Origin of the sequence: Streptomyces aurantiacus, from assembly GCF_001418335.1 — a bacterium.
Classification (GTDB): domain Bacteria; phylum Actinomycetota; class Actinomycetes; order Streptomycetales; family Streptomycetaceae; genus Streptomyces; species Streptomyces aurantiacus.
Genome location: NZ_LIPP01000064.1, coordinates 1 through 51762 on the forward strand (window position 1 = coordinate 1; position 51762 = coordinate 51762).

At 69.4% G+C, this 51762-nt stretch carries 52 protein-coding genes and 2 pseudogenes; 18 read left to right on the forward strand and 36 right to left on the reverse strand.

Annotated elements, in window-relative coordinates; genetic code table 11:
* The 4 genes and pseudogenes from AOK01_RS09630 to AOK01_RS09645 all read left to right on the forward strand — a co-directional run.
* A pseudogene (locus AOK01_RS09630) lies at positions 1-603 on the forward strand (hypothetical protein); the annotation flags it as partial.
* 161 nt (positions 604-764) lie between these two features.
* On the forward strand, positions 765-1172 hold the full coding sequence (locus tag AOK01_RS09635; protein ID WP_055510518.1) for a VOC family protein: 408 nt from the start codon (positions 765-767) through the stop codon (positions 1170-1172).
* Between the two features lie 38 nt (positions 1173-1210).
* Positions 1211-2344: an LOG family protein gene (locus AOK01_RS09640; RefSeq protein WP_055510519.1), complete on the forward strand. Its 1134-nt coding sequence runs from the start codon at positions 1211-1213 to the stop codon at positions 2342-2344.
* 135 nt (positions 2345-2479) lie between these two features.
* Positions 2480-3163: an Ig-like domain-containing domain gene (locus AOK01_RS09645; protein ID WP_055510520.1), complete on the forward strand. Its 684-nt coding sequence runs from the start codon at positions 2480-2482 to the stop codon at positions 3161-3163.
* A 218-nt stretch (positions 3164-3381) separates the two neighbouring features.
* Here AOK01_RS09645 and AOK01_RS09650 read toward each other — a convergent pair whose 3' ends face one another.
* The 4 genes from AOK01_RS09650 to rlmN form a co-directional block, all read right to left on the reverse strand.
* A complete protein-coding gene (locus tag AOK01_RS09650; RefSeq protein WP_055510521.1) occupies positions 3382-4431 on the reverse strand; it encodes an ABC transporter ATP-binding protein in 1050 nt (349 codons plus the stop codon).
* Positions 4432-4433: 2 nt separating this feature from the next.
* Entirely contained in the window at positions 4434-6035 is a 1602-nt protein-coding gene (locus AOK01_RS09655; RefSeq protein WP_055510522.1) for an ABC transporter permease, read from the reverse strand.
* Positions 6036-6160: 125 nt separating this feature from the next.
* Positions 6161-7279, reverse strand: coding sequence for a thiamine ABC transporter substrate-binding protein (locus AOK01_RS09660; RefSeq protein WP_055510523.1), 1119 nt, complete (start codon positions 7277-7279; stop codon positions 6161-6163).
* Between the two features lie 244 nt (positions 7280-7523).
* Positions 7524-8630, reverse strand: a complete 1107-nt coding sequence (gene rlmN / locus AOK01_RS09665) for a dual-specificity RNA methyltransferase RlmN (protein WP_055510524.1) — start codon at positions 8628-8630, stop codon at positions 7524-7526.
* A gap of 289 nt (positions 8631-8919) precedes the next feature.
* On the opposite strand from rlmN, the gene AOK01_RS43465 reads away from it, so the two are divergent.
* The 3 genes from AOK01_RS43465 (at position 8920) to AOK01_RS09675 (ending at position 11846) form a co-directional block, all read left to right on the forward strand.
* A complete protein-coding gene (locus tag AOK01_RS43465; RefSeq protein WP_157871240.1) occupies positions 8920-10569 on the forward strand; it encodes a HEPN domain-containing protein in 1650 nt (549 codons plus the stop codon).
* A 240-nt stretch (positions 10570-10809) separates the two neighbouring features.
* Positions 10810-11277, forward strand: a complete 468-nt coding sequence (locus AOK01_RS09670; protein WP_055510525.1) for a GntR family transcriptional regulator — start codon at positions 10810-10812, stop codon at positions 11275-11277.
* Positions 11274-11846, forward strand: a complete 573-nt coding sequence (locus AOK01_RS09675; RefSeq protein ID WP_055510526.1) for an HD domain-containing protein — start codon at positions 11274-11276, stop codon at positions 11844-11846. Before AOK01_RS09670 ends, AOK01_RS09675 begins: the two co-directional genes overlap by 4 nt.
* Here AOK01_RS09675 and AOK01_RS09680 read toward each other — a convergent pair.
* Together AOK01_RS09680 and AOK01_RS09685 are read right to left on the reverse strand one after the other, a co-directional pair.
* Complete coding sequence (locus AOK01_RS09680) at positions 11834-12307, reverse strand: NUDIX hydrolase (RefSeq protein ID WP_055510527.1); 474 nt, start codon at positions 12305-12307, stop codon at positions 11834-11836. The genes AOK01_RS09675 and AOK01_RS09680 overlap by 13 nt on opposite strands.
* 2 nt (positions 12308-12309) lie before the next feature.
* Positions 12310-13083, reverse strand: coding sequence for a helix-turn-helix domain-containing protein (locus AOK01_RS09685; RefSeq protein ID WP_055510528.1), 774 nt, complete (start codon positions 13081-13083; stop codon positions 12310-12312).
* A gap of 615 nt (positions 13084-13698) precedes the next feature.
* On the opposite strand from AOK01_RS09685, the gene AOK01_RS09690 reads away from it, so the two are divergent.
* The 7 genes and pseudogenes from AOK01_RS09690 to AOK01_RS46490 form a co-directional block, all read left to right on the forward strand.
* Positions 13699-14472 (forward strand): DUF4097 family beta strand repeat-containing protein, encoded by a 774-nt coding sequence (locus AOK01_RS09690; protein ID WP_055510529.1) that lies wholly within the window; start codon positions 13699-13701, stop codon positions 14470-14472.
* Positions 14473-14583: 111 nt separating this feature from the next.
* On the forward strand, positions 14584-14895 hold the full coding sequence (locus AOK01_RS09695) for a hypothetical protein (protein WP_055510530.1): 312 nt from the start codon (positions 14584-14586) through the stop codon (positions 14893-14895).
* Positions 14892-15338, forward strand: coding sequence for a Pycsar system effector family protein (locus tag AOK01_RS09700; protein ID WP_055510531.1), 447 nt, complete (start codon positions 14892-14894; stop codon positions 15336-15338). Before AOK01_RS09695 ends, AOK01_RS09700 begins: the two co-directional genes overlap by 4 nt.
* Positions 15335-16366, forward strand: coding sequence for a DUF2637 domain-containing protein (locus AOK01_RS09705; protein WP_055510532.1), 1032 nt, complete (start codon positions 15335-15337; stop codon positions 16364-16366). Before AOK01_RS09700 ends, AOK01_RS09705 begins: the two co-directional genes overlap by 4 nt.
* Positions 16363-17145 carry a hypothetical protein gene (locus AOK01_RS09710; protein ID WP_063792761.1) on the forward strand — a complete coding sequence of 261 codons (783 nt, stop codon included), beginning with the start codon at positions 16363-16365 and terminating at the stop codon, positions 17143-17145. The genes AOK01_RS09705 and AOK01_RS09710 overlap by 4 nt, the downstream gene beginning before the upstream one ends.
* Positions 17145-17528, forward strand: coding sequence for an RRQRL motif-containing zinc-binding protein (locus tag AOK01_RS09715; protein ID WP_055510533.1), 384 nt, complete (start codon positions 17145-17147; stop codon positions 17526-17528). The genes AOK01_RS09710 and AOK01_RS09715 overlap by 1 nt, the downstream gene beginning before the upstream one ends.
* A 467-nt stretch (positions 17529-17995) precedes the next feature.
* Positions 17996-18720, forward strand: a pseudogene (locus AOK01_RS46490) (tyrosine-type recombinase/integrase); the annotation flags it as partial.
* Positions 18721-18741: 21 nt separating this feature from the next.
* Here the strand turns inward: AOK01_RS46490 and AOK01_RS09725 are convergent.
* Positions 18742-19290 carry a hypothetical protein gene (locus AOK01_RS09725; RefSeq protein WP_157871242.1) on the reverse strand — a complete coding sequence of 183 codons (549 nt, stop codon included), beginning with the start codon at positions 19288-19290 and terminating at the stop codon, positions 18742-18744.
* 156 nt (positions 19291-19446) lie between these two features.
* Here AOK01_RS09725 and AOK01_RS09730 point away from each other — a divergent pair, with 156 nt between their 5' ends.
* Complete coding sequence (locus AOK01_RS09730; RefSeq protein WP_157871244.1) at positions 19447-19995, forward strand: hypothetical protein; 549 nt, start codon at positions 19447-19449, stop codon at positions 19993-19995.
* 374 nt (positions 19996-20369) lie between these two features.
* Here the strand turns inward: AOK01_RS09730 and AOK01_RS09735 are convergent, their stop codons facing one another.
* From AOK01_RS09735 to rpsB, 5 genes are all read right to left on the reverse strand, one after another.
* Entirely contained in the window at positions 20370-21533 is a 1164-nt protein-coding gene (locus AOK01_RS09735; RefSeq protein WP_079103298.1) for a phosphatidate cytidylyltransferase, read from the reverse strand.
* Positions 21533-22090 (reverse strand): ribosome recycling factor, encoded by a 558-nt coding sequence (gene frr, locus AOK01_RS09740; RefSeq protein ID WP_055510561.1) that lies wholly within the window; start codon positions 22088-22090, stop codon positions 21533-21535. The genes AOK01_RS09735 and frr overlap by 1 nt, the downstream gene beginning before the upstream one ends.
* A gap of 119 nt (positions 22091-22209) precedes the next feature.
* Positions 22210-22992, reverse strand: a complete 783-nt coding sequence (pyrH, locus tag AOK01_RS09745) for a UMP kinase (RefSeq protein ID WP_055510537.1) — start codon at positions 22990-22992, stop codon at positions 22210-22212.
* Between the two features lie 211 nt (positions 22993-23203).
* Positions 23204-24040, reverse strand: coding sequence for a translation elongation factor Ts (tsf, locus tag AOK01_RS09750; protein WP_055510538.1), 837 nt, complete (start codon positions 24038-24040; stop codon positions 23204-23206).
* Positions 24041-24195: 155 nt separating this feature from the next.
* Complete coding sequence (rpsB, locus tag AOK01_RS09755) at positions 24196-25176, reverse strand: 30S ribosomal protein S2 (protein WP_055510539.1); 981 nt, start codon at positions 25174-25176, stop codon at positions 24196-24198.
* Positions 25177-25526: 350 nt separating this feature from the next.
* On the opposite strand from rpsB, the gene AOK01_RS40895 reads away from it, so the two are divergent.
* Positions 25527-26252 (forward strand): peptidoglycan DD-metalloendopeptidase family protein, encoded by a 726-nt coding sequence (locus AOK01_RS40895; protein ID WP_245702191.1) that lies wholly within the window; start codon positions 25527-25529, stop codon positions 26250-26252.
* A gap of 180 nt (positions 26253-26432) precedes the next feature.
* Here the strand turns inward: AOK01_RS40895 and AOK01_RS09765 are convergent, their stop codons facing one another.
* From AOK01_RS09765 to AOK01_RS46495, 18 genes are all read right to left on the reverse strand, one after another.
* Positions 26433-26990 carry a TetR/AcrR family transcriptional regulator gene (locus tag AOK01_RS09765; protein ID WP_055510540.1) on the reverse strand — a complete coding sequence of 186 codons (558 nt, stop codon included), beginning with the start codon at positions 26988-26990 and terminating at the stop codon, positions 26433-26435.
* A 159-nt stretch (positions 26991-27149) separates the two neighbouring features.
* Positions 27150-27986, reverse strand: coding sequence for an RNA polymerase sigma factor WhiG (gene whiG / locus AOK01_RS09770; protein WP_055510541.1), 837 nt, complete (start codon positions 27984-27986; stop codon positions 27150-27152).
* 270 nt (positions 27987-28256) lie between these two features.
* Positions 28257-29405 (reverse strand): DNA-processing protein DprA, encoded by a 1149-nt coding sequence (gene dprA, locus AOK01_RS09775; RefSeq protein ID WP_055510542.1) that lies wholly within the window; start codon positions 29403-29405, stop codon positions 28257-28259.
* Positions 29402-31024: a YifB family Mg chelatase-like AAA ATPase gene (locus AOK01_RS09780; protein WP_055510543.1), complete on the reverse strand. Its 1623-nt coding sequence runs from the start codon at positions 31022-31024 to the stop codon at positions 29402-29404. Before AOK01_RS09780 ends, dprA begins: the two co-directional genes overlap by 4 nt.
* Entirely contained in the window at positions 31024-31395 is a 372-nt protein-coding gene (locus AOK01_RS09785; RefSeq protein ID WP_055510544.1) for a YraN family protein, read from the reverse strand. The genes AOK01_RS09780 and AOK01_RS09785 overlap by 1 nt, the downstream gene beginning before the upstream one ends.
* Positions 31396-31556: 161 nt before the next feature.
* Positions 31557-31865 (reverse strand): DUF2469 domain-containing protein, encoded by a 309-nt coding sequence (locus AOK01_RS09790; RefSeq protein WP_055510545.1) that lies wholly within the window; start codon positions 31863-31865, stop codon positions 31557-31559.
* A 55-nt stretch (positions 31866-31920) separates the two neighbouring features.
* Complete coding sequence (locus tag AOK01_RS09795) at positions 31921-32433, reverse strand: NUDIX hydrolase (RefSeq protein ID WP_055510562.1); 513 nt, start codon at positions 32431-32433, stop codon at positions 31921-31923.
* Between the two features lie 61 nt (positions 32434-32494).
* Positions 32495-33241: a signal peptidase I gene (gene lepB / locus AOK01_RS09800; protein WP_055510546.1), complete on the reverse strand. Its 747-nt coding sequence runs from the start codon at positions 33239-33241 to the stop codon at positions 32495-32497.
* An 80-nt stretch (positions 33242-33321) separates the two neighbouring features.
* The gene (lepB, locus tag AOK01_RS09805) at positions 33322-34287 is read right to left on the reverse strand and encodes a signal peptidase I (protein WP_245702192.1); all 966 of its coding nucleotides are present in this window, start codon (positions 34285-34287) and stop codon (positions 33322-33324) included.
* Positions 34172-35266 (reverse strand): signal peptidase I, encoded by a 1095-nt coding sequence (gene lepB / locus AOK01_RS09810; RefSeq protein ID WP_055510548.1) that lies wholly within the window; start codon positions 35264-35266, stop codon positions 34172-34174. The genes lepB (AOK01_RS09805) and lepB (AOK01_RS09810) overlap by 116 nt, the downstream gene beginning before the upstream one ends.
* On the reverse strand, positions 35259-36047 hold the full coding sequence (lepB, locus tag AOK01_RS09815) for a signal peptidase I (protein WP_079103300.1): 789 nt from the start codon (positions 36045-36047) through the stop codon (positions 35259-35261). Before lepB (AOK01_RS09815) ends, lepB (AOK01_RS09810) begins: the two co-directional genes overlap by 8 nt.
* Before the next feature lie 44 nt (positions 36048-36091).
* Positions 36092-36442 carry a 50S ribosomal protein L19 gene (gene rplS, locus AOK01_RS09820; RefSeq protein WP_055510549.1) on the reverse strand — a complete coding sequence of 117 codons (351 nt, stop codon included), beginning with the start codon at positions 36440-36442 and terminating at the stop codon, positions 36092-36094.
* A 135-nt stretch (positions 36443-36577) separates the two neighbouring features.
* Positions 36578-37399 carry a tRNA (guanosine(37)-N1)-methyltransferase TrmD gene (trmD, locus tag AOK01_RS09825; RefSeq protein WP_055510550.1) on the reverse strand — a complete coding sequence of 274 codons (822 nt, stop codon included), beginning with the start codon at positions 37397-37399 and terminating at the stop codon, positions 36578-36580.
* On the reverse strand, positions 37399-38070 hold the full coding sequence (gene rimM, locus AOK01_RS09830) for a ribosome maturation factor RimM (protein WP_055510551.1): 672 nt from the start codon (positions 38068-38070) through the stop codon (positions 37399-37401). The genes trmD and rimM overlap by 1 nt, the downstream gene beginning before the upstream one ends.
* A 104-nt stretch (positions 38071-38174) precedes the next feature.
* Positions 38175-38414, reverse strand: coding sequence for an RNA-binding protein (locus tag AOK01_RS09835; protein ID WP_005479813.1), 240 nt, complete (start codon positions 38412-38414; stop codon positions 38175-38177).
* A gap of 2 nt (positions 38415-38416) precedes the next feature.
* Positions 38417-38836 (reverse strand): 30S ribosomal protein S16, encoded by a 420-nt coding sequence (gene rpsP, locus AOK01_RS09840; RefSeq protein WP_055510552.1) that lies wholly within the window; start codon positions 38834-38836, stop codon positions 38417-38419.
* Between the two features lie 362 nt (positions 38837-39198).
* On the reverse strand, positions 39199-39795 hold the full coding sequence (locus AOK01_RS09845) for a hypothetical protein (RefSeq protein WP_055510553.1): 597 nt from the start codon (positions 39793-39795) through the stop codon (positions 39199-39201).
* Between the two features lie 286 nt (positions 39796-40081).
* Positions 40082-40432, reverse strand: a complete 351-nt coding sequence (locus AOK01_RS46495; RefSeq protein ID WP_157871246.1) for a hypothetical protein — start codon at positions 40430-40432, stop codon at positions 40082-40084.
* 250 nt (positions 40433-40682) lie between these two features.
* Here AOK01_RS46495 and AOK01_RS09850 point away from each other — a divergent pair, with 250 nt between their 5' ends.
* Positions 40683-41546, forward strand: coding sequence for an SAM-dependent methyltransferase (locus AOK01_RS09850; protein WP_079103301.1), 864 nt, complete (start codon positions 40683-40685; stop codon positions 41544-41546).
* A 186-nt stretch (positions 41547-41732) separates the two neighbouring features.
* On the opposite strand, the gene ffh is transcribed toward AOK01_RS09850, so the two are convergent.
* The 5 genes from ffh to nsdA all read right to left on the reverse strand — a co-directional run bounded on the left by ffh (position 41733) and on the right by nsdA (position 49546).
* Positions 41733-43286 carry a signal recognition particle protein gene (gene ffh, locus AOK01_RS09855; RefSeq protein ID WP_055510555.1) on the reverse strand — a complete coding sequence of 518 codons (1554 nt, stop codon included), beginning with the start codon at positions 43284-43286 and terminating at the stop codon, positions 41733-41735.
* Positions 43287-43486: 200 nt separating this feature from the next.
* Entirely contained in the window at positions 43487-45946 is a 2460-nt protein-coding gene (locus AOK01_RS09860) for a [protein-PII] uridylyltransferase (protein WP_055510556.1), read from the reverse strand.
* Positions 45947-45971: 25 nt separating this feature from the next.
* Positions 45972-46310, reverse strand: coding sequence for a P-II family nitrogen regulator (locus AOK01_RS09865; RefSeq protein WP_055510557.1), 339 nt, complete (start codon positions 46308-46310; stop codon positions 45972-45974).
* Complete coding sequence (locus AOK01_RS09870; protein WP_055510558.1) at positions 46307-47647, reverse strand: ammonium transporter; 1341 nt, start codon at positions 47645-47647, stop codon at positions 46307-46309. The genes AOK01_RS09865 and AOK01_RS09870 overlap by 4 nt, the downstream gene beginning before the upstream one ends.
* A 411-nt stretch (positions 47648-48058) precedes the next feature.
* Positions 48059-49546 carry a transcriptional repressor NsdA gene (gene nsdA / locus AOK01_RS09875; RefSeq protein WP_055510559.1) on the reverse strand — a complete coding sequence of 496 codons (1488 nt, stop codon included), beginning with the start codon at positions 49544-49546 and terminating at the stop codon, positions 48059-48061.
* A 437-nt stretch (positions 49547-49983) separates the two neighbouring features.
* Here nsdA and AOK01_RS09880 point away from each other — a divergent pair, with 437 nt between their 5' ends.
* Positions 49984-50637, forward strand: coding sequence for a bifunctional DNA primase/polymerase (locus tag AOK01_RS09880; protein ID WP_055510560.1), 654 nt, complete (start codon positions 49984-49986; stop codon positions 50635-50637).
* A gap of 92 nt (positions 50638-50729) precedes the next feature.
* Here AOK01_RS09880 and ftsY read toward each other — a convergent pair.
* A partial coding sequence (gene ftsY / locus AOK01_RS09885) for a signal recognition particle-docking protein FtsY (RefSeq protein ID WP_055510563.1) occupies positions 50730-51762 on the reverse strand: 1033 nt, incomplete at its 5' end.

A 51762-nucleotide genomic window follows, 5' to 3' on the forward strand; every position in this document is an offset into this window, starting at 1 on the left:
CCCGGCGCCCTCCCCTGGGGCGCCGCCGTGCTCGCCGCCGGTCTCGCGGTGGAGGCGTACGCCGGCCGTACCGCCCCCGCTTCCGGCGGGCCCACGCTGCCCGGCGGGTTCGACGGCGGCTCGCTCGGGGTGCTCGTCGGCTGGGTGCTCACCGCGATCGGGCTCGCGCTGGCCGGGCCCGCGCTCACGCACCTGTGCGGCAGGCTGCTCCAGGCGGTACGGCCGGGCGCGCTGCGGCTGCTCGCCGGGCGCGTGCTCATGGAGGAGGCGACCCGCATCGGCCGCCCGCTCGGCGTGGTGTGCGCGGTGGCGTCGGGTGCGTACGCCATGGCCTTGCTCTACACCGGTACGCACCCCGACGCCGGGCCGCTCACCACGCTCGGCGCGCTGCTCGTCGCCGGGTGCTCCGTGGCGACGCTCCTGACCGCCGCCGTCGAGGCGAGGGACGCGCGCGCGGACACCACGGCGGCCCTGCTGCGGATCGGCGCGCCCCCCGCGGCGCTGCGCGCCGCGGCCGCTCTGCGCGCCGGCGTTCTGCTCGCCGTCCTCACCCCCCTGACCTGGGCCATCGCGGAGATCGCGGCACTGCCGCTGGCCCGCTGACAACGTCGTACAGGTCGGAGACGCCAGGCAGGTCGGGCGGGTCGGGCAGGAGGCGATCGCCCGCGCGTACGAAAAGAAGTCCACGGACACCGATGATTTTCTGCCGGCGCCCGGGTCTATCCCTCCGAACAGCAACGCACGCACCCGACGGAGGACCTCACATGTACCAGCAGATGATTTTCGTGAACCTGGCCGTGAACGACGTGGACGCGTCCAGGAAGTTCTTCACGGAGCTCGGCTACACGATCAACGACCAGTTCTCGGACGAGAACTGCGCGTCCGTCGTCATCAGCGACACGATCGTCGCGATGCTGCTGAACAAGCAGCGCTACGCGGACTTCACGAAGAAGGAGATCGCGGACTCGACGAAGACGAGCGAGGTGCTCCTGTGTCTCAGCGCCGAGAGCCGCGAGAAGGTGGACGAGCTGGTCGACGGGGCGATCGCGGCGGGTGGCTCGGCGAGCGGGGAGACCCAGGACCACGGCTTCATGTACGGGCGCGCCTTCGACGACCCGGACGGCCACACCTGGGAGGTCATGTGGATGGACCCGGCAGCCGTCCAGGGCTGAACCGGCCGCGCTCACACCGGCCGTGCTTACATGGGCGAGTGCAGACGAGCCCCGCCCATGTGGCCCACCACAACGACCAAGAGATCGAGACGCTTGAGGAGTTCGACGCGACGGTCTCGGCCCGCGGCAGCCTCGCCGGCTTCCGCGTCCAGGCCGTCGATCTGACGGACCGTACGCGTGAGTTGCTCGCCTGCGACACCGCGGGCGCCGTCTTCCTCGGCTGCCCGATGCGGGAGAACGCCGCGGCGAAGGTCCGCGCCGACGGCGCCCTGGTCTTCCCGCCCCTTCCCGACCTGCCGTTCGACCCGTACCGCGGCCATGTCTACTCGCCCGAGGAACTGTTCGACTCCCTCGACAAGGGCTACGAGGAGACGCCGGACGCCCTCGCGTACGACTGGTTCCGGCGGACCGGGGCCGACCGGGACATCTACGCGTCGATGCTGCGCTCCGTCCACGACGACTCCGTCTCCGACGCACTCGACGAACTCCTGCGCGGGGCGCGGGTGGTGGGCGTGATGGGCGGGCACGCGATAGCGCGCGGCTCGGCGGCGTACGGGGGCGCGGCCAGGCTCGGCCGGGCGCTCGCCCGCGCCGGGTTCACGGTGGCGACGGGCGGCGGCCCCGGCGCCATGGAGGCGGCGAACCTCGGCGCGTACGCGGCCCCGTACCGCGACGGCATGCTGGACGAGGCGTGCGAACTCCTCGGAAAGGCGCCCTCGTTCGTCCCGTCGGTGACCGACTGGGCGCGCGCCGCCTTCGAGGTGCGCACCCGGTGGCCGAAAGGCAACACCTCCGTCGGCGTTCCCACGTGGTTCTACGGGCACGAGCCGCCGAACGCCTTCGCCTCGCACATCGCCAAGTACTTCGCCAACGCCACCCGCGAGGACGGCCTGCTGGCCCGCTCGAACGCGGGCGTGGTCTTCCTGCCCGGTGCCGCCGGAACGGTCCAGGAGATCTTCGACAACACGACCCCCAACTACTACGAGTCCCGCGGCGAACCCACCCCGATGGTCCTGGTGGACCGCGCCCACTGGACGGAGCGCCTGCCGGCCTGGCCCCTCCTCCAGGCCCTGGCCCGCGACCGCCCGATGGAGTCCCGCATCACGTTGGTGGACCGGATCGAGGAGGCGCCGGAGGCGCTCGACCGCCTGTCGCGTGTAAACGAAACCTAAAAGCAGGGGTCAAGACGGACACACGGATTGACAACCGGAGACGGTGCCCAATAAACCTGTGAGGCGTCTGGGATTGTTGTTTCGCAGCAACTCCCTTCAACCCCCCTCGTTTTGTGCATCCCGTGAAGGGCAATCGTGTCCATATCTCGCCGTACCGCACGTTCCGTGCGCATTCTCGGAGTTGCCTCCGCATCGGCCGCGCTCACGCTCGGCCTCGCCGGCAACGCGCTCGCCTGCAACATCAGTGAGTTCAGCGCCGTCGCCAAGTGCGACGGCACCAAGGGCGTCATCAGCGTCACCGACAAGGACCCGTCGGGCGTCAAGGCCAAGGTCTCTGTCTTCCGGTCGAACGACGGCGGCGAGAAGCTCGTCGGCGAGCAGGAGGTCGAAGGCACGCGCGAAGGCGTGACCATCGACTTCTCCGAGGACTGGAAGCCGAACACGACGTACCGCGTGCACGTCAAGGCCGGCAACCAGGTCGACGAGGACATCAAGGGCGGGCTCACCACCCCGTCCGAGGGCTGCGAGTCCCCGGAGGAGTCCACTCCTCCGGCGTCCCCGTCGCCTTCGGAGAAGCCCTCGCAGGAGCCCTCCTCGCCCTCGGACGCCTCGGAGGCCCCGAAGCCTTCGGCAGCGGAGAGCTCCCCCGCCGCGTCGACCGGGGACAACGCTCCCTCGCCCGCGGGTGACTCGAACCTCGCCGAGACCGGCTCCAGCTCCAACACCGGTGCGATCGCCGGGATAGCGGCCGCGCTCGTGGCGGCCGGCGCCGGCGTGATGTTCGCACTGCGCCGCCGCGGCGCAGCGAACAACCGCTGACACCACCCTGGCTGCACCTGTAGTGGCCCGCCCCCGCACAAGGGGGCGGGCCACCGCTGCGTTCGGCTTCCGAGAGCACCGGGCGCCCCGTAAGGGGCGCGGGGAACGGCGCGCCAAGCCCCCACCGGCCTGTGGGCCACCACAACGCGTCCTCCGCGAGCCAGGCGTCCAGGGACGGGGTCGCTGTCCGCAGGCCCCTGTGACCCCCGCGAGGGGCGTCATGGCCGCAACCAGGCCGCCGCCCGGCCCCCCGCGAGTACGACAATTTCCGCCGCGTCGAAGGCCACCCCGACCTCTTCCCCGGTCTCAGGCGCCTCCCGCAGCGCACACGCCGCCTCAAGCCGCGGTGCGGCGCCCTCCGGCTGCAGTTGTACGGCCACGTGGGTGCCCCGGAAGGTCCGTGCGGCCACCGTGCAGCGCAGCCCCTCCTCGGCCGGTACGAGCCGTACGCCCGCCGGCCTGACAAGGAGCGTGACCTCGCCCTGCGGGGCGTCGGAGGGCGCCGGCAGCTTGCCCCACGGGGTGTCCGCGGCCTCCCCGCTGACCGTCGCCCCGGCCACGTTCTCGAAGCCGAGGAAGCGGGCCACGAACTCGTCTGCCGGGCGCTGCCAGACCTCAAGTGGCGTACCCGACTGGGCGATCCGCCCGTCCCGCATCACGACGACCCGGTCGGCGAGCGCGAAGGCCTCGCCCTGGTCGTGGGTGACCGCGAGCACGGTGGTGCCCAACTCGCCGAACAACTCCCGCAGTTCGACCACCAGTCGCTCACGCAGTGACCGGTCCAGCTGGCCGAGCGGCTCGTCGAGCATGAGCAGCCGGGGCCGGGGAGCCAGGGCGCGGGCGAGAGCGACCCGCTGCTGTTCTCCGCCGGAGAGGCAGGCGACGGCCCGCCCGTGGGCGCCCGGCAACCCCACGAGTTCGAGCAACTCCCTCACCCGTACGGCCTGTCGGCCCTTCGACTCGCCGTGCATGCGCAGCCCGAAGGCCACGTTTCCGGCCACATCGCGCTGCGGGAACAGCTGGTGGTCCTGGAACATCAGGCCGACGCCCCGCTTGTGCGCGGGCACGCCGTCGAGGTCGCGGCCGTCCAGGAACACCCGTCCGTCGTCCAGGTGCTGCAGCCCGGCGACGGCCCGCAGCAGCGTCGACTTGCCGCTGCCGCTGGGCCCGAGGACGCACACGATCTCGTGCTCGGCGACATCGAGGCCGACGTCGTCGAGCACGGCCCGCCCCCCGAACCGTACGGTCGCTCCATCGAGCTCAAGCATCGTCAGAACTCTCCCGTCCGGTCGGTGCGAAGGCGTTCGAGGACCAGCAGCGCCACCGCGCACACCACCATCAAGATCGTCGAAAGGGCCATGGCCTGCCCGTAGTTGAGGTCGCCGGCCCGCCCGAGCAGCCGGGCCACGGCGACCGGCAGCGTCGGGTTGTCGGGCCGTGCGATGAAGACCGTCGCGCCGAACTCGCCCAGCGACACGGCGAAGGCGAACCCGGCCGCGACCAGCAGCGCCCGCCGCACCATCGGCAGGTCGACCTCGCGCCACACCCGCCAGGGCGAGGCCCCGAGCACCGCCGCCGCCTCGCGCAGCCGCCCGTCCACCGCTCGCAGCACCGGCAGCATGGTCCGTACGACGAAGGGGACGCCCACCAGCGCCTGCGCGAGCGGCACCAGGATCCAGGTGCTCCGCAGGTCCAGCGGCGGCTCGTCGAGCGCGATGAGGAAGCCGAAGCCGACGGTCACGGCGGAGACGCCGAGCGGCAGCATGAGCAGCGCGTCGAAGCCCCGTACGAGACGTCCGGCGTCCCGGCGGGTGAGGGCGGCAGCCGCCAGTGAGCCGATCAGCAGCGCGATGGCGGTCGCGGCGAGCGCGTACCGCAGGGAGTTGCCGACGGCCTCGATCGGCGGCACCAGGAAGAGGCTTCCCTCGTTGGCGGTCAGCGCCTTGTAGTAGCCGAATCCGGGGGCGTCGAGCGACCGCTCGACCAGGACGGCCAGCGGGAGGACGAGCAGGACGGCGATGCTGCCGAGGACGGCGGCGAGCAGCGCCCACTGCCCCGCCCCGCGCGGCCGGCGCGCGGTCGTGGCGGCGTCGACCAGGCGCAGGGCCGTCTCCCGCCGCCGTACGGTCCAGGCGTGGACGGCGAGGATCGCGCCCACCGCGGCGAACTGGACGATCGTCAGCACGGCGGCCGTGGAGAGGTCGAAGATCTCCGAGGTCTGCCGGTAGATCTCGACTTCGAGCGTCGAGAAGGTGGGGCCGCCGAGGATCTGCACGACACCGAAGGAGGTGAAGGTGAAGAGGAAGACCATGAGCGCGGCGGCGGCCACGGCCGGGCCGAGCGCCGGCAGCGTCACCTTGCGCCAGGCCGCGAACGGCGAGGCGCCGAGCATCCGCGCGGCGTCCTCCTGACGCGGGTCGAGCTGCGACCAGAGGCCGCCGACCGTGCGGACGACGACCGCGTAGTTGAAGAAGACGTGCGCGAGCAGGATGGCCCACACGGTGGTGTCCAGGCGTACGCCCCACAGCTCGTCCAGCAGCCCGCCCCGCCCGAGCAGCGCCAGGAAGGCGGTGCCCACGACGACCGTGGGCAGCACGAAGGGGACGGTCACAACGGCCCGGAGGACCTGCCTGCCCCTGAAATCGAAGCGCGCGAAGACGTACGCGCCGGGGAGCGCGATCAGCAGCGTGAGCGCGGTCGAGGCGAGCGCCTGCCAGGTCGTGAACCACAGGACGTGCCGGATGTCCGGCTGCGCGAGAACGTCCCAGATCCGCCCGAACCGCCAGACGCCGTCGACCTTCAGCCCACGGGCGGTGATCGCCACGACCGGATAGGCGAAGAAGACCCCGAAGAACGCGACGGGCACGGCCATGAGACCGAGCCGAGCCGCGCTTCCCCTGTTCGCCGCGCTCCCCCTGGGCGAGCGCGGGCGCGTACGAAGCCGCGTACCCGGCTTCGTACGCGGCTCCGCCTCGGGCTTCACCTCGGGCTGCGGCTCTACTTCAGTACGAGCGAGGTCCATGACTTGACCCACTCGTCACGGTTGTCGGCGATCCTGGCCGGGTCCAGGGTCTCGGGGTTCGCGGCCGCCGGCCCGTACTGCGTGAACGAGTCGGGCACCTTGGCGCCCTCGACCACCGGGTACACGAACATGTTGAGCGGCATGTCCTCCTGGAACTGCTTGCCGACCAGGAAGTCGATGAGCGCCTTGCCGCCCGCGGTGTTCTTCGCGTTGCTCAGCAGGCCCGCGTACTCGACCTGCCGGAAGCAGGTGCCGTCCGCGACACCGGTCGGCGCGGTCTTCGGCTTCGGGTCGGCGTAGATGACCTCGGCGGGCGGGGACGAGGCGTACGAGACGACGAGAGGCCGGTCGCCCTTGGCCTTCTTGCCGCCGGCGGAACCGGAGAACTCCTCGTTGTAGGCCTGCTCCCAGCCGTCGACGACCTTCACGCCGTTGGCCTTGAGCTTCTTCCAGTAGCCCTCCCAGCCCCCGTCGCCGTACTTGGCGGCGGTGCCGAGCAGGAAGCCGAGGCCCGGCGAGGACGTCGAGGCGTTCTCGGTGACGAGGAGGTTCTTGTACGCGGGCTTGATCAGGTCGTCGAAGGACGTCGGCGGGGCAAGCTCGTGCTCACTGAAGTAGGCCTTGTCGTAGTTGACGCAGATGTCACCGGAGTCGATGGGCGTGACCCGGTGCTTGTCCTGGTCGACCCGGTACGGCGCCTGGATCCGATCGGCGCCCTTGGCCTCGTACGACTGGAAGAGACCGTTGTCGAGGGCGCGCGAGAGCAGGGTGTTGTCGACGCCGAAGAAGACGTCGCCCTGCGGGTTGTCCTTGGTGAGGATCGCCTTGTTGACGGCCTGCCCGGCGTCGCCGTCCTTGAGGACGCGGACCTTGTATCCGGACTTCTTCTCGAACGCCTTCAGTACGTCCTTGGTGTAGGCGAAGGAGTCGTGGCTGACGAGGGTCACGGTCTTGGACCCCGAGCCCTCGTCGCCGGACCCGGAGTCGGACGACCCGCACGCGGCGAGCGCGACAAGACCGAGCCCGGTGGCCGCGACGACGGCCGTGACTCTACGGGTGACACTCGTGGTGCTTGTGGTGCTTGTGGTGCTCACTGGATTCCTCCTGGGTTGACCAGGAAGAGACGCGGCCCTGCCCGGGACCTCGATCGGATCCCGGGCAGGGCGCAACAGCTTGAGTAGTGACCGAACTTCCTACCCAGAATGACCTGGGCAAGGTTCAGAGGGTCTGCGGGCTCTCCCGCACTCTCAGCGCTGTGGCGCTCCCCTGTCGGAATATGAAGATGTCGGACCCTGTATGAAGACGTCGGGCCATGAAGACGTACGTATGCCCGCCAGACTACCGCTCGGTGGCCGCGAGCTGCCCGCAGGCCCCGTCGATCTCCTGACCACGGGTGTCCCGGACGGTGACGGGCACACCATGGGCGGCGATCGCCTCGACGAACGCCTTCTCGTCCTCGGGGCGCGAGGCCGTCCACTTGGAGCCGGGCGTCGGGTTCAGCGGAATCAGGTTCACATGCACCGGCTTGCCCTTGAGCATCCGCCCGAGCCGGTCACCGCGCCACGCCTGGTCGTTGATGTCCCGGATGAGCGCGTACTCGATGGAGAGCCGGCGCCCCGACCTGGCCGCGTACTCCCAGCCGGCGTCCAGCACTTCCCGTACCTTCCACCGCGTATTGACCGGTACGAGGGTGTCGCGCAGTTCGTCGTCCGGTGCGTGCAAGGAGATGGCGAGGCGGCACTTGAAGCCCTCGTCGGCGAACCGGTTGATGGCGGGGACGAGACCGACGGTCGACACGGTGATCCCGCGCTGCGAAAGGCCGAGCCCGTCCGGCTCAGGGTCGGTGAGGGCCCGGATCGACTGGACGACCCGCTTGTAGTTGGCGAGGGGCTCGCCCATGCCCATGAAGACGATGTTGCTGAGGCGCGCCGGGCCGCCGGGGATCTCCCCGTCACGCAGCGCCCGCATGCCGTCGACGATCTGGTGCACGATCTCGCCGGTGGACAGGTTCCGGTCGAGACCGGCCTGCCCGGTCGCGCAGAACGGGCAGTTCATCCCGCAGCCGGCCTGTGAGCTGATGCACATGGTCACCCGGTCCGGGTAGCGCATCAGCACGGACTCGACGAGGGTGCCGTCGAAGAGCCGCCAGAGGGTCTTGCGGGTGGTCTCCTCATCGGTGGACAGATGCCGCACGACCGTCATCAGCTCGGGCAGCAACGCCTCCTGGAGCTTGGCGCGCGACCCCGACGGGATGTCGGTCCACTGCTCCGGATCGTGCGCGAACCGCGCGAAGTAGTGCTGCGAGAGCTGCTTGGCGCGAAACGGCTTCTCACCGATCGCGGCAACGGCCTCTTTGCGCTCGGCGGGCGTGAGATCGGCAAGGTGCCGCGGCGGCTTCTTGGCTCCGCGGGGGGCGACGAATGTGAGTTCTCCGGGCTTAGGCATGGCTGTACCAGTGTCGCAGATCGATTCGTGTGACCTGGGCGCCAAGCCCTGCACGGTGGTCGTCGGTGGTCGACTCTGGTCGTCGTTGGCCCTCCTCCGACGGCCCACAGACGGCCCGCCCCTTGCCGACCGACGGGAGCGTTTCTGCAGGTTGGTGCCCCATAAGCATCGTGGCCGGACCAGCCGAGAACAAGGCTCCGATCGGGTGTCCGACCGGAGACCTCGGGAAGAATTCGGCGCCGATGGTGACTGGCGTAACATCCGAGCTCACGATTGGGGGACGTCGGACATGTCAACCACGCCAGATCATCCCGCACTTGCGCCGCAGGACCCGGACATGATGAGGCACCTTGACGAGCAATACGGTATGCGCTTTGTGCGCTACGTATTGGCCCTGCCTGATTCCTGGAATTTGGGCAATTCGGTGACCGTCACGCAAGCCGAGTGGGCTACTACACTGTATCAATTGGCAGTCTCAACGGAGCAACTAGACAAGGCAAGCCGATGGGTAAATCTTGCCGCCTTGATGAACCGCTACTTCGCCCCTCGTGACGTCTCTTTCGCCGCCTACATACGTGGGGAGTGCGGCGGGTCAACCGAAATACCAACCTACGAGAATGATGAAGTAGCCACAACCTTGGTCAAGTTTGCCAGCGACTCCTATGCTGCATTCATCATGAAACAGCCAGAGGATGAGTGGAATACGGGATCCATCGTCCATCACCACACCGAACAGCCCAGCATGGCCAACTTCTGCAAGGCTGTACTAAAGGACCAACAACTCAAGTTCCTTTTCCCCTCACACATCGAAAGCAATTGGGAAGAGAGCGACTTCACCAGCCTGCGCCAGGTTACTTCTCTGGTCTACTTTGAATCCGGCCAAGGCGGGAGCTTCTCGCTGCCACTACTCGCCTATAACCTGCTCAACTCCGCATACGTGCGGTGCATCATCTACGGCGATGACAGTTACGACGCGTACATAAAGATGGTGTCACAAGCCCTGGCTGACGCGCGCAAGATGGCGGCAGGACGCTCGGCAAAAATCCCAGTAGCGCTAGGCCTCTCGAACCTCTCACTGTCCGAGGTAGACCGGATACCGCTACCCAATGGCTTCCTCAGGAAGGTCACAGAGGAAGACAAGTACCATCTACCACCCAGGTTGGCAGTTGACGCTCTACTCATCCTTGAGACCCCGCTGAGGATCGCAGTCAAGACCAGACATCCTGACACCAGGGAAGACGAGAACCCGGAGACATGGGAACGCGTAGTTGAGCGCTCCCGAAAGTGGAACAGTTCCCTGCAGTGGGACATCGATTGCCACCACTTGGCATTCATGCTGGCCAATAGTGCCAACCATCGAGCAGCAGCTATTGAAATTTCTCGCGCAATTGTGAACCCGCTCCACGCAACACCTCATCTCTCATGGCGGGACGAACGGGTACAAACAGCGGCCGCCGTGATGGAGGTTGGACCTGAGAGTCGCGAAGCGCTTCGAAAGTGGGTGGATAACGTCACGTCTCGCCATCCGCGAACACTGAGAATCGCAATGCGCCGCATCCTCTCCGCGTCCACTTCGCGGACAGACCCCTCTGACTCCTTGGTTGATGCGGTGCTGGCCTGGGAGAACATGTTCAGCGATTCACCAGAAACCACGTTGCGAGTATGCGGGGCACTTTCACTCCTTTTGCAACCCAATGATCGAGAGAGCAGGAAAGCACTCAACCGAGAGTTGACAGGTATTTATGGAACTCGCAGCGCAATTGTGCACGGGAACGCGAACGAACCGGCTCCAGAGACGGTAAGAAGCCATGGCGATAGAGCACTCGAAGTCGCCGTTCAAGCCATGCGCCAGCTACACGAGAACCCGCACCTACTCAACTACAACAACTCAAGCGCACGCGGAAAAGATGTTCTTCTGGGCTTGGTGGATATCAGATAGAAGGCACAAGCAAGCCGCTACTTACTCCGAACCAATTTTCAAACTGTCCAGGAAGCGACATCCAGGCTAGAGGTCGACCCGCCTTCTATGCCTTACTGGACACGTGGGGCCACTGCGGCGGTGCGGGTGTTCCTCACAGTGGGGTCCTCCCTTGGATTCCACGAGTTTTGGGGCGACCATGAAGCAACCACAGCGTGCAAGGCTTGAGCCCGACAACGGCAAGACGGAGAGGGAGAGCGAGTGTCACAGCAGGCGAGCCCTCGGGGGACTTTCCTGAAGATCGCGGAGGTGGTGAAGGCTCAGATCGAGTCCGATCCGGCGATGGCGGAGCTTCCGTCGGCTGCGGACCTCATGCGTGATCATGGAGTGTCGCGCGGTGTCGCACTCCGCGTGTTCGGTGCGCTTCAGAGTGACGGGGTCGCGGAGCCGGTACCCGGCGGTCGCTGGCGGGTGGTGCGCGAAGGTCAGCGCGAGGATCGTCGTCCTCTCGCCGAGCGCATCGCAGACATCATTGCGGATGACCGCCTTGATGTCGGGGCAGAGTTCCCGAGTGCGTCAGCGTTGAGCGTGAAGTTCGGCGTATCGCGACCCACGGTGAGCAAGGCTCTAGACAAGTTGGAGGCGGCCGGGTGGCTGTCGGAGGGAAGCCAGGGCAAGGTGCGAACGGTGCGCGCCGTACCGAGCCGAGAGGAGCGTCTCCAGCGGTGAGCCGCACGGGACTGACGGAGTGGGCCTACCCGCTCGCAGAGTCGCTGCTCGCTGAGCCGCTGCCCCGCCGCTGGAAGCACTCCCTGGGAGTCGCGGAGCGAGCGCGAACCATTGCTGCCGTGCTCGGCTCGGACTCAGAGCTATTGGAAGCTGCCGCGGTGCTCCATGACATCGGCTACGCACCGGACCTGGCCAAGACCGGCTTTCATCCACTGGACGGCGCCCGGTACCTCCGCGACGTGGCACAAGCCGACGAGCGGGTCATACGCCTGGTCGCACACCACTCGTGCGCCTGGATGGAGGCGGAAGCCCGAGGGCTCCGCGAGGAGTTGGAGTCAGAGTTCCCGCGCGAGACACCGGAACTCACGGATGCCCTCTGCTACTGCGACATGAACACCACGCCGGACGGCACCACGACTGGCCCCGTCGACCGCGTGAACGAGATTGCGGGGCGCTACGGGCCAGACAGCCTCATCGGCACGTTCATCCGCCGCGCCGAGCCCGAGATCCTGGCAAGCACGGCGCGCGTGCTCGAACGGCTCGCCGCCACCCAGCGTCAGCCGATGTAGGGAGCCATCCGCGTCCGGTCCATCGCGTGCTGAATCCTCAGTTGCATGGTCGGGTGAACGTCGTACTGAGACAGGTCCGCTGGATCGACCCAGCGGACCTGAGTCGTTTCGTTGCTCGTACGGACGTCGCCACCCACCGGCCGCGCACGGAAGCACATGCTGAACTGCTGTCGGACCTCGCCGTCGTCGTACTGAAGCACGTGCGCGGGGTCGGTGTAGATCCCGCACAGCTCGATGACCTCCACCTTGATGCCGGTCTCTTCCCAGACCTCCCGCACCACGGTGTCGCTGATGAACTCGCCTGCATCGTGGCCCCCGCCGGGAAGCGCCCAACGCCCGTTGTCGGAGCGCTTGATGAGGAGCACCTGTCCCGCAGAGTTCTGCACGAACGCTACGACGGACGGAACCACCGAATTGGCCGGCGGGGCGTCGGGGTTGTGGAAGTGATCGATGCGTCCCATGCTCAGGCTCCCTTGAAGTCGGCTTCCGTTGCCTGGCGTGCTCCTCCCCAGGTCTGTTCGATGCTATTGGCATAGGTGTCGAACAGGCCGCCGCCCGGCAGTCGCCGTAAGTGAAGAACAGGAGCCATGTACGCGGCGACGCCGTAGACATGGGTGTTCACCAGGATCTCGTCATCCGCGCGGTACAGGGAGTTGTAGAGCGTGGCCTCATGCAGCCGAAACCCTATCTCCGGATGACTCTCGAACAGCGGGCGGTAGTTGACCAGGGCGTTACGGATCTTGCCGTCCATGATGCCGTGCCCCTCATCGATGCCGCGCTGCTTCACTGCTGGGCACTTGGGATCCCCCAGCAGGATGCGCACCTGCGTCGGCCCCATGTGCCCTCCCAGTTCCACCTTCTTCCTGAGGAGGTCAAGGAATTGGGGGTCCTCGGATAGAAACAGCCCTGAGTACACGAGGACATCGAGATACCGCTCAGCACGCCCGTACATCTCGCGCCAGAGCCCGGACGGGACCATGTGGCGGTGCGGATAGACGGTAACGATCTCCGCCTTGCTCAGGTCTGCGGCACTGTCCACGGCACGGGTGTCGTCCCACAGGGTCGTCACGTCCACCTTGAGCGCCGACGCCGTTGCGTACTGGTGTCGCCGGTAAGGCACCTTCCCCTGCGTGATCCAGCGCTCGACCGTCTTTGGGTTGACCTCGATCTTCTCGGCCAGGTCGTGCACCGTCATGCCGCGCGCCAACAGGGCTGACCTCAAACGCTCGTTGGACATCTCTACCCCCGATGGGACGTCTAGGGACCTCTTGACGGTAACGAGATCGACCTGAGCTGTGCCATGGACGGGGTGATCAACTCCCCTGACCTGCAGCGATTCTGATGGTGCGCCAAGAAGTCCCGACTCAAAGCCAAGAAATCTTGTCGGCCTACTTGACGCCACCTCGATGCAGTACCTGTAATACAGGTGCCGCATGTGGGCCCGGAAGGGCTTCACCGGCTGTGTTCGCAAGTGCTTGACCTGCAAGACCGCACGACCCAGGAGCCCCGCATCGGACGGGGGGAGGCGACCCGGCGCCTTGGCATTCACCGGAGGGCTCAGACCGAAAGGTCACGTCTCCATACGCCTACTTCGAGGCCGGACAGCTCTACCTGACACGGGAGCGCGGTCGCGATGAAGGAGACACGCACCACCCCAACTTCCGCCGCACCTTGGTGCGCCGGCCGGTTGCCTGAACTGCACCTCTCGCAGGTGCGGTGAGGGGGAGCCGCGCTCCGTTGGCTCGCAAGGCACGACCACATCGAGGGACGGCCGTCTCTCACCACTTCACGACCGCGGCCGTCCCGTTCGCACGTTCCGTGTCCCACTCCAACGCCCTTGAGGAGCTTGACCATGACCGAACGCACCTTAACCTCGCAGACCTCCGGCCCGATCGTGCTGGGCATGTCGCTGCCGGTCGGCGACGTCCGTGTGCAGGTGCTCAGCAGCGTCACGACCGCCCGCATCACGCTGCACACCGACGACAGCACGGGGCCCGCGGCCGACGCGGTCAACCGGGCCCGCACTCGCCAGGACGGGCAGGCGCTGGCCGTCGAGGTGCCGGAGATGCCGGGCAACGTGATGGTGCAGAGCACCCGCGGCAACCGCATCGTGCAGAGCGTCGGCACGGTCTACGGATCGGTGACGGGCGTGACCATCATCAACGGCCGCGTGGTCACCGGTGGCGGCAGCAACATGCAGACGGTCAGCCCCATCACGGCCACGGTCACGCTGCCCGTCGGGTCTTCCCTCGCGGTGGTCTCTACCTCCGCGGACGCGTTCGTGTCCGGCGACGTCGACCGGATGGAGTTCCGCTCCGTCTCCGGCGACCTGGACGCCGGTGGCGTCCGGCAGCTCTCCGCGAACACCACCTCCGGAGACATCAGCGTCGGCCGCGTGACCGAGCAGGTCGCCGCCCACTCCGTCTCCGGCGACATCGAGGTGCACCTCTACAACGGCCGCGCCGCGAACCTGAACACCACCTCCGGCGACATCGCCGTGACGGCCACCGGCGCCGCCTCCGGCACCGTGAGCGCCCACTCCGTCTCCGGTGACGTCCGGATCTCCGGCGCCCGCCACCTGAGCGTGTCCGCCAACAGCGTCTCCGGGCGCGTCCGCAACCGCTGACCCGCGCCACCGCCCCGCACGGGGCCGCTCATCCCCCCGGGCCGGTCGCCTCTCACCAACCACCGCGACCGGCCCGGCCTTCCCTGTCCCTCCATCTTCCGGAGATCTGTCATGCGTAGCTACATCGGTCACCACCTGGTCGTGAACGACGTCGAGTTCGAGGAGCTGGCGTTCGGCTTCGACGAGTGGCCCACGGGCCTGGACATCGAACTGTTCCGCGGTCCGCTCCGGCCGGAGACGGCCGACCAGCGGCAGGCGCGTGAGGACGCGGCCCGCGACATCATCACCGACCTGTTCGAGCAGGGCGAGGCCGGTGACGAGACCGCCGCCTGGGACGCCCTGTACGCCGACGCCCTCACCCACACCGTGCCCTTCCTGAAGGCCGCGGCCCGTGCCGAGAGCACCGGATCGGAGGCGACATGAGCGCCCAGGACACCATGCTCGCCGCCGCTCACGCGGAGGTGAAGGCAGAGATCACGCGGACCGACACCAAGACCGGTCTGCTGCTCGCGTTCGTCGGTGCGGTCCTCGCCGGATCGTGGACGGTCGCCAAGGACATGCCGCTCAACCTCGCCGCCTGCCTCGCGGGCGGTCTCGGCATGACGCTGCTGGTTGCGGCGGCCGGTCTGCTGCTGCGGTCGGTGCGCCCGAACCTGCGCGGTAGGCACGGCTTCCCGCTGTGGGCCACGCTCACCGCCGAACAGATCACCGCCGCCCTGGCCACCGACCGGGCCACGGACATTGCGGGCCTATCCCGTATCGCGGTCGCCAAGTTCACCGGCCTGCGCCGCGCGGTCGACCTGACCTGTGCAGGCGGCACGCTGCTCATCCTCGCAGCCCTGACCACCGCGGGAGGTGCGGCATGAACGCCACACCCCTTACCCCCGAGGCGCCCGCTCCTGGGGTGCCGCCGCTGACCAAGCCTGAGATGGGGCTCGCCGGTATCGGCGCGCTCGCCGCGGCCGGAGTCGGCGCGCTCGGTCTGATCTCCTCCTTCGACGCCGTGTCCGAGGCTGCAACCCGCTGGGGTTTCAGCGAGGCATGGATGCTGCCGGTCGGTATCGACGTTGCTATCCCGGTGTTCACCGTGGCCAACCTGCTGTTGATCCGGATGGACATGGCGCTCGCGTGGGTGCGGTTCGTGCCCTGGGTGCTCACCCTGATCACCTGCGGGCTCAACGTCGCCGCCGGACACGACGTGTGGGCGAAGGTCGCTCACGGCACCATGCCGCTGCTGTGGGTCGTGTTCTCCGAGATCGGCGCGCACATCTACGCCGTCCGCATCGGCGCGGCCACCGGCCGCCGCATGGAAAAGATCCGCTTCTCCCGCTGGCTGCTGGCCTTCCCTTCCACGTTCGCGCTGTGGCGCCGGATGACGCTGTGGGAGGTCACCTCCTACACGGAGGCGCTGGCGCGGGAGAAGGAGCGGCAGTTGGCCCGCGCGGACCTGCGCGAGCGCTACGGCCGCAAGTGGCGGACCAAGACCCCGCGGCGCGAGCGCGTGATGCTGCGCATGGGCGACCTCACCCCCGGCATTGAGCAGGAGACGCCCGCACCGCCCCCGGCGGGGAATCGGCCGGCACAACGGCCCGCGGCCACGCCGCGCCCGCGCCGTCAGCCCAAGCCGAAGCCCAAGGGCACTGCGCAGCGCTCCTTTGAAGAGCTGCTGAGCGAGGCGCGCACGCTCACCGCGGAGTGGACGGATGCGGAGCTGAACGCGGAAGCCGTCCGTACCGCGGTCCACTGCTCGGCCGCCAACGCCCGCAAGCTCCGTGACGCGCTGAAGACCGAGCGCGCCGACGGCCGCCCGCTGCACGCGGTCGACAACGCCGTTACCGGTTCGCGTCAGTCCGACGCGACCGACAACGACAGCATCGAGGGGGCGGCGGCATGAGGCACGTGGTTATGTGGTCGGGCGGCATCACCTCATGGGCCACCGCCCGTCATGTGGTGGCCGAGCACGGCACGGCCAGCACGGTCCTTCTCTTCGCCGATACGAACGCTGAAGACGAGGACCTGTACGCGTTCAACGACCAGGCCAGTGCCCAGCTCGGCATCCCGCTCACCCGGGTTGCCGATGCTCAGGAACGCACCCCCTCGCAGGTGTTCGCAGACAAGCGCTGGCTTGGCAACACCCGCCTCGCTCAGTGCGCGCTCGAACTGAAGCTCAAGCCCTGCCACGACTGGCTGACAGCCGAGACCGACCCGGCGGACACGATGCTGTACGTCGGTCTCGACTGGTCGGAGCCGCACCGCATCCCCGGCAACCGCGCCAAGTGGGCGCCCTGGCCTGTCGCGTACCCGCTGACGCAACCGCCGTACTACGACAAACCGCAACTGCGAGCCCAAGCGCGGGCGGCCGGTCTGATCGACCCGCGCCTGTATCGGCTGGGGTTCGCCCACAACAACTGTGGCGGCGGCTGTGTCAAGGGCGGAAAAGCCCAGTGGATACGGCTCCTGGACGTCTTCCCCGAGCGGTACGCACGGCACGAGGCGTTCGAGCAGCGGATGCGCGAGCAACTCGGCAAGGACGTGTCCATCCTGCGCGACCGCACCGGTGGGCAGACCAAACCACTCACGCTGGCCACGCTCCGGACCCGCATCGAGCAGCAACCCGACCAACTCGATCTCTTCGATGAAGGCGGATGCGGCTGCTTCACCGAGGTCGCCTGATGTCCGCGTTATGGGGGAAGTGCTACGACCCGACCGGCGCGCTTCACGGGGTGCCCACCTACCCGTGGCGTCTGGCGCCGGATGGTCTGGCGACCCGTCGCCAACTCCGAGCGCAGGGTTTACGGCCCGGCGGACAGCCGATCGCGGCACAGGTGATGCGAGGCAACCGGCGTGCCGGTGGTGTGCGCGTCGCGTACCTCTACCGCGAGGACCTGGCCAAGCCGGTCCGGCCGATGACGTCCCGTAAGTGGGGCGCGCTCGCGCTGGCGATGCTCGCCCGCCGCACCTGCCCCCGCTGCCGGATCGATGTCGGCTACTGCATCCCCACCTCGTACGGCATCTGCGGTCTGTGCATCGCCCTCGAAGAACAGCGCGCCGCCTGACCAGTCCAACCATCCTCGCGCGGGGTCCGTCCGCCCACCTCCTACAGCGACGGCCGGACCCCGCCTTCCCTCCCGAGAGAAGGAACTGTCAGTGAACCAGCCCGACGACAACGAACTGTTCAACCGGCTCGAAGCAGAGATGACCGCAGACTCCGGCGGCGAGGTAGTCGACCTCGACAAGGCGCGGTCGGCCCGTACCGAGTCGGCCGACCCGACCGCCCGACCCGACGCCGACCCGTCGGCCGACTCCGCGCCGGACCGGTCGGCTGCCGAGTCGGGCGCCCCGACCGCCCGTGTGATGGTCGACCAGCCGACCGCCAAGGCGGCCGGTCCGGGCTACCTCGGTCGGCTGCTCGCCGCGCGGCGCCGTCCGGTCGTCCCGGTGTGGCTCAAGTCGCTCGCGGAGCTGAAGACCGCCACGGCGTGGGTGGCCCGTCACTACGCCCACTCGGTCGGATACCACGCACTGCGCTCCCCGGTCTACGCCGCCCGCCTCACCTTCCAAGCGCCGTCCGGCGCCGCGAAGTTACCCTCGCAGGTTCACGCGGTACGCAAGGCGCTCCCCGAGCGATATCGCTCCATGGTGGACGTCGGCGCAGGGTGCGGACTCCGACAGGGCGAAATCATCGGACTCGCTGAAGACGCCCTCGACTTCGAGGGCGAGATTCTGCGAGTGGTCCGACAGGTGAAGCTCATCCGCGGGAAGGCCGTGTTCGCCCCGCCGAAGTGCAACAAGGAGCGAGACGTGCCGCTGCCGCCGTCGGTAGCTGAAACAATCCGCGCGCACGTGGACGCGTACAAACCCGTTGAGGTCACGCTGCCGTGGCGGAAGCCGGATGGCCCGAAGGTCTCGGCTCGACTCCTGTTCACGAATACAGCGAACTGGGTGGTCTGGCGCAGCAACTTCAACATCCAGGAGTGGAAGCCGTCGATCGCTGCGGCAGGCCTGATCACGGAAGCCGGTGAAGACGGCAAGTACCAGTCGGCGCGCGAGCACGGCATGCACGCACTGAGGCACTTCTACGCGTCGGTACTGCTGGACGCTGGAGAGAGCATCAAGGCCGTCAGCCAGTACCTCGGACACTCTGACCCTGGCCTAACACTCCGCGTTTACGCGCACCTCATGCCGTCGAGTCAGGAGCGGACCCGCCGAGCCGTGGACACGGTCCTTTCGAAGCACTCAGTCACGTAGCCCACGGGCTGGCCACAAGACTCAGCGTATGCTCGCAGAGTTCAATCGGTGCCGCGCTTGGAGCTCCAGGCGTCGGCGCTGGGCATCAGCGGTCTGGGGAGTAGGACGCGGCATCCGCTGTTCCCTCAGGCTGGCACCCAGGCAACTGATAGCTTCACCCGACACGTTGTAGGCGGCAATTCTCCTGGTGCGGTAGTCGTCCTCCGCGCTCTGGAACGCCCTCATGCTGGCGAGCATGACGTCGCCCAGACGGGTGCGGAGTTGATCGTCCGGGAGCCGTACCAGAGCCTGCTCAATGCGTAGATGGTGCTCCATCGCCTCTTTCCGGAACGGAAGCATCTCGTCCTCGCTAGCGCCTTCCTCTGGATACCTTCTCGCCAGATTCAGCAGGGCAACAAACTCGGTCGTAAGCGTGTCGGCCGCTTCCTTGGCGAGCTCCGCGCGCCGTTGATCACGGGCAAGCGAGCGTTGATGACGGTGCGCGATCGTCGTGGAGATGATCGCGCCCGCTGCCCCCACTGCTGCCCCTGCCAAGCCCGAAGCAGCGCCTACCCACATACCTGCGTCCACGGATTCATTCTCGCGTGTCAGCAGAGGCTGAGGGCATTCTCCGCGCAGGTTGGTAGGGCACAGGGCGGTCGCAGTTCTTCGAACCGTCATCCGTCCTCAGCTGTGAACTGGCCGAGGACAGCCCCATGGAGTTGGCCCCATCGGCATGATGGCGCCGTGAATGTAGAAATGTTGGCGGCACTGTTTGGCCTGGGCGGCACTCTGGTGGGCGCGGCGGTCTCAACGGGGGCGGTGGTCTGGCAGCAGCGCAGGACGGCGCACGAGGCTGAGCGTACGTACTTGCTGGGCCTGGCGGAGATGGCGGCCAATGAAGTGATCCGGTTGAGCTATGAAATTCAGGAGCACTTCGGAGACGGCCGCCCTCCTGGCCGACCGATGCCGGGGGGCAAGGAGTGGGACAAGGAACTTCAGCGCATGAACCGCGAACTCCAGGAACAGTCTCTCCGGTTCGCTGACCCGGATGTACGCCTATTTCTCGAACACTGCTACAAGGAGCTGATGATCCATGGTGCTTCCCTCTGCGTAAGAGGGTTTCCTCCCATGCACGTCATCCTGTTCCACGACCTAAAGATGGTCATGGGCACGGTGCTTCGTCGCGAGCCTTTCCCTCAGGCCGCCATGGAACGACATCCAGACCCGCAGTACAACCGCACGCCGGACGGGCCAGACGCCCGTCCTAACGGCCCACTCCTGACCGGTTTGTGATCGGGATGTCTGCCGTGCTGGCCGATTGAAGGGTTGCGGTCCTCCTCCGCGAAGCCCCAGCCCGATGGCCTAGCACGCAGCCTTCTTCCGGCCGATTCGTCATGCAAGCGCGGTCAGAACCGGGCGCTGCGCTCATCCATACGGCCCACAGACGGCCCAGCAGTCCCGAACAGGCCCATTGCCAGAGCTAAACATCCAGGTCAGGGGCATGTTTCTCCCGGACCACTGCAAGTTCTCCGGGCTTAGGCATGGCTGTACCAGTGTCGCAGACGTGGGAGGAGGGACCCGCCACCCTGTGGACAACGAGCCCCTCACGTACATCTCTGCAGGTCGGCAACTGTACGCAGCGGCTGCCGGCCAGGTCTCACCGACCGTCAGCCCGACCCGACGAAGATCACCAGTAGCAGCCACACCACGGGCGCGGTGGGCAGCAGTGAGTCCAGGCGGTCCATGATTCCGCCGTGGCCCGGCAGCAGGGTGCCCATGTCCTTGATGCCCAGGTCCCGCTTGATCATCGACTCGCCGAGGTCGCCGAGCGTGGCGCTGACCGCGACCGCGAGGCCGAGGAGCAGACCCTGCCACCAGGTGCCGTCGTCGATGAGGAACTGCACGCACAGCGCGCCCGCCACCATGGCGAAGGCGACCGCGCCCAGCAGGCCCTCACGGGTCTTGCCGGGACTGATGCGCGGGGCGAGCTTGTGCGTGCCGAAGCGCCAGCCGACGGCGTACGCGCCCGTGTCGCTGACCACGGCCAGCAGCAGGAACGTGAGGACCCGCCACGTACCGTCGTCGGCGGCGAGCATCATCGCCACGAACGTGGCGAGGAACGGGATGTAGAAGGCCGCGAAGACCCCCGCGGTGACGTCCTTGAGGTAACCCTCGGGTGGTGCCGTCATCCGCCAGACCAGGACCGCCAGCGCGGTGAGCGCCATCGCCACCCAGGCACCCTCGGCGCCGCGGACGTACCCGGCGACGACCATCGCCGCGCCGCCGAGCGCCAGCGGCACGAGCGGCGCCTTGATGGCCTTGCGCTCCGCGAGCCTCGACGTGAGTTCCCACAGACCGACCACGACAGCGACCGTTATGACGCCGACGAAGGCGGCCTTGACGACGAACAACGACGCGACGATCACGGCGGCGAGTCCGACGCCGACCCCTATGGCAGCGCCCAGGTCGCGGCCCGCGCTCTTCTTCTGCGGCGGCGCGGGTACGGGCTGTGCGGCGCTGGACATCGGCTCCTGCGGATTCTGCGAGCTCTGCGGATTCTGCGACAGAGGCCGGAACGGTGGCGTCGACGGCGACGATGGCGTCGGTGTCCCGTCACGGAACGGGGGGCCGCCCGTCGGAGCAGCCCCCCGGTCGTCATCCTGGTCTCCGCCATGCGCGGGTACGTCGGGCACGATGGGCATGGGGCGAGTCTGCTGCGCGTGGTGCGCATCGTACGCGGGACCCGCCGGGGCAGACCCCTGGACAGGCCCCTGGTCGGACGGCCCCCAGTACCCGGCTTGCGGCGGCGCCCCCCAGGAAGAGTCGTTCATCAGACCTCTAGCAGCTCTGATTCCTTGTGCTTGAGCAGCTCGTCCACCTGAACGACGTACTTCGCGGTGGTGTCGTCGAGCTCCTTCTCCGCACGGCGGCCCTCGTCCTCGCCGACCTCGCCATCCTTGATCAGCTTGTCGATGGCGTCCTTGGCCTTGCGGCGTACGGACCGGATCGAGATCTTGGAGTCCTCGGCCTTAGTACGGGCCACCTTGATGTAGTCCTTGCGGCGCTCCTCGGTGAGCTCGGGGAACACCACCCGGATGATGTTGCCGTCGTTGCTCGGGTTGACGCCGAGGTCCGAGTCACGGATCGCCTGCTCGATGTTGCGCAGCGCGCTCTTGTCGAACGGGGTCACCACGGCCATGCGCGGCTCGGGCACCGAGAACGAGGCCAGCTGGTTGATCGGTGTCAGCGCGCCGTAGTAGTCCGCCACGATCTTGTTGAACATCGCCGGGTGCGCACGGCCGGTGCGGATCGCGGCGAAGTCCTCCTTGGCGACCACGACGGCCTTCTCCATCTTCTCCTCGGCCTCGAGGAGGGTCTCTTCGATCACCACTTGCTCCTGCGTGTCTTGAGTAGGCCCGGCTGCGGTTCCTTGGCGGGTAGGCGGCCGGCTGCGTCGCGTCTTGTCCTGCACGGTTCCCGACCGGCTGGACATTGTCCATCCCCCGGTCAGGCCCGACTGTCCTGGTCACCCACAAGCGTGCCGATCTTCTCACCCTTGACGGCCCGGGCGATATTGCCCTCTGCCAGAAGCTCGAAGACGAGGATCGGGAGCTTGTTGTCCCGGCACAGGGTGATCGCGGTCATGTCGGCGACCTTCAGGTCCCGGGTGATGACCTCGCTGTAGCTGAGCGCGTCGAACTTGACCGCTTCGGGGTTGGTCTTGGGGTCGGAGTCGTAGACCCCGTCCACACCGTTCTTGCCCATCAGCAGCGCTTCGGCGTCGATCTCCAGAGCGCGCTGGGCGGCGGTGGTGTCCGTGGAGAAGTACGGCATGCCCATCCCGGCGCCGAAGATGACCACACGGCCCTTCTCCAGGTGGCGCACGGCCCGCAGCGGAATGTACGGCTCGGCGACCTGCCCCATGGTGATGGCGGTCTGCACGCGCGAGTCGATGCCCTCCTTCTCCAGGAAGTCCTGGAGTGCGAGGCAGTTCATGACGGTGCCGAGCATGCCCATGTAGTCGGAGCGGGCCCGGTCCATACCGCGCTGCTGCAGTTCGGCCCCGCGGAAGAAGTTGCCGCCGCCGATGACGACGGCGATCTGGGCACCACCGCGAACGACCGCGGCGATCTCCCGGGCCATCTTGTGCACCACGTCGGGGTCGACTCCGAGCGCCCCGCCACCGGCGAACGCCTCACCGGAAAGCTTCAGCAGGAAGCGTCCGGTTCCCTTGCCGTCATCGCTCTTGTCGCTCTTGTCGTCCTTGTCGGCGGCCTTGGTGGTGGTCATGGAGATCTCGCCTCTTCTACGTGTCGCACATACCTGTCGCACATACGAAGAAGGCCACTGCCGATGGGGTGTTGTGCTCATCCCATGTGCGGCAATGGCCTCCTCGTCAGATCTGCTGTCGTCCGTCACGCGCGCGCGTGGCGGCATACGCGACCGACACGGACGACTGCTGTCGACCCTAGCGGGATCGCGCGTCGATCGCGGTACGGACTCAGATGCCGACCTTGATGCGCGCGAAGCGCTTCAGGGTGACACCGGCCTCGTCCAGGACCTTCTGGACGGGCTTCTTCTGGTCGAGCGCGTACGGCTGGCCGAGGAGGGTGGCCTCCTTGAAGAAGCCGTTGACGCGACCCTCGACGATCTTCGGGAGCGCGGCCTCGGGCTTGCCCTCGGCGCGCGTGGTCTCCTCGGCGACGCGACGCTCGGACTCGACGATCTCGGCCGGAACGTCCTCACGGGAGAGGTACTTCGGCGCGAAGGCGGCGATGTGCTGCGCGATGCCCTTGGCGAGGGTGGCGTCGGCCTTGTCCAGCTCGACCAGGACACCGATCTGCGGGGGCAGGTCGGGCATGGTGCGGTGCATGTACGCGGTGACGTACGTGCCGGAGAACTGGGCGAAGCGGTCCAGGACGATCTTCTCGCCCAGGCTGGCGTTGGCCTCGTCGACGAACGTCTGGACCGTCTTGCCGGACTCGATCTCCGAGGCGAGGAGCGCCTCGATGTCGGCCGGGGAGGTCGCGGCGGCGTGCTGGGCGATCTGGTTGGCGACGGCCTGGAACTTCTCGCCCTTGGCGACGAAGTCCGTCTCGCACTTCAGCTCGACCAGGACACCGGAGGTGTTGTCGTCGGCAATGACGGAGACCACGGCGCCGTTCTCGGCGGAGCGGCCCTCGCGCTTGGCGACGCCCTTCTGGCCCTTGATGCGCAGTTCCTCGACGGCCTTGTCGACGTTGCCGTCGGCCTCGTCCAGCGCCTTCTTGCAGTCCATCATGCCTGCGCCGGTGAGCTCACGGAGCTTCTTGACGTCGGCGGCGGTGTAGTTCGCCATGATCTGTGAATCTCTTCTCGGAGTTCGAAGTCTCGAAGTCGGCGTCCGCCGCTGATCGGGCGGGCGTCCACCGAAGATCTACGGTCTGCGGGTGAACGGCGGGCGACGCACTCGGCGCCGCCCGCCCTCACTCACTCAACCGTGACGCTGGATCGTCAGGCCTGCTCGGCGTCGGCCGGCTTCTCGGCCTCGGCGGGCGCCTCGGCGGCAACCGGAGCCTCGGCGGCGGGGGCCTCGGCCTCAGCGGCGGGGGCCTCGGGAGCCTCAGCAGCGGGAGCCTCAGCGGCAGGCGCCTCGGCCTCAGCCTCGGCGGCCGGAGCGTCGGCGGCGGGCGCCTCGGCAGCGGTCTCGTCGGCCTTCTTCTCGCCGCCCTCAAGCAGGTCGCGCTCCCAGGCGGCGAGCGGCTCGCCCGCGGCCTTGTCGCCCTCGGCGGCCTTGCCGGCGCCGGAGCGGGCGATGAGGCCCTCGGCGACGGCGTCGGCGATCACGCGGGTGAGCAGGGTGACGGAGCGGATCGCGTCGTCGTTGCCCGGGATCTTGTAGTCGACCTCGTCGGGGTCGCAGTTGGTGTCGAGGATGGCGACGACCGGGATGTGGAGCTTCCGGGCCTCACCGACCGCGATGTGCTCCTTCTTGGTGTCCACGATCCAGACGGCGCTGGGCACCTTGGACATCTCGCGGATACCACCGAGGGTCTTCTCCAGCTTGGCCTTCTCGCGCGAGAGCACGAGAAGCTCCTTCTTGGTCAGACCGGACGCGGCCACATCCTCGAAGTCGACCTGCTCAAGCTCCTTGAGGCGCTGCAGACGCTTGTAGACGGTCGAGAAGTTGGTGAGCATGCCGCCCAGCCAGCGCTGGTTGACGTACGGCATGCCGACGCGGGTGGCCTGCTCGGCGATGGCCTCCTGCGCCTGCTTCTTCGTGCCGACGAACATGACCGTGCCGCCGTGGGCGACGGTCTCCTTGACGAACTCGTAGGCGCGGTCGATGTACGACAGCGACTGGAGCAGGTCGATGATGTAGATGCCGTTGCGCTCGGTGAAGATGAAACGCTTCATCTTCGGGTTCCAGCGACGGGTCTGGTGACCGAAGTGGACGCCGCTTTCCAGCAGCTCCCGCATCGTGACGACGGCCATGGCCGTACTCCTTGGTGTTCTCGGTTGTGCCGCGTCCGCCGGACGGCGGTCGCGCCTGACGCCCGCATTGCGCCTTGCCACGAGGGACCGAGGGGCGCTGACACCGGCTGTTTTACGGCCTGATGTCGGGGCGTGCGAAGTCGACCCGGTGACCCGGATCGCCACAAGAAGTGTACGGGACCCACGAGGCGCCGGGTGACGCCGCTGTCCACAACCGACGGGTACTCCACAGATCCCGGTCATGATCCTCTTTTTCGCGTCGTTGACGGGACCGTTCTCGCATGCGATCAGAACGATGTCTTTGCACGTGGCGAGCCTTGTCGCCGACGGCGTTGTCGGCGTTGTCGGCGTTGTCGGCGACTTTGTCGGCGCTGCTGTCGGCCCTGACGGTGGCCGCGGCGCTCGTACTCGGCGGACCCGCGGCCACCGCCCGCGGCGGGGAACCGGGCGGCGACTCGGGCAGCAACTGGGGCCGCGACTCGGCCGGCGTGAGCCCGCCGGTCCCGCCGGTTCCGGCGGTCCCGGCGGTCCCGGCGATCGGCCGCGTCTGGCCGGTGGGTTCGCGCCCGTCGGTGGTACGCGGCTGGGAACCGCCGGCGACCGCCTACGGCCGGGGTCACCGGGGTGTCGACCTCACCGCGGCCCCCGGCACTCCGGTCCGGACCGTCGCTCCGGGCCGCGTCTCCTTCGCGGGCCGGGTCGCGGGCCGCGGGGTCGTCTCGGTCGAGCTGACCGGCACGGGTGACCCGCCCCTGCGCACGACGTACGAACCGGTGCGGGCGACGGTCGAGAAGGGTGCCGTGGTGGCAGCGGGCGAGACGGTCGGCGTACTGGAACCGGTGGGATCCCACTGCCCGGCGTCATGTCTGCACTGGGGCCTGCGCCGGGCGGACACCTACCTGGACCCACTGTCCCTGCTGCCGCCATGGCTCCTGAGCCGGGGCCCGTCACGCCTGCTCCCGGTCACCGGAGTACCGCAGCCGAAGGCAAAGCCGGACGCCGCTGCGCTGTCGCTGTCGCCGAGACCCTCGCGCTCTCCGCAGGGGGCTAGTTGTATTGACCCCGACCGTTGTTGACGCGGGCCGGTACCGCTCGCGGCCGGGCTGGCCCGAAGACGAAACCGATCCGGGCGGGGCTGGTCCAGGTGGCACAGCCCGGTCGCAGGGCAAGCCGGTCGGCAGGTGCACGCCCCGGCGGGACCCTCCGCCCGGCGGGCACCGTTCCTCGCCCACCGGGCGGCCCGGATGGGCCAGGGCTCAGCCCCTCACGCCGCGCAGCGCCATCGCGACGGCGGCGTCGGTGATCACCGCGGGGTCCTCCGCCGCGCCGATCTCGATCCTTCGGACGGCCGCGTCCACGACGCCCTGAAGGAGCATCGCGGCCATCCGGGGCTGCTCGTGCCCCATGTCCCGCAACGCCTCCACGATCATCGCGACGAGCCCTCCGTGCGCGGCGCGGATCTTTTCGCGCGCGCCCGCGTCCAGTTCGCTCGCGGAGATCGCCACCACGGCCCGGTGCCGCCGGTCCCCGACCAGGGCGAGCTGCCGGCGGACGTACGCCTCGACCTTGCCCTCGGGCGTCCCGGCCAGCGACATCTCCGCCTCGACCTCGGCGGCCCAGAGCGGGAAGTCGACCTCGCAGAGCTCCTCGACGACCGCCGCGCGGGACCGGAAGTACTCGTACACGGACGACCGCGCGAGACCCGTCCGTTCGGCGAGTGCCGGGAACGTCAACGCCTCCGTCCCGCCCTCGGACAGCAGGGACCGCGCCGCGTCCAGCAGGGCGGCTCGCTGCATCGACCGGTGCTCGGCCACGGAGGCCGCTCGAATCCTTGGCACGCCCCTACTTTACGGACGCATCGCCCAGGACGGGAGCCTGTCGCCCGCGAGGGCCTGATCGATGACCTTCCGATGACCTCCTGCCGACCTCCCGATGGCCTTCGGCCGCACGGATGCCTGCCGCCCGGGCCGAGGTCAGCGGCCGAAGCTCGCCAGCTTCGCGCGCAGCTGGAGCACGGACTTGGTGTGGATCTGGCTGACGCGGCTCTCCGTCACCCCGAGCACGTTGCCGATCTCGGCGAGCGTGAGCCCTTCGTAGTAGTAGAGGGTGACCACCGTCTTCTCCCGCTCGGGCAGCGTGTTGATCGCCCGTGCCAGGAAACGCCGCAGCTCACGGTCCTCGGCGACCTCCACGGGATTGTCGGCCGCGGTGTCCTCCAGCGTGTCCATCAGGCTCAGCCGGTTGCCGCCCTCGCCGCCGACGTGCAGCAGTTCCTCCAGGGCCACGACGTTGGCCAGCGACAACTGGCCGAAGACCGCATGCAGTTCGTCCACGGCGATCCCCATCTCCGCGGCCACCTCGCACTCCGACGGTGTCCGCCGCAGCCGCGCCTCCAGCGTCGCGTAGGCCCGCTCGACGTTGCGTGCCTTCTGCCGCACGGACCGGGGGATCCAGTCCAGCGCGCGCAGTTCGTCGATCATCGCGCCGCGAATCCGCGTGATCGCGTACGTCTCGAACTTGATCTCCCGCTCGATGTCGAACTTTTCGATGGCGTCGATCAGCCCGAACACACCCGAGGAGACGAAGTCCGCCTGCTCCACATTGGGCGGCAGCCCCACGCTCACCCGGCCCGCGACGTACTTCACCAGCGGCGAGTAGTGCAGGATCAGCTGCTCGCGCAGCCGCCCGTCGCCCGTGGTCTTGTACGACCTCCACAGCTCGTCGAGCGTCGAGGGGGCGGGCGGCCGCACGCCGCCGCGGGCGGCGGGGGGAACTGCCGCCCGGTCGGACCCGGAGGTGTGCTGGGGCATTCGTCGCCTTGTGCCGTTCTGCAGTGAACTGTGAGTAACTGCGTGAGCTGTCGGTCTGATGTCGAGTTGCCTGTCTGAGTCGGAGCCTTGTGAGCGTAGCGTGACTGAGGAGTCGCAGTGCGCGAACAGTGATGGACTCACCGTGCGCAGATACGTTCCGCTGCCGCCCCCTCAGGGTCACGCCTGTCGCTGTGCGTGACCACCGCGAGGCGCCAACTACGGGAAACCCCAAGGAGTTCGGGGGTCGCCCGGACGGCCGAACACTCTCGGTCAACATCGCCCCCGATCCGTGTCGATGGACATCGTGGCCTGGCGTGTCAACTTCCAGCCGTCGCCGTGTCGTTCGACGAAGCCAAGTGAGCGGAGTTCGTACAGTCTCGCGACCGCGTCGTCCTCGGTCGTCCCGGCGTCCCTGGCGATCTCCCGCCGCAGCGCCGGCTCCCTGGCCGGCAGCGCGGCCAGCACCCGGGCGGCGGCCGGGTCCAGCAGATCGCGCGGCAGGACCGGGCCGTGCCGGGCCGGGGCCAGCTCACCCATGTCGCCGACGAGCTCGGCCACTTCCGCGGCGTCGGTGACCAGCACCGCCTCCCCGCGCAGGAGTTCGTGCACGCCTGCCGAGAGGCTGCTGCTGGCCGGCCCGGGTACCCCTATCGTGAATCTGCCCAGCCGCTGTGCGGCACGGGCGGTCACCAAGGCGCCGCTCCGGTACGCCGCCTCGACGACCACCGTGCCGCGCGTCAACGCCGCGATGACCCGGTTCCGGAGAATGAACCGGCTCGGGGTCGGATGGTCACCGGGCGGCAACTCCCCTACCACCAGACCCTGTTCGGCGATTCTCGTGATCAACTGCGTGTGACCGCGCGGATAGGGCCGGTCGACCCCGCAGGCGAGGACCGCGACGGTGGCACCGCCCGCCCCGAGCGCACCGCGGTGCGCCGCGCCGTCCACGCCGTAGGCGCCTCCCGACACCACGACCCACCCCCGCTCCGCGAGCCCGGCGCCGAGCGCGGACGCCATGTGGGCGCCGTACTCGGTGCACGCCCGTGCCCCCACCACCGCGACGGAGCGCAGAGCCCATATCCGCAGACTGGGCAGCCCTCGCACCCACAGCCCGACGGGCCTCGCGTCCCCGAGGTCGTCCAGCTGCGCGGGCCACTCGGTGTCGCCGGGACACAGGAACCGCGTCCCGCTGTCCCGCGCCTGCGCGAGGTCCCGCTCCGGGTCCGCCCGCTCGGCCCGCGCCCGCAGGCCCGCCCATCTCGTGTCCGTCACACCCGGCAGCTGCTGTCGGCCGGCGACGAGGCGCCGGACCACCTCCGCCGCTCCGGTCTCGCGGAGCCATCGACCGCAGACCTCGTCCCCCGGTTCGACGACGCGTGCGAGGAGGACCCGGTGCAGCCGCTCCTCGTCCCCGCTCACGACGGGGCTCCGATCGCCATCGGCACCCCCCGGGGGACGCCGGTGCGCAATTGCAGCGCGAGGGTCACGTCTGCGGCCTCGGGCCGGTCACGGCCCGCGAGGTCCGCGACGGTCCAGGCGACCCGCAGGACACGGTCGAGCCCTCGGGCGGTGAGCGCACCGCGCTCCAGGCTGCGCTCCGCGTCGTCCATGGCCCCCGGGGACGCGTACCACCGGCTGCGCAGCTCGCGGCCCGGCACCTCGCTGTTCGTACGCCAGGGGGTGTCGGTCAGGCGCGCGGCGGCCCGCTCCCTGGCCTCCCGGACCCGGTCGGCGACCGTCGCGGTGGACTCGCCCCGCGCTCCCCGCTGCGTCAGCTGGGACCGGGTGACGCGGTCCACCTCGACCCTCAGATCGACGCGGTCGAGCAGGGGTCCCGAGAGCCGGCCCTGGTAGCGGCGGATCGCGGCGGGCGAGCACTCGCACAGGGTGTCCCGCTGCGAGAAGCGGCCGCAGGGGCAGGGGTTGGCCGCGAGGACCATCAGGAACCGGGCCGGGAAGCGCACGACACCGGCACTGCGCGCGATCACCACATGCCCCGACTCCAGGGGCTGGCGCAGCGCGTCGAGGGCATGACTGCTGAACTCAGGTGTCTCGTCCAAAAAGAGGACTCCCCTGTGAGCGAGGGACACCGCGCCGGGCCGTGCCACTCCCTGGCCTCCTCCGACCAGAGCCTGCATGGTCGCCGAGTGGTGCGGAGCGCAGTAGGGGGCGACGTCGACCAGCGGCTTGCCGGGCGGCAGCAGACCGGCGACCGAGTGGACGGCCGTGACCTCCAGGGACTCGCCCCGGCCGAGCGGCGGCAGGATCGCGGGCAGCCGCTCGGCGAGCATCGTCTTGCCCGCCCCTGGTGGCCCCTCCAGGAAGAGATGGTGTCCACCGGCCGCGGCCACCTCCACCGCGGTCCGTGCCGCGAGCTGGCCGACGACGTCGGCGAGGTCGTGTCCGTGGTCGTACTGTGCGGCGCCCATGCCGTGCATGCCCGTGGCCGTGCCCGTGCCCGGCATGCGCAGGCCCGCGAGCGGATCGGTCCTGCCCTGTTCGTCCGGGTCCTCGTCGGGCACGGGTTCGTCCGTGAGGACGGCGACGAGCTGCCGAAGGGTGCGGACGCCGAGCACGGACACGCCGGGCACCAGGGCCGCCTCGGCGGCCGCGCACTCCGGCACCACCACCTGTTCGTATCCTGCGTCGGCCGCGGCCAGCACGGCCGGCAGCACACCCCGGACGGGCCGCACCCGGCCGTCCAGGCCCAGCTCGCCGATCATCACGATGTCGGCGAGCGCGCGGGGATCGATGCGTTCGGACGCACCGAGCGCCGCGCACGCGATGGCGAGGTCGAAGCCACTGCCACCTTTCGGCACCGAGGCCGGGCTGAGCCCCACGGTGAGCTTCTTCTGCGGCCACTCGGCGCCGGAGTTGACCACGGCCGCCCTGACCCGGTCCTTGCTCTCCGTCAGGCTCTTGTCGGGCAGCCCCACCAGCGTGAACGCCGCGACTCCTGGCTCCAGGTCCGCCTGGACCTCGACGACGACGCCGTCCACGCCCACGAGCGCCACCGAGCACGTACGCGCGAAGCCCATCAGGCCACCCCTCGCACATGCTCCACGACGGGGGCGCCGCGGTCGGGCAGCACCACACCCACGACGTCGATGCGGACGCCTCCGGGTGGGGCCCCTCCGTGTTGCTGCAGCCAGCGCTCGGCCAGGTCGCGCAGGCGCTGGGCCTTGACGGGGGTCACGCCGGCCATCGGATACTCGAAAGCACCGACGCGGCGGGTCTTGACCTCGCAGACGACCAGCGCGTCGCCGTCCTGGGCCACGATGTCGATCTCGCCGGTCCTGCCCGCGCGCCAGTTGCGCGTCAGGATCGTCATTCCGGCCTCGGTCAGCCGCCGCGCGGCCAGATCCTCGCCGTACTTGCCGAGTGCGCTGTGTGCCTTGGACGTCTTCATGTCGGCACCACCTCCGGCGCCAACACTGAGCCCACCGCGATCAGCTGTTGGATCTTGGTGGACGGCCGCTCGATTGTGGACAACTCACTCACCCACACGAGCGGCCGCCGTAGAGCGGCCCAGTACTCCGAAGTGCTCCCAGTACTCCGGCTGGGGCCGTTCTAGCTGCTCGGCAGCTCCAGGTCGCTCTTGTTCAGCTCCTCGATGTTCACGTCCTTGAATGTCAGGACGCGTACCTGCTTCACGAACCGAGCAGGTCGGTACATGTCCCACACCCAGGCATCCGCCATGGATACCTCGAAAAACACCTCGCCCTGAACCGAGTGCACCTGCATCTCGTAATCGTTGGTGAGGTAGAAGCGCCGTTCGGTCTCGATCACGTATTTGAACAGACCGACGACATCGCGGTACTCCCGGTAGAGCTTCAGCTCCATCTCGGTCTCGTACTTCTCGAGGTCCTCGGCGCTCATGGCATGTTCCCCTTCAGCCGTGCGTCCCCCCATTGTGCGCCAGCCCCGCGAGCCTCTAGACGATTTCCGTGTCGAGGGTCTCGGGCCCGGCCGGGGGCCCTTCGTCGAGCAGCCTGAGCAGCAGCTCGGCGAGTCTGGTCGGATACACCGTCTCATGTGCCCGGTTGAGTTCCTGGCACGTCCACCAGCGCGCTCCGGCGACACTGCGCCGTTCCAGCTCGGTCAGCCCGGTGGCCTCGGTCGCCGTCTGGGCCGTACGGCCCAGGTAGTACCACTCGTCCTGGTCCCAGCGGCGCCCCGCGAACGGGAACGAACAGGTCCGCCGCCACAGCACGGGGCCCAGCTCGACCTCCGTGATGCCGGTCTCCTCCGCGAGTTCCCGCAGCGCGGCCTCTTCCCGCGTCTCGTCGCCCTCCAGGCCGCCGCCGGGTGTGAACCACCAGTCGTCCGACGGATCCTCGGGTTCATGGCCGTGCAGCAGCAGGATGCGGTCCTGCTGATCGAGCAGCACCACCCGGGCGACTTTCCGCAGCTCACCGAGTTCACCGAGTTCACCGGGCACACGCAGCCTGTCGGGTGCGGAGGCCGGCCGCTCGTCCGTGCCTTCGGCGCGCGTGTCCTCGGCGCCGTCAGCCGGCAAGGGCCCGCTCCTTCGCCCCCGTACGATCCCTTCGGCGCCCTGCCCGCTTGGTGATCGGGCCGTAGGCCGCGCCGCCCAGGACGAGTACCGCGCCCGCCACCAACGCCGTGAGGACCAGTCGCAGGGGCCCCGGCTCGGAGATGTCGCCGAGTGTCTCGAAGCCGGTGGGACGCGCCAGCATGCCGTTCATGGGCCAGGCCACCGCGTCGACGCGCGCGTTCACCGCGCTGCGCGGCACCGTGCCGTTGCCGGCCTCCGTCAGATGGGCGGTGGAGTCCAGCGAGCCGCTGCGCTCGTCGCCGAGCAGGAAGAGCCGGTTCTCGGGGACCTCGATGGACGGGATCGTGGAGGACTCGGCCTCGGTGCCCTTCGGCAGATACGGTTCCTCGATCTTCTTGCCGTTGACGGTCAGCTTGCCCTGCGTGCAGCAGGCGACCGTGTCCCCGCCGACGGCGACGACCCGCTTGACCATGGGGAGGTTGCCCCAGCTGGCCTGCTTGAAGACGACGACGTCACCGCGCTGGATGTCGGAGCCGTCGATCCGCTCGGCGAGCACCCGGTCGCCGCCCACGATGGTCGGCGACATCGAGTCGGTCGGCACGGTGTACGGCTGGTAGACGACCGCTCCCCAGGCGAAGCCACCGAGGAAGAGCACACAGCCGAGGGCCACGGCCAGCCCCGACAGCTTGCTGCCGAGCCGTCCGTGGCCCTCGTCCGTACGACGTGTCCCGCTCATCCCAGTGCTCCCCCAACTCGGAGACTCGACCCCGGGGCCCAGGTCCGGGCCGCGGAAGATCGGCGATCTGGGACGGCACCCTACCCGGCGGTACGCGACCCAGAAACCCTGGTGTTCCCGACGGTAAGGCGACGCCTGCGCCACAGCACCAGCGGCACCGCGCCCGCGAGCCCGAGCGCGCTCGGAGCGGCGGCGGTGAGGCCCTGGTCGAAGGTGTCCGGCACCGGAAGCGTCGACCAGCGGGTGGGCGGCCAGGCGACGACGATCGCACGTCCGACGGCGTTGCCCACGGGCACGAAGCCCTTGTGCTCGTCCTGCTGGTGGTAGCGGGAGTCCAGCGAGTTCTGCCGGTGGTCACCCATGACCCAGATTTTGCCTTCGGGAACCTTCACCTTGAACTGGCCGCCGCCGTCGTCCATGGTGCAGGGCGTGTTGCCCGGGTACACGTACGGCTCGTTCAGAGCCTTGCCGTTGACCCTCAGCGGGCCGGTGCCCTTGCACTCGACGGTGTCGCCGCCGACTCCGATGACGCGCTTGATGAGGTCCTTCTCCTCGGAGGAGGGCATCAGGCCGATCCAGCTGAGGGCCGTCTGGATCGCGTTCGGATTCGGTGTCGGCTCGCCCGCCAGCCACTTGTCGGGGTCGTGGAAGACGACGACCTCGCCGCGCTCGGGCTCCGAGCCGAACCACGGAGTCAGCTTGTCGACGAGGACGCGGTCACCCTGCTGGAGGGTGTTCTGCATCGAGTCCGAGGGGATCGAGAACGCCTGCACCAGGAACGACTTGATCAGCAGCGCGAGTACCAGCGCGATGCCGATGAGCAGCGGGAGTTCCTTCCAGAAGGACCGCGGCTTGTTCGGCGCCTTGGCGTCGCCGCCGGCGTCCCGCTCCTTCCCGCTGTCGTCCCCGCCGTCGTGGTGACCGTCGTGGTCACCGGAGCCGTCTCCGGGGGGCACGGCGTCCTCTGCGGCCGGGGGGACCGTCTCTTCGGATCGTTCCGGTCGCTCCTCTGGACCCTCGTGTCCGGATCGTGCGCCGACCGCCAAATCCCCCACATCCACTCCTCACTCCGTGCCGCCGCCTGCGACGGAAACGACGCAGGCCCACCACTCCCATAACGAGCGGGAGTTCCGCAGGAGTCGGGAGCGGGATCAATCCGTATCGATCCGAGGTGGCCACCCTATGCGACGTGTCGAGTGCGGTGGTCGACCCGCTTGCCGCGTCGGGCACGGACGCGTAGGTGTCGGGCTCCTTGAAGCGGCTCCAGTGACCGACGGGCCAGGCGATGACCATGGCACGGCCCACGACGTCCTCGGAGATGGTTCCGCCGTATTTCTCGGTGCGGTGGAAACGGGAGTCGGCGGAGTTGGACCGGTGATCGCCCATCACCCACAGGCGCCCCTCGGGCACCTTCACCTCGAAGACGAGCGAGGAGGGCTTGTCGCCGGGGTTGATGTAGGGCTCGTTGAGCGGCATGCCGTTGACGGTGACGCGGCCCTGGGTGTCGCAGCACTTGACGGTGTCGCCGCCGACCGCGACGACCCGCTTGATCAGGTCCCGTTCGTTGTCGGAGGGCAGCAGGCCGATGAAGGTCAGCCCCTCCTTCACCTGCTTGACGACGATGGGGTCCGCCTTCTTCGCCTTCGGCTGTTCGTCCTCCAGCCATCCGCCGGGGTCCTTGAACACGACGACGTCGCCGCGCTCGGGCTTCGAGCCGAACCACGGCGTGAGCTTGTCCACCAGGACCCGGTCGCCGATCCGGATCGTCTGCTCCATGGAGCCCGACGGGATCACGAAGGCCTGGACGAGGAACGTCTTCAGGACGAGCGCTATGAGCAGGGCGACACCGATCAGGAGAGGTATCTCCTTGACCGCGGAGCGCTGCCTGCGCCGCTTGACCTTCCGGGCCAGCTTGCGCCGCTCGGCCCGGCCGGGCAGCACGGGACCGCCGGTACGCCGGGTGCCGGTGGGCAGGAGGTCCTCGGCGGCGCTGTGGACGCCGCGGGGCTTGCCGCGGTTACCCATGGACACCGTCCACGGTCTCCGGCTCGCTCGTCCCCGGGGTGGTCCGGTCCACGGCGGTCGGGCCCGTGACGGTCGGACCCGCAGCGGCGGGCACGCGCGCGTAGCCTTCGGCACGTTCGAGGTGGGTCCAGTGGCCGAGGGGCCAGGCGATCCAGTCGGCTCTGCCGATCACGTCGTCGACGGGGATCATGCCGCCACCCGGGGAGCCGAGGTGGTCACGGGAGTCACGGGAGTCCCCACGGTGGTCACCGAGGACGAAGAGCGTGCCGTCGGGTACGACGATGTCGAAGGGCACCTCGGACGGCTTGTCCCCCGAGTACACAAACGTCGACTCGTCGACCGAGCGGCCGTTCACCTCGATCCTCCCCTGCCTGTCGCAGCAGACCACATGGTCTCCCCCCACGCCGACGACACGTTTGATGTAGTCGGCGTCGCCGAAGTAACCGGTGCCGTCGAACACGACGACGTCACCGCGCCTCGGCTCAGCACCGAAACGGTACGCCAACTTATTTACGAGAACGCGGTCCCCGATCCTCAATCCCGGCTCCATCGAGCCACTGGGAATCTGGAACGGCTGGATCACGAACCGGGTGACGAGCAGCAGGGAGAACAGACAGAACAGCACGGTCAGGCTGATCCGCCCGCCCGGCACCCGGTCGGCGGCCCAGGCCACCAACGCGAAACGCGACCGTTCCTCCGCCCCTGCTGTGTCCGAGATCTCCTCGGGCACGGTGGGGTGGGAGGAGCGGTCGCGCTCCGTCTGCTGTGCTTCGGCGTCCATGTGGGCCAGATGCTATCCGGCCCTCAGGCGGACCCGACGCGGGCTCACCTGTCGCGCTTCTCCTTGATCTTCGCGGCCTTGCCGCGCAGGTCACGGAGGTAGTAGAGCTTGGCGCGACGCACGGCGCCACGGCTGACGAGCTCGATCTTCTCGACGATCGGGGTGTGCACCGGGAAGGTGCGCTCGACGCCCACGGAGAAGGAGACCTTGCGGACGGAGAAGGTCTCGCGGACACCGGCGCCCTGGCGGCGGATGACTACGCCCTTGAACTGCTGCACGCGGGAGCGGTTGCCCTCGATGACGCGGACGTGGACGTTGACGGTGTCACCCGGGCGGAAGGCCGGGATGTCGCTGCGCAGCGACGCCGAGTCGACGGACTCTAGCAGGTTGGACATGATCGTCTGCTTTCCTCGCCGATGCCACAGGTCATCGACGGAAGTCGGTGGTGCAAGAAGGGGGCTGTTCTCGTCGGGGCGGGCGTCGTGTCCCCCTGTGGCAGGGGCGCACGCCGGACGACGTACAGCAGCCGCCTATTCTTCCACGGTCTCGGGCCTGCGCCCAAATCGGCCGTCCGGACGGGGCTGCCAGCCGAGGATGGAGAGCATTTCGCGGTCCTTCTTGTCGAAGGCGGCGGGGTCGCAGCGCTCGATGAGATCCGGTCTGGTGGCGGTGGTGCGCCGCAGGGCCTCGTCCCGGCGCCAGCGGGCGATCTTTCCGTGGTGGCCGCTGAGCAGCACGTCCGGGATCTCCCGGCCGCGCCACTGGGGCGGCTTCGTGTAGACCGGCCCCTCCAGGAGATTCGCCATGGCTCCCGGTGCGAACGAGTCGTCCCGGTGCGACTCGGCGTTGCCGAGGACGCCCGGCAGCAGCCGGGCCACGGCCTCCGTGACGACGAGGACGGCCGCCTCGCCGCCGGCCAGCACGTAGTCGCCGATGGAGACCTCGTGGACGGGCATGCGGGTCGCGTACTCGTCGATGACACGGCGGTCGATGCCCTCGTAGCGGGCCGGGGTGAAGACCAGCCAGGGGCGCTCGGAGAGCTCGACGGCGAGTTCCTGGGTGAAGGGGCGCCCGCCGGGTGTGGGGACGACCATGACGGGACCGTGGGAGCCGGTCTCGTAGCCGTCGGCGAGGACGGAGTCCAGTGCGTCGCCCCAGGGCTCGGTCTTCATGACCATGCCGGGGCCGCCGCCGTACGGGGTGTCGTCGACCGTGTTGTGCCGGTCGTAGGTCCACTCCCGCAGATCATGCACGTGCACATTCAGCTGTCCACGCGCGCGTGCCTTCCCGACGAGGGAGACGTTCAGGGGGTCCAGGTACTCGGGGAAGATCGTGAGGACGTCGAGCCGCATCAGGCGTCGGCTCCCGGTCCGCTGCCCGCACCGGTGCCGGAGGCGTTCTCGGCCTCGCCCGGGGGGACGGTGTCCGCCGAAGAGTCGGTGTCCGCCGGATCGACAGTGTCCGCGTCCTTGGACGAGCCGGTGTCCGCGTCCCTGGAGGTGGCGATCTCCGCCCTGTCGTCGATCAGTCCGGGCGGCGGGTCGATGACCGCCCGCTGCCTCTCCAGGTCGATCTCGACGACGATCTCCTCGACGAACGGGATCAGCACCTCGGTCCCGTCGGCCCGCTCGACCACGAAGAGGTCCTGCGAGGGCAGGTGCGAGATCTCGGTGAGCCGCCCGACCTCGGTGCCGTCCCGCAGGACGACGTCCAGGTCCATGAGCTGGTGGTCGTAGTACTCGTCCGGGTCCTCGGGCACGTCGTCCGGGTCGACCTCGGCGATCAGCAGGGTGTTGCGCAGCGACTCGGCGGCGGTGCGGTCTCGTACGCCCGCGAAGCGCAGCAGGAGGCGGCCACTGTGCACCCGCCCCGTCTCGATGGTCAGCGGACCGGCCGTGGCGGGGTCCGTGGCCAGGACGGCACCGGGCGCGAGCCGCAGCTCCGGCTCGTCGGTACGTACCTCGACGGTGACCTCGCCCTTGATGCCATGGGCGCGGCCCACCCGCGCGACTACCAGCTGCACTTGCTTGATCTCCTGTCGTGGGTCCACGGCGTCACCGCGTGGACGACTTCGGGCCGGGGACGGCCCTCAGGCCCTCCCCGGCCCGAGCCGGTGCTACATGTACGTCAGCGGACGTGGTCCACGTCGACAAGGTCGACACGGACTCCGCGGCCGCCGATGGCGCCCACGACGGTGCGCAGGGCGCGCGCGGTGCGGCCGTTGCGGCCGATCACCTTACCGAGGTCGTCGGGGTGGACCCGGACCTCAAGGACACGCCCTCGGCGCAGGTCGCGCGAAGCGACCTGCACGTCGTCCGGGTTGTCGACGATGCCCTTCACGAGGTGCTCGAGAGCCTCCTCGAGCATGCTCAGGCCTCGGTCGACGCGGACTCGGCGGTGGCCTCGTCCTTCTTCTCAGCCTTCTTCTTCTGGGTGATGGCCTCACCCTTGCCCTCGGTGTCGCCACCCAGGGCTTCGAACAGCGGGCGCGTGGCCTTCGGCTCCGCGACGAGCAGCGGCGGCGGGGCGGGCTCGCCCTTGTGCTTCTGCCAGTCGCCGGTCAGCTTGAGAATGGCGAGAACGGGCTCGGTCGGCTGCGCGCCGACACCCAGCCAGTACTGCGCACGCTCGGAGTCGACCTCGATGCGCGAGGGGTTCTGCACCGGGTGGTACAGGCCGATCTCCTCGATGGCCCGGCCATCACGGCGGGTACGGGAGTCGGCGACGACGATGCGGTAGTGAGGCGAACGGATCTTGCCCAGACGCTTCAGCTTGATCTTGACTGCCACGGAAGTGGTGTCTCCTGGTCTTGACGTGGTTGGGCACGGCGAGATTGCCGCGTGGGGTTGCGGTACCCGAGTGCCCGATGGACGCGTCAGCCGGAGGAGAGAGGGGTCCTGTGCGGCTGCGAGTACAGCTGACCATTCTGCCACACCCGGACAGCCCCCTCGAACCGGGCAGCCGCCCGGCAGTCCCCGGCAGTTTCCGGCACTCCGCGAGCAGCGGTCGGCCGGACCGCGGCACTGCCGGGCCCGGCGTGGGTGCCGGTGTCGAGGTGGGCCGTCGCACGAGCCGGCACCCACGAAGTGCCGCCGCGCTCTCCCGCACACCCCGGCGGTCCGTACGACCCGCCGCTGCGTCTGCTCTCCGCTCAGCCCGCTGCCGCGCCGACCACCTCCGGGATACGGAACGGCTTCCCGCACCCTCCGCACACGATCGGCGCCTGTGCGAGGACCGACGGAACGACGCGGACATTGCGTCCGCAGTCGCAGACCGCCTTCACGCGCACGCCCCCTCCGGAGGAGCCGTGCCGGGCGGCCGGACCCCGGAAGCTGCGGGCCGTGTCGGCGGCGGTCGCGACCGTGTGCGCCTTGAGGGCGCGCTGCAGCCGCTCGACCGTCGGGCGGTAGCGCCGCTTCGCCTCGGGGTTGAGCGTGACCAGCGAGAAGCCACTGCTGGGATGCGGCTCCTCGGGGTGGTCCAGACCCAACTCCTCGGCGATTGCGAGGAATCTGCGGTTGTGGTACCGGCCGGCGCGAGAGGTGTCTCGGACTCCTCGGGCGGCGGCGATGCCGTGGACTGCTTCGTGAAGCAGTCGTTCGAAGGAGAGTTCGTGTCCGCAGGCGGACGACGACTCTCCGATCAGGGACTCTGGCGCGGCAAGATCGGGCAGCTCGGGGTGGTGCCGCTGAATGTCGGCCCACGCCCCTGCCAGCTCTGCGGCGAGAACAGGTGGTGTCGTGCTCACGTAATGAGAACGAGCCGGGGTGCCTCTGTGTTCCTATTCCGGGGCATCCCAAATATTTTGCACGTACCCGTCAGTTGCCGCTGATGCGTCCTGACGAGGGCGGGTGCGCTGATCTGCGGAGAAGCCTCACAGTTCGCACCTAGCCGGTACGTAGTGACGTGTACGTCCCGGCGCGTAGCCGCTGTCTGCGGGCCGGGACACCTGGGCCGCCGGATGCGCAAGAGGCGTTTCGGTCCTTCTGGCGGCGGAACGCCGGACTCAGTGGACGCGGGTCATGACGGCGACGTTACCGGGTGCGCCGTCGGCCTCGGTCACCGACCCGTTTCCGGCCACCGGACACCTGATTACCGGACACGGACGAGGACACGGACACCGCACGGTCGCCGCGTGCGCGGTCGGCCCGGTCTCCGGGCCCGGAGCAGCGCATGGTCTCTTCCCGCGCGGTGGGCAGTCGGTGTCCCTGGACGGCTTCCGATGGATCGCCGGGCTCGCGGATCTTGGCCCGAACCACGTCGTCGGCCCTGACGGCGAGTACCACGACCTGGACGGAGTTGGACGGAGACCTGGACGGGGCGAGGCGCGGTGGCGCCCGCAACCCACGGTCATCGCCGTGCGGCACGATCAGGCCAATCGCCATGCGGGTGGGAGACCCCGGAGACCCCAACAACCCCAGCGGCCCCAACCGCAATGACTTGCCGTACGGGCACATGTTGCCGGTATGTGAATTCTTTCCGGCGCGCGCCGATGGTACGCAAACCGGGCTCCGTAACCCCTGGACGCCACGGCGGGCGCGGAGTTTCCTGGCATACGGGGGGAGTGCGAGCGCACTGCACGGGGGTGAGGAAACGGAGCACGAAGGCAACTCTCGGCGGATTGGGGCACATTCGATGACACCTACGCTCGTGCGGCAGCACCTACCTCACTCAGGGGCCGCGCCCCAGGTGGATCCGTGGGCACGCGCGCGTGACTGGGCCGAGATTCAGGAGCGGATGCTGGTTCCGCTCTACGAGGCCGTCTACGAGCGACTCGAAGTGGGTTCCTCCACCAGGCTGTTGGGGCTCGGCTGCGGGTCCGGCCTGGCGCTGCTGATGGCGGCGGCGCGGGGGGCCTCGGTCACCGGTGTCCAGGCCCACGCGCCGGAGCGGCTGGCTCTCGCGCGGGAACGTCTACTGCCCGAGGCAGGGGGCACGCGCACGCGCGTGCGTGCCGGTGTCCGGCTGACGGACGGGGAGCCGGCGGACCTCGGCGACGCGGCGACGGCGGCGTGCGATCTGGTGACCGCCTTCGAGCCGATCGGGTGTGTGGCCGACGACTCCGACGGTCTCGCCGAGTCGCTGGCGGCTGCGGCTCCGCTCGTCGGCCGGGGCGTTCCCGTGGTCCTCGCGGGCTGGGGGCCTCCGGAGCGGTGTGCCACGTCCTCGGTGCTGCGGGTCGCCACCAAGCTGGCGGATCCGCTGCGCGGTGCGGGCAGGTGGCGCCCGGCTCTCCGTGACGACCTGGAGGAGGTCGCCCAGCGTGCCGGTCTTCGGCCCGACGGGTCCGGTCGGGTCGCGTGCCCCTTCGGGTACGCGGACGTGGACAACGCCGTACGGGGGTTGCTGTCCACGGGGCTCTTCGATGCGGCTGTCGCCGCCACGGATCAGGAACAGGTCGACAAGGAGGTGCGGGAGGCGCTGCATCCGTACCGGCGGGGGGACGGGACGGTGTGGATGCCGAACGTCTTCCGGTATCTGATCGCCCGGACGGCCTGAGCCGACGCGCGTGCGTGGCGGGGGTGTTTTCTTCGCCCCCGCCGCCCCTACCNNCAGACCCCCGCAATCGCGCTGCGCGCTCGTCCTCAAACGCCGGACGGGCTGAAGATTTCCGCCCGGCCGCGAATCTTTCAGCCCGTCCGGCGTTTGAGGACCGGAGGTTCGGGGGCCGGCCCCCGAGACTCGTCAGTCCATGAACTTCTTGAACTCGTCCGGGAGCTCGAAGTTCTGGGGCTGCTGCCCGGCCGGCAGGCCGAACGCGCCGCCCGCCTGCCCCGCCGCCTCCCGGCGCGCCGCAGCCTCTTCCTCCTGCTGCTTGCGCTTCATCGGGTTGCCGGAGCGCTGCTTGCCCTTGGCCTTCTTGGGCTGCTTCTTCACCCGGCCGGCGCCGCCACCCATGCCCGGCGCCCCGGGCATCCCCGGCATGCCGCCGCCCTGAGCCATCCGGGACATCATCTTGCGGGCCTCGAAGAACCGCTCGACCAGCCCCTTGACCGCGCTGACCTCGACGCCGGAGCCCTTGGCGATACGGGCACGCCGCGAGCCGTTGATGATCGTCGCGTCCTGGCGCTCGGCCGGGGTCATCGACTTGATGATCGCGGCCGTGCGGTCGACGTCGCGCTCGTCGAGGTTGTTGATCTGGTCCTTGATCTGGCCCATGCCGGGCAGCATGCCGAGCAGCTTGGAGATGGAGCCCATCTTCCTGACCTGCTCCATCTGGGCCAGGAAGTCGTCGAGCGTGAAGTCCTGGCCCTTCTTGGAGGCCAGCTTCTCGGCCATCTGCTCGGCCTCTTGCTGCGAGAAGGTCTGTTCGGCCTTCTCGATCAGCGTGAGCACGTCGCCCATGCCGAGGATGCGGGACGCCATGCGGTCCGGGTGGAACGCGTCGAAGTCGTCCAGCTTCTCGCCGTTGGAAGCGAACATGACCTGGCGGCCGGTGACGTGCGCGATGGAGAGCGCGGCACCACCGCGGGCGTCGCCGTCGAGCTTCGAGAGGACCACGCCGTCGAAGCCGACTCCGTCGCGGAAGGCCTCCGCGGTATTGACCGCGTCCTGGCCGACCATCGCGTCGACGACGAAGAGGATCTCGTCCGGCGAGACCGCGTCGCGGATGTCGGCGGCCTGCTGCATCAGCTCGGCGTCGATGCCGAGGCGGCCCGCGGTGTCGACGATGACGACGTCGTGCTGCTTCTGCTTCGCGTAGTCGATGGAGTCCCTGGCGACCTGGACCGGGTCCCCGACGCCGTTGCCCGGCTGGGGCGCGTAGACGCCGACGCCCGCGCGCTCGCCCACGACGCTCAGCTGGTTCACCGCGTTGGGACGCTGGAGGTCGCACGCGACGAGCAGCGGCGTGTGTCCCTGGCCCTGCAGCCACTTGCCGAGCTTTCCGGCGAGGGTGGTCTTACCGGCACCCTGCAGACCCGCGAGCATGATCACGGTAGGCGGCTGCTTCGCGAAGCGCAGTCGCCGGGTGTCGCCGCCGAGGATGCCGACGAGCTCCTCGTTGACGATCTTGATGACCTGCTGGGCGGGGTTGAGCGCCTGGGATACCTCGGCCCCGAGGGCCCTCTCCTTGACCTGCTTGATGAAGGCCCGGACGACCGGCAGCGCGACGTCCGCTTCCAGCAGGGCGATGCGGATGTCGCGCGCGGTGGCGTCGATGTCCGCCTCGGACAGGCGCCCCTTGCCGCGAAGATTCTTGAATGTCGCTGCGAGGCGATCGGAGAGAGTGTCGAACACGGCGGTCGCGAATCCTCAAGTCGGGGGCAGGGGGACAGGTCCGCCCTCCAGGGTATCCGCCCGCGCAAGCGTGGGTCTCCACCCCGTCACAGGCTCCGCCCCGTCAGGGGCGCGGGGAACTGCGCGAGCAACCACAGCGCGCCCGCAGACTCAGACTCAGACTCAGGACGACCGTCGACCACCGGGCGGAGCCCAACCCCTCACTCCCGCAAGGTGTCCTCCAGCGCCCGCGCCAGCGAAGCCGCCTGCTCCCCCGGCAGCGGCGCCCCTTCGGGCCCCGTCACATAGAACGCGTCCACCGCGTTCGCGCCCAGCGTGGAGACATGCGCGCTGCGCACCCGGACCTGTGCGCTGTCCAGCGCGCGCCCGATGCGGTGCAGCAGCCCGGGGGCGTCGTGGGCGCGGACCTCGATGACGGTGGCGAGCCGGGACGCGGTGGAGGCCACGCTCACCCGGGCCGCCGGTGCGGCGATGCCCCGCCTGCGCGGATAGGCGGCGTCCCGCTCGGCCAGGCGTCCGGCGATGTCGAGGGAGCCGTCGAGGGCGCGTACGAGATCGGCGCGCAGGCGGGCGGCCTGCGGCAGGGAGCCGTACTCGGCGGCGACCCGCCAGTCGAGCAGCAGGACGGAGCCCGCGACGCCGTCGGGCAGGTCCAGGGAGCGCAGTTCCGCCGTCCGTACGGTGAGCCGGTGCATGGCGAGGACGCCTGCCACGGCGGGCAGCACGCCTTTCTGGTCCGGTACCGCGATGAGCAGTTCCACGCCGAGGGGCTCTGGTTCCCCCGAGGGCTCCTCGGCGGGCGGTTCGGCGGGCGGTTCGGTCTGGGCGCGCAGCGCGAGCACGGGGCCGCCGGTGCGCAGCGCCTCGATGGCGAGCCGCTCCTGTTCGGCGGTGGGCGCCGTGGCCTCGGGCTCCTCGGGGTCGTCCCCGGCGAGCGCGGCGGAGACCCGCTTCACCAGGTCCGCGACGAGGGACGCGCGCCATGAGGACCAGGCGGCGGGGCCTGTGGCCAGCGCGTCCGCCTCGGTGAGCGCGTGCAGGAGTTCGAGCGTGCCCTGCGAGCCGACCGCCTCCGCGACCGAGCGCACGGTCGCGGGGTCCTCCAGATCGCGTCTGGTCGCCGTCTCGATGAGCAGCAGGTGATGGCGTACGAGGGTGGCGAGCACCGCCACGTCCGCGCGGTCGAAGCCGATCCGGGCCGCCACGTCCCGCGCGATGATCTCGCCGGCCACCGAGTGGTCGCCGGGCCAGCCCTTGCCGATGTCGTGCAGCAGGGCCGAGACGAGGAGGAGGTCGGGGCGGTGGACGCGGCGGGTGAACTCGGCGGCGCGTACCGCCGTCTCGATCAGATGGCGGTCGACGGTCCAGATGTGGACGGCGTTGCGCTGCGGCCGGCAGCGGACCCGCTCCCAGTCGGGGAGCAGCCGGGTGATCAGCCCTTCCGCCTCCAGGGCCTCCCAGACCTCGATGGTCGAGGGCCCCGAGCCGAGCAGCGTGACGAGTTGCTGACGGGCCTCGGCGGGCCACGGCGTGGGCAGCGGACGGACCACGGAGGCCATGCGGCGGACCGCGTGCAGCGAGAGCGGCAGGCCGGCCTGGGCCGCCGCGGCGGCGGCGCGCAGCGGCAGTACGGGGTCACGGTCGGGGCGGGCGGCACGGGCGAGGACGACCTCGCCGTCCTGCTCGACGACGCCCTCCGCCAGCGGCGACCGCTCGGGGGCCGGCTTGCCGCCGCCCAGCATGGCGCGCAGCCGCGGCCGCACGGCGCGCGACCGCAGCACGCGCCCCACCTCACGCCAGGTGACATCACTGGCGTACGAGACGACGCGGGCGGCCTCGTACACCTGGCGCAGCAGGGTGTCGGCGTCGAGCAGGCCGAGTTCCGCGGCGACCTGGTCCTGTTCCTGGAGGGCGAGGCGGTCGGTGGCGCGGCCGGTGGCGAGGTGCAGGGCGTCCCGGACGTCGAGGAGGCTCTTGCGGGCGTCGGCGAGGCCCTCGCGCGGGGCGTCGGCGAGCCAGGAGGCGGCGACGGCGCGCAGCGCGGTGGCGTCGCGCAGGCCGCCGCGGGCCTCCTTGAGGTCGGGTTCGAGGAGGTACTGCAGTTCGCCCTGGCGTTCGGCGCGCTCGGCGCACAGTTCCTGGAGTTCGGGGAGGCGTTTGGGCGCCTGGTTGCGCCAGTCGGCGAGGACGGCCGTACGCAGTCCGGCGGTCAGGCCGAGGTCGCCGGCGAGGTGGCGGGCGTCGAGCAGCCCGAGCTGCACCTTGAGGTCCTCGCCCGCTGTCTTGCGGGCCTCGGCGGGCGTACGGACGGAGTGGTCGAGGTCGAGGCCGAGGTCCCAGACCGGGTACCAGATGCGGTCGGCGAGGGAGGCCACCACGCCGGGGTCGGCGCTGCCGTCGTGCAGGAGGAGCAGGTCGAGGTCGCTGCGCGGGGAGAGTTCGCCGCGGCCGTAGCCCCCGACGGCGACGAGCGAGATGCCGCGCGAGGTGCCGGCGCCCGCGTCGAACAGACCGGTGAGCCAGTCGTCGGTCAGTTCGGCGAGGGCCGCACGGCGCGGCGGCCCGGACCGCGCCCCCTCCTGGAGGAGGCGCAGCCGGGCCGCCGCATAGCCGCTGGGTCCCGAGTCCTCTGCTTCCGTACGCATGCCCGTACTCGTCACCCAGTGGCTCCTGTTCCTGTTTTGTCTACAGCGCGTCGGGTCCGCGCTCGCCGGTCCGGACCCGGACCGCCGTCTCGACCGGGACGGACCAGACCTTGCCGTCTCCGATCTTGCCGGTACGGGCCGCCTTCACGATGACATCGAGCAGCTGCTCGGCGTCGTCGTCCTCGACCAGTACCTCGATACGGATCTTGGGGACGAGGTCGACGGTGTACTCGGCGCCGCGGTAGACCTCGGTGTGGCCCCGCTGACGACCGTAACCGCTCGCCTCGGTGACCGTCAGGCCGTGGACGCCGAAGGCCTGGAGGGCCTCCTTGATCTCGTCGAGCCGGTGGGGCTTCACGACAGCGGTGATGAGCTTCATGCGTCCACCTTCTTGCTCGCGGTGTCGGCGGCCGGGGCCGCGGGCGCGGTACGGGCGGCGCCGCCACCGGCACCGCTGAAGTCGTATGCGGTCTCGGCGTGCTCGGCCTGGTCGATGCCCGCGATCTCGACGTCCTCGGGAACGCGCATTCCGATCGTCTTGTCGATCAGGAAGGCGAGTACCGCGGAGGCCACCAGGGAGTAGGCGAGGACGCCGAAGACGCCGGCGCACTGCTTCCAGAACTGGTCGAGGCCGCCGCCGTAGAAGAGGCCCGCGACGTCGGACTGGCCGCCGCCGGTGGCGAAGAAGCCGATGAGCAGCGAGCCGACGACTCCGCCGACGAGGTGCACACCGACGACGTCGAGCGAGTCGTCGTAGCCGAACTTGTACTTGAGGCCGACGGCCATGGCGCAGAGCACACCGGCGATGGCGCCGACGGCGATCGCGCCGAGCGGGGAGATGGCACCGCCGGACGGGGTGACCGCGACCAGTCCCGCGACCGCGCCGGAGGCGGCGCCGAGGGTGGTGAACGCGCCGTGGCGGATCTTCTCGTAGGCGAGCCAGGCGAGCATGGCGGCGGCGGTGGCGACCTGCGTGTTGACGAACATCAGCGCGCCGACGCCGTCGTCGTTGCCGAGCCAGGAGCCGGCGTTGAACCCGAACCAGCCGAACCACAGCAGACCGGCGCCGAGCATCACCAGCGGGAGGCTGTGCGGGCGCATCGGGTCCTTCTTGAATCCGACGCGTTTGCCGATCACGAGGATCACACCGAGGGCCGCGGCACCCGCGTTGATGTGGACCGCCGTACCACCGGCGAAGTCGATGACGCCGAGTTCGAAGGCCCAGCCGCCGGTGCCCCAGACCCAGTGCGCGACCGGGAAGTAGACGACGGTGACCCACAGGGTGATGAACAGCGCCCAGGCCGTGAACTTGACGCGGTCCGCGAGGGCGCCGCTGATCAGGGCGGGCGTGATGATCGCGAACATCAGCTGGAAGACGGCGAAGACGAAGACCGGGATGGTGTAGCCGTCCCAGAGCTCCATCTTCCCGATGCCGCTGAGGCCGACGTAGTCCGAGGACCAGCCGACGACGCTGCCCGAGTCGGTACCGAAGGCGAGCGAGAAGCCGTACAGCACCCACAGGATCGTGACGATCCCCATGCTGATGAAGCTCATCATCAGCATGTTCAAGGTGCTCTTGACCCTGACCATGCCTCCGTAGAAGAAGGCGAGGCCGGGGGTCATGATCAGCACCAGGGCGGAACAGATGAGCATGAACCCTGTATTGGCGGCAGACAGCGTGGGAGCGTCTGCGGCAAGCGTGATGGCTGATGCCATCGGCGTCTCCTCGTCTTTGGTACGGCCCCGTGCGGGCGAAGCCATGAGCGGTTGGTGAGGGGTGGGCCGGTTATGGGCCAGAGATTGGCGCAGCGCGGTTTCGACCGGCGCCCCTGCATGTTTCGCCCGGGTGACGAAGACGGCGTGTGTGTTACGCCTCGATGAACCGCCGGATAGTGGCAGCCTCGATCGTTATGGTGGCGCAACCTTCCACGGACACGGTGGCGGCCCCCGACCAGACGCGTCCTCAGCCACCGATTGAGCAACCCGGACGGCGCTCAGCCACGCCCGCGAGAACGGCGCCGGCTCAGGCGCAAAGGCCAGACCGACCGCGGCCGTCCGTCCGATGACCTGGCATGGGGGAGCCGAGTCGGGCTGTTATGGACGGCGGTCGCGGCCGGCGTACTGGGGTCAGACCGCCTCGGCGGTCTCGGGCAGGTCGACGGCGAGCTGGTCGGTCAGATCCACGACTGCGGCAAGGTCCCCGAAGTCGCGTACGGCCGTGTCGACGGTTTTTCGGATACGAGTGTTGACCCGCTCGGACCGCACCTTCCTGGCGATTCCGAGGGCCTCGCGCACCAGGACCGCGCACTGCTCGGGCTCCCGCCGGAGCAGGTGCACGGTGCCCATCCCGACGAGGTTGAGTGCGTACGAACGCTGGTGCTCCGGGTCCTTCTCGAAGAGGTCGACAGCCTTCTGCATGGCGGGCTCGGCCAGCGAGGCGTACGTGGGGCTGCGGCCCGCGACGTAGGCGAGGTCGCGGTAGGAGTGGGAGTTCTCGCCGTGCAGCTCGGCCTCGGAGAAGAAGCGGATCCAGTCGGGCTCGGGCTCGTCGGACTCCACGGCGTCCCCGAAGGTGTCCTCCGCCATCCGGACGGCCCTCTTGCACTTTCCGGGCTGCCCCATGTTGGCGTAGGCGCGGGCCTCCATCGCATACAGCATGGACTGGGTGCGCGGGCCGGCGCAGTCACGGCTTCCGTACTGGGCGAGGTGGATCAGTTCCAGCGCGTCGTCGGGCCGACCCAGGTGGATCATCTGGCGGCTCATGCTGGACAGGACGTACGAGCCCAGCGGCCGGTCGGCGGCTTCCTTGGCGGCGTGCAGGGCGAGGACGAAGTACTTCTGGGCGGTGGGCTGGAGCCCCACGTCGTAGCTCATCCAGCCGGCCAGCTCGGCCAGTTCGGCGGCGACCTTGAACAGTCGCCGGGTGGTGGCCTGGGGCTGGGGCTCCTGGAGGAGGTCGGTCACCTCGTGCAGCTGCCCGACGACCGCCTTGCGTCGCAGGCCGCCCCCGCACTGGGCGTCCCACTGGCGGAACATGACGGTGGTGGACTCCAGGAGGTCCAGCTCGGGCTGGGAGAGCCGGCCGGGGCGGCGGGAGGCGGCGGCGGAGAGCGCGGGCTCCTCGCGCGGGGCGGCGGGGCTGGGCACCAGCCAGCGCTGCATGGGCTCGATGAGCGTGGGTCCGGCGGACAGGACCAGGGACGCGCCGAGGAAGCCGCGCCGCGCCAGCATCAGGTCGCTGCGCGAGAACTCACTGATCAGGGCGACCGTCTGCGGGCCGGTCCAGGGCAGGTCGACGCCCGACACGGACGGTGACCGGTGGGCGGCGCGCAGACCCAGGTCCTCGACGGCGACGACACAGCCGAAACGCTCGGAGAACAGCTCGGAGAGGATGCGCGGGATCGGCTCACGCGGATTCTCCCCGTCGAGCCAGCGGCGGACGCGCGAGGTGTCCGTCGAGATGTGGCTGGCCCCCAACTGGCGTGCTCTGCGGTTCACTTGACGCGCCAGCTCGCCCTTGGACCAGCCGCTGCGCACGAACCACGAGCCCAGCAACTCGTTGGGGCGCTTGTCAGCGCCAGTCGCGGTCGTCGCGCTTCCGCCGTTGCCGCCCACTGGAACGCCCCCATCCCTGAACCCACTTGTGCGCTGTGTGCGCCAAGCCCTACCAGAATGCCGGTATCAGGGCCGCCCGTCCGGCCGTTCTCACCCTTCGAACGGGAAGTCGAGTTGCCTCCGGCATACCCACGAGCGCGTGCCTTCCCGGGGCTTGCACACTCACAGTAATCCTACGATCACCGCTCCAGCCATGGCGATCCCGGAAACGCCACCATTCGCCACCCCTTCGAATGAACTCGCGATGGCCAGCACGCGATTCACTTGACACATGACGGCCGGGAGCGGGCGGAGGGATGCACACCGGGGAGCGCGAAACCGGACGCACCACCCTCGGCACAACCGGGCGCCGCTTGGACCGCACACCGGTGGGAACGGGGAGTTACGAGATGACTTCGTGGCGTAACCACGCGCCCGCTGGACCCGTTGGAGGGGGTATGGGCTTCACGATCGGCGGCATCCGCGAAATCCGGTCCGGCTCGCGTCGCCGCGGCCGGTCCTCGGAGTACCTCGCCGTGGCCGAGTTCACCGGGCTGTGGGGCTGGGACGTGGTGCCGGGGGCACGGGCGGGCGCGGGGGCCTGTTCGTGCGGCCGGGCGGAGTGTTCCGCACGCGGCGCGCACCCCCTGGGCTTCGCGCCGGTCGTCCCGGCGGGCGCCACGCTGGACGAGGTGACCGAGGCCTGGGGCGAATTCCCCGGCGCCGCGGTGATGCTCCCCGTGGGCCGCGCCTTCGACGTCATCGAGGTCGCCGAGTCCGCAGGCCGCCGAGCCCTGGTCCGGCTCGAACGGATGGGCCTCCCGCTGGGCCCCGTGACCGTCACGCCCGAGGGCCGCGCCCACTTCTTCGTCGCGCCCGGCGCGGCGGCCGAACTGCCCGAGCTGCTCTACCGCATGGGCTGGGACGACGCCTCCCTCGACCTGCACGGCCTGGGCTCCGGTACGTACATCACGGCCCCGCCCTCCGACCGCGGCGGCCTCGGCCCGGTCCACTGGCTCCGCTCCCCCGCGCTCGACTCGGCGACGAAACCGCCGGCCGCGCGACTGCTGCTGGGAACACTGGCGTACGTGGCACACCGGTCACGCGCATAGGCCCACACCTGTGCACAGGCCCACCGATACGGAAGGGCCCCACTCCGTCTGCACCATGGGGTGGGGCCCTTCCTCCTGTGCCGTACGCGTGGTCACTCTCCGATAAGGGCATCCACGAACGCCTCCGGCTCGAACGGGGCCAGGTCGTCCGCGCCCTCGCCCAGGCCGATGAGCTTGACGGGGACGCCCAGTTCGCGCTGGACGGCGATGACGATGCCGCCCTTGGCCGTGCCGTCGAGCTTGGTCAGGACGATGCCGGTGATGTCGACGACCTCGGCGAAGACACGGGCCTGCACCAGGCCGTTCTGACCGGTGGTGGCGTCCAGGACGAGCAGCACCTCGTCGAGCGGGGCGTGCTTCTCGACGACCCGCTTGACCTTGCCGAGCTCGTCCATGAGGCCGGTCTTGGTGTGCAGACGGCCGGCCGTGTCGATGAGCACGACGTCGGCACTCTCCTGGATGCCTTCCTTGACGGCGTCGAAGGCGATGGAGGCGGGGTCGCCGCCCTCGGGCCCCCGTACGGTACGGGCGCCGACGCGCTCGCCCCAGGTCTGCAGCTGGTCGGCGGCGGCGGCCCGGAACGTGTCGGCCGCGCCGAGCAGCACATGTTTGCCGTCGGCGACGAGCACCCGCGCGAGCTTGCCGGTGGTGGTGGTCTTGCCGGTGCCGTTGACCCCGACGACCATGACGATGCCGGGGGTGTCCAGACCGGACTCGGTGTGCACCGTGCGGTCGAAGTCGGGCACAAGCAGCGCGAGCAGTTCCTCGCGCAGCAGGGCGCGCAGTTCCTCGGGCGTCCGCGTGCCGAGCACCCTCACGCGCTCGCGCAGCCGCTCGACCAGCTCCTGGGTGGGCTGCACGCCGACGTCGGCGGTGAGCAGCGTGTCCTCGATCTCCTCCCAGGTGTCCTCGTCGAGGTGCTCGCGCGCGAGGAGCGTGAGGAGCCCCTTGCCGAGCGCGTTCTGCGAGCGGGAGAGCCGGGCGCGCAGGCGCACCAGACGACCGGCGGTCGGCTCCGGGACTTCGATGGGGGGCGCTTCGACGACCGGAGCGGTCGCCGTGGCGTCCGGAAGATCCACCTCCTCTATCGTGCGGCGCGGTTCTTCGCGCGGCGTCTCGGCCTCG

Bases quoted from the DNA above. Each gene is read 5' to 3' on its own strand.
- AOK01_RS09850 (WP_079103301.1), top strand. From the start codon at position 40,683: ATGACACCTACGCTCGTGCGGCAGCACCTACCTCACTCAGGGGCCGCG.
- whiG (WP_055510541.1), bottom strand. From the start codon at position 27,986: ATGCCCCAGCACACCTCCGGGTCCGACCGGGCGGCAGTTCCCCCCGCC.
- AOK01_RS09715 (WP_055510533.1), top strand. From the start codon at position 17,145: ATGTCCGCGTTATGGGGGAAGTGCTACGACCCGACCGGCGCGCTTCAC.
- AOK01_RS09690 (WP_055510529.1), top strand. From the start codon at position 13,699: ATGACCGAACGCACCTTAACCTCGCAGACCTCCGGCCCGATCGTGCTG.
- AOK01_RS09650 (WP_055510521.1), bottom strand. From the start codon at position 4,431: ATGCTTGAGCTCGATGGAGCGACCGTACGGTTCGGGGGGCGGGCCGTG.
- AOK01_RS09790 (WP_055510545.1), bottom strand. From the start codon at position 31,865: ATGAGCGCCGAGGACCTCGAGAAGTACGAGACCGAGATGGAGCTGAAG.
- AOK01_RS09780 (WP_055510543.1), bottom strand. From the start codon at position 31,024: ATGGGCTTCGCGCGTACGTGCTCGGTGGCGCTCGTGGGCGTGGACGGC.
- tsf (WP_055510538.1), bottom strand. From the start codon at position 24,040: ATGGCGAACTACACCGCCGCCGACGTCAAGAAGCTCCGTGAGCTCACC.
- lepB (WP_079103300.1), bottom strand. From the start codon at position 36,047: ATGGACGCCGAAGCACAGCAGACGGAGCGCGACCGCTCCTCCCACCCC.
- AOK01_RS09880 (WP_055510560.1), top strand. From the start codon at position 49,984: ATGGGCTTCACGATCGGCGGCATCCGCGAAATCCGGTCCGGCTCGCGT.
- trmD (WP_055510550.1), bottom strand. From the start codon at position 37,399: ATGCGGCTCGACGTCCTCACGATCTTCCCCGAGTACCTGGACCCCCTG.
- AOK01_RS09735 (WP_079103298.1), bottom strand. From the start codon at position 21,533: ATGAACGACTCTTCCTGGGGGGCGCCGCCGCAAGCCGGGTACTGGGGG.
- lepB (WP_055510546.1), bottom strand. From the start codon at position 33,241: ATGAGCGGGACACGTCGTACGGACGAGGGCCACGGACGGCTCGGCAGC.
- lepB (WP_055510548.1), bottom strand. From the start codon at position 35,266: ATGGGTAACCGCGGCAAGCCCCGCGGCGTCCACAGCGCCGCCGAGGAC.
- AOK01_RS09680 (WP_055510527.1), bottom strand. From the start codon at position 12,307: ATGGGACGCATCGATCACTTCCACAACCCCGACGCCCCGCCGGCCAAT.
- AOK01_RS09700 (WP_055510531.1), top strand. From the start codon at position 14,892: ATGAGCGCCCAGGACACCATGCTCGCCGCCGCTCACGCGGAGGTGAAG.
- rlmN (WP_055510524.1), bottom strand. From the start codon at position 8,630: ATGCCTAAGCCCGGAGAACTCACATTCGTCGCCCCCCGCGGAGCCAAG.
- pyrH (WP_055510537.1), bottom strand. From the start codon at position 22,992: ATGACCACCACCAAGGCCGCCGACAAGGACGACAAGAGCGACAAGAGC.
- AOK01_RS09785 (WP_055510544.1), bottom strand. From the start codon at position 31,395: ATGAAGACGTCCAAGGCACACAGCGCACTCGGCAAGTACGGCGAGGAT.
- rplS (WP_055510549.1), bottom strand. From the start codon at position 36,442: ATGTCCAACCTGCTAGAGTCCGTCGACTCGGCGTCGCTGCGCAGCGAC.
- rpsB (WP_055510539.1), bottom strand. From the start codon at position 25,176: ATGGCCGTCGTCACGATGCGGGAGCTGCTGGAAAGCGGCGTCCACTTC.
- AOK01_RS09685 (WP_055510528.1), bottom strand. From the start codon at position 13,083: ATGTCCAACGAGCGTTTGAGGTCAGCCCTGTTGGCGCGCGGCATGACG.
- AOK01_RS09710 (WP_063792761.1), top strand. From the start codon at position 16,363: ATGAGGCACGTGGTTATGTGGTCGGGCGGCATCACCTCATGGGCCACC.
- AOK01_RS09870 (WP_055510558.1), bottom strand. From the start codon at position 47,647: ATGGCATCAGCCATCACGCTTGCCGCAGACGCTCCCACGCTGTCTGCC.
- AOK01_RS09655 (WP_055510522.1), bottom strand. From the start codon at position 6,035: ATGGCCGTGCCCGTCGCGTTCTTCGGGGTCTTCTTCGCCTATCCGGTC.
- AOK01_RS46495 (WP_157871246.1), bottom strand. From the start codon at position 40,432: ATGGCGATTGGCCTGATCGTGCCGCACGGCGATGACCGTGGGTTGCGG.
- AOK01_RS09695 (WP_055510530.1), top strand. From the start codon at position 14,584: ATGCGTAGCTACATCGGTCACCACCTGGTCGTGAACGACGTCGAGTTC.
- AOK01_RS43465 (WP_157871240.1), top strand. From the start codon at position 8,920: ATGTCAACCACGCCAGATCATCCCGCACTTGCGCCGCAGGACCCGGAC.
- AOK01_RS09835 (WP_005479813.1), bottom strand. From the start codon at position 38,414: ATGCTCGAGGAGGCTCTCGAGCACCTCGTGAAGGGCATCGTCGACAAC.
- AOK01_RS09705 (WP_055510532.1), top strand. From the start codon at position 15,335: ATGAACGCCACACCCCTTACCCCCGAGGCGCCCGCTCCTGGGGTGCCG.
- AOK01_RS09635 (WP_055510518.1), top strand. From the start codon at position 765: ATGTACCAGCAGATGATTTTCGTGAACCTGGCCGTGAACGACGTGGAC.
- AOK01_RS09865 (WP_055510557.1), bottom strand. From the start codon at position 46,310: ATGAAGCTCATCACCGCTGTCGTGAAGCCCCACCGGCTCGACGAGATC.